The sequence below is a fragment of the Acinetobacter ihumii genome, assembly GCF_900625095.1.
Classification (GTDB): Bacteria; Pseudomonadota; Gammaproteobacteria; order Pseudomonadales; family Moraxellaceae; genus Acinetobacter; species Acinetobacter ihumii.
In genome coordinates, this window is the sequence record NZ_LR130760.1 from 1,024,997 (window position 1) to 1,082,667 (window position 57,671).

The following is a 57,671-nucleotide window of genomic DNA, read 5'->3' on the forward strand; positions in this document are numbered from 1 at the left end:
TGTTCCATTTTAGAGATTTGTTTAAGATAAGATATAACTCATTGAGATGTGTCATAGTATTCGTCGTTAGAAAACAATTATTGTGACATTATTTCAATGAGTTATCTATTTTTGTCGTGTACAGAGATAATATGATTATTTTTTAAACCTTATTTATACATCCTATTCTACAAAATAAAAAACCCACCATGTTTTTTATTACATGATGGGTTGAATGAAACTGTAAACGCTTATTTCTTGGCAGCAGTTGCTTCAGTGGTAATGTTTACTGTGATTTTATCACCTACATTTGGTACATAGTTTGCGATACCAAAGTCAGAACGGTTAAATGAAGTTGTTGCATTGAAACCAATTGCAGGCACTTTCGCCATTGGATGTTCGCCTTGTTTGTTCAATACGGCATCCAACACGACAGGCTTGGTAATCCCTTTAACGGTTAAGTTACCTGTAATTTTGAAATGTTTTTTGTCTTTGGTTTCGACTTTAGTACTTTTAAAAGTGATGTTTGGATATTTAGCGGCATTAAACCAACCTTCTTCCTGAAACTCTTTATCCAATGCTGCAACGTTTGAATTTACACTGCTGACTGGAATGGTAACGTCTACAGAAGAGTTCGCTGGTTTTGCATTATCAACTTTAATGACACCTTGAATGTCTGTAAAGTTCGCACTTGGTGTAGAAAAACCAAAGTGATTCCATGAAAATACAGTCGCAGTATGGGTCGGATCAATTTTATAATCTACAGGTGCTGCTAAAGTGAAAGTACTTGCAACTGCAACCGCCAAACCCAATGATAATGTTTTTAAACGCATGATTTTTTCCTATTCGGTGGATAGTTATAAGTTTATACATTGCTGATTTTAATACACTGTTATTTATAAGACGAATTGTTGCAAGCATGCAACAATTCCAATTTGATTAAATTTTCTTAATAAAACCATGCCAACTTGAAGTATTTGAACGTTATAATTAAATAATTTTAAATAAAACCTTATATTGTGAAGTTATTATTTAATAAGTGACATCAATTTGAGAACAAGGACATACAAAATAACAACAAGCAACACACGCTTTATGTTAATGATAGTGGTTTATCGATGATTTATTCAGGCTCTTTCATGTCTTATACTGCTCAAGCCCAAAGTACTCAAACCCCTTATCGTGTCACATTAACCGATCCTTCTGGACATGTCTGGTATGTCGATGAACCAATAGAAAAAGGTGGGCAAAATACTGCACCAAATCCTATCTTAATTTTACTTTCTGCATTAGGTGCATGTACCACAGTGACCTTGCAAATGTATGCCGACCACAAGCAAATACAACTTGAGCATGTACAGGTCGATTTAGTGTTAAATCCGCAAGGAGAAGCAGTTTCGTCAAGCTCTAATCAGATTGAACGCGAAATTAAACTGACAGGAAATTTTACAGAAGATCAGCACAAACGCTTACTGAAAGTAGCAGAAAGCTGTCCTGTGCATAAAATTTTGACTTCAAATATCTCGATTCAGACTGAAATGACATTCTAAGTTTTTTAAAAGTAAAACTAGTTGTTTTGTTCAACTCAGAAATATTATTCAAAATATCAGTATTTCTGAGTTGCTTACATTTACATCAACAAAAACAAGCAATTCAAATTATAAATTTTATACGTCTTCTTTCCAATGACGCCCAATCTGTACAAAATCAGGCAATTTGTCACTATGGAATACATTGTTTTCATTATCAACGGCAAATCTGGAGATACTACTCTCATTTTCTGCATTAAACTTTTGATAAAAACTAAACTCACCAAGCACACCCTCTAAGGCGACAGAGTTTTGGATATTAGCCTCAAGGATTTTAGAAATATATTGCGCAGGGTTGTTAATCAACTCACAATCGCCTGTCACAGTTTGTCCATTTAAATCAACAAATGAAAATTTCATAAAAAAATCCAGTTAAACTGATACGATTAAAAAATATATCACAGGAGTATGAGATTTTTTTCATCACTATTTAGACTTTCTTTATTTTTCTTTCTAAGAATGAAATAAAAACACTGATCAAAGCAATCTATTCAATAAAAAATCCCAGTCAATCGTGTGATGGACTGGGATTCCAAAGCTAAATGCTTTTAAACGTATATATTTAAACCGTTAAAGATTGAATGGCTTCTACCACAGCTTCAGTGGTAATTCCAAAGAATTTAAATAGATCTTTGGCTGGCGCAGATTCACCATAAGTGGTCATGCCAATCACTTTGCCATCTAAACCAACAAATTTCCACCAATAATCGACATGAGCAGCTTCGACAGCCACACGCGCACGGATATGTGCTGGTAACACCGCTTCACGGTAAGCCGCATCCTGTTTCATAAATTCTTCGGCACATGGCATAGACACTACACGTACACCTTCAAGTTGAGCATAAGCATTCATTGCCAGTTCAACTTCTGAACCTGTTGCAATAATAATGGCTTTTAACTCACCTTTTTCCTGAGCCAATACATAACCACCTTTTGCAGCATTTTGGATTTGCTCATCGGTACGAGTTTGGAATGCAAGATTTTGACGAGATAAAATCAAAGCAGAAGGGCCATCTTTACGCTCTAAAGAAGATTTCCATGCAATTGCAGTTTCAACTGTATCCGCTGGACGCCATGTATTTAAATTTGGCGTAGAACGTAACGATGAAATTTGCTCTACAGGTTGATGCGTTGGTCCATCTTCACCTAAACCAATCGAGTCATGCGTATATACATGAATCACGCGTTGTTTCATGAGTGCAGACATGCGCACCGCGTTACGTGCATATTCCATAAACATTAAGAATGTCGCAACATAAGGAATAAAGCCGCCATGTAATGCAACACCATTGGCAATTGCAGTCATGCCAAATTCACGTACACCATAATGTACATAGTTACCTGCCGGATTGTCCTGAACACCGACACAACCTTTCCATAAAGTTAGGTTTGAACCTGCAAGATCGGCAGAACCGCCCAATAATTCAGGCAATAATGGTCCAAATGCCTGTAAGGTATTTTGGCTCGCTTTACGGGTTGCAATGGTTTCAGCTTTAGCATTGGTTTGTGCAATAAACGCATCTGCCTGAGCCGCAAAATCAGCAGGCAAATCACCAGAAACACGACGTAATAATTCAGCTGCTTCGGTTGGGTATTTTTCTTGATAAGCTGCAAAAACTTTGTCCCAAGCCGATTCAACTTGTTGACCTTTTGCTTTGGCATCCCAATGTTCATAAATGTCAGCAGGAATAACGAAAGCCTCTTCTTCCCAACCTAGCACTTCACGAGTGAGCTTAATTTCATCAGCACCCAATGGCGCGCCATGACTGTCTTCTTTACCTTGTTTATTTGGAGAACCCAAACCAATAATGGTTTTACAGATAATAACAGTAGGTTTAGTAGTTTCAGCTTGTGCTTGAAGCGTTGCCTGACGAATTGCATCTGCATCATGTCCATCGACACGCAATACTTGCCAACCATACGATTTGAAGCGTTGCTCAGTGTCATCACTAAACCAGCCTTCAACTTCACCGTCAATAGAAATACCATTGTCATCATAGTAAGCAATCAACTTACCTAGACCCAATGTTCCTGCCAGTGAACAAGCTTCGTGGGAGATCCCTTCCATTAAGCAACCATCACCCAAGAAACAGTAGGTGAAATGATCAACAACGGTTAAATCCGCTTTGTTAAATTGTGCTGCTAGCGTTTTTTCGGCTAATGCAAAACCTACAGCATTGGCAATCCCCTGACCTAAAGGACCTGTTGTAGTTTCGATACCCGGTGCATAACCTAGTTCAGGATGGCCTGGCGTTTTAGAATGAAGCTGACGAAACTGTTTGATATCTTCAATTGAAACGTCATAGCCCGTTAAATGAAGCAATGCATATTGCAACATTGAGCCATGACCATTAGACAACACAAAACGGTCACGGTTAGCCCATTGAGGATTGGCTGGATTATGGTTTAAAAACTCGCGCCAAACGACGTCCGCAATGTCTGCCATACCCATTGGCGCACCAGGATGGCCTGAGTTTGCCTGTTGTACAGCATCCATAGCCAATACACGAATTGCGTTTGCAATACGACGTTCGTTTAAAGGGGTCGTCATAGGTCAGCGTCCAAAATAAATCGATAGAATGAAAAAGATGAGCATGAATCGGGATTCAAAAACAGGCTATATTGTCTTAAAAAAATAGGCACGGGTAAAGCCTATATCATGACTTTGTCCTTTTTTTTAGTAAATTCACTTTAATAAATCACGTCATCACCTGAATTACATTGGATTCTAATGAAATGACACATCAATCGTACATAAATAGTCCATTTATTGCATTGTTCAGATGCATGATTTAGACTAATATCTTCGAAATTTATGGGCTGTATCAAGTTAGCTTCACATGTCATTTTCCAGCAAAATTAAAAGTTTAAGGGCTCCCTTTTTTAAACTTTTTTTAAAAGGCAAGCCAGAGTTTATATGTCCACTTTGTCATTATCATGGACCTTTTAAAGATAAAAAAAGTAGATTACACGCCAAATGTCCCAAATGTGGTGAACTTGAACGAGTCAGATTGCAATATTTAGTCTATAAAAAAGTTTTTGATCAGATTGATACTAAAAACAGTACTATTTTACATATCGCACCTGAACGATCTTTATCTGCTTTTTTTAAACAGGATTTTGGAAAATATGTTTCCGCAGATTTGTTTCGGCAAGATGTCGATATGCAATTTGATGTACAAGAGATACCACTAGAAGATGCCAGTGTAGATGTGGTCTATGCTTCACATATTTTGCTCTATCCTCATGATGACATAAAAGCGATTTCTGAAATTCGAAGAATTTTAAAACCAAATGGTATTGCGATTTTACCAATGCCTATATTTGCAGAAAAAACCGTCGATGATTTTGGTGAGAATGTTCGCTGGACTCACCAATCTGGACTCGATTATTTCGATAGATACCGTCAGTTTTTTGATCATGTCGATCTTTATTATTCTCACATGTTCCCAGAAACTTATCAGCTCTATTTATGTGATAATGATACAGATCATCCTTTGTATGTTGGCAATGGAAAACGAGAAGATATCGTACCTATTTGCTACGTTAGTGCCCAAGAAAGCTATTGATTTACAGCCAAGTTAATTAGTTAAAGTTATGGTGTATATCTTTAATTTTTATGTCAGTATGGCTGGTTTTGATCAAAATCTAGTTGTACCATATCCAATCTTTAAAAATTAGTAGGACATTATGCGCGAGTACGCTGTTTTTACTTCTGAATCCGTCAGCGAAGGCCATCCAGATAAAATGGCTGACCAAATTAGTGATGCTATTTTGGATGCGATCTTAAAAGAAGACCCATATGCACGGGTGGCTTGTGAAACACTAGTAAAAACAGGTGCTGTGGTTCTTGCTGGTGAAATTACAACAACCGCCAATGTCGATTTCGAAGCGATTGTGCGCCAAACTGTGAATGGTATTGGTTATCATCATTCTGATTTAGGTTTTGATGGTTCAACCTGTGCCGTAATCAACATGATTGGTAAGCAATCTCCAGAAATTGCACAAGGTGTTGACCGTCAAAAGCCAGAAGATCAGGGTGCAGGTGATCAGGGTTTGATGTTTGGTTATGCCAGCCGTGAAACCGATGTATTGATGCCAGCGCCTATTTCTTATGCGCATCGTTTAATGGAGCGTCAAGCTGAATTACGACGCTCAGGTGTGTTACCGTGGTTACGCCCAGATGCCAAAAGTCAGGTCACTTTTGCCTATGAAAACGGTCGTCCTGTTCGTCTGGATGCGGTGGTACTCTCTACCCAGCATGATCCTGAAATCTCTCAAACTCAGCTCAAAGAAGCTGTAATTGAAGAAATTGTAAAACCTGTGATTCCTGCGGACATGTTCCATGCTGGAACCAAATTCCACATTAACCCAACTGGGCTATTTGTGATTGGTGGTCCTGTTGGTGACTGTGGTCTTACGGGTCGTAAAATTATTGTGGATACCTATGGTGGTATGGCTCGTCACGGTGGTGGTGCTTTCTCTGGTAAAGACCCATCAAAAGTTGACCGTTCTGCTGCTTATGCAGGTCGCTATGTGGCAAAAAATATTGTCGCAGCCGGTTTAGCAGATAAATGTGAAATTCAGGTGAGTTATGCAATTGGCGTGGCAGAGCCGACTTCGATTTCAATTAACACCTTTAATACCGCAAAAGTCGATGATGAATTAATTATTGCTTTGGTCCGTGAACATTTTGATTTACGTCCATTCGGGATTACCCGCATGTTAAATCTGTTACAGCCAATGTATAAACAAACGGCGGCTTATGGCCACTTTGGTCGCGAAGGATCAGACATCGCTTTCACTTGGGAAAAAACTGATAAAGTTGATGTTCTGAAGGATGCTGCGGGTTTATAAAAATCCTGTCGTATCAAATAAAGAGCATATAAAGTCCGCATTGTATCAATTTGCGGACTTTTTTATATAAATTTCATGCTTTAGTTCATAAAAACGTTGATGTGTTATTAAACTTTACAATCATCAACCATATAAGAAATAGCAGATTGAATAAATACTAACTGTCATATCCCAAATTAGGATTCAGTCTTTTTATCATTTGTATTTAATACATCAAAAATAGATTTTTGTGTAGGCGTGTCATCTTCATGCGTCTGGATGTAAAAATGTACGGTTTTAAATACCATCACTACTGCGAGACAACCGACTAAACAGAAAATCCACCAACCATAAGGACTACGTATGTGTTGCGAACCACAATAAGGGCATTCTTTGTCTGTAGATTCGACAACCTTATTACAGCATGCACAATGATATTGATATAGCATAATCACCCCTCCTCTGTAGCATCTTGAATCGTTTTTCTATTCTATTTAATGGATGCTAACTCATTTTATGCTTTATATTTTTTATATTATGTGAAACAGATGACGATTTCAATGAAATTATATAAAGTTAAAATTTATTATTTATCATAAATATAGGTTAATTTTAATGTTTTGTATCCTATAAAAAATAGAATTATCTATAGAAATATTGTTAAAATTTATTTAGAACCCTATGCAAGTTGAAGATATGAGCCAGTTAATTAGTAAAGGTGGCTTCCGCGAGCGCGCCAATCGTAGTCGTAAATATAGAGATTCTGAAAACGAAAAAACCACTCTGGTTTCCAATAAATATCAGCCTAATTCCCATCAGCAACCAAGTCATCATGTGGTAAATGAAGCCGAACAAAATAATAATGTTAAGACAGAATAATAAGTCATTATATTGATGAATAATTCATGTTTTTTCATTAAACAATAATGATCAAAGCTATGAATGAATTTGTATAAAGAATCGTATTTGTTTGGCTTAAGCTCATATAAGGTCTAAGAATATAGAGTTCAGTTATGTCAAAACAAATACGATTTAATGCCTTTGAAATGAATTGTATTGCCCATCAATCTCCCGGTTTATGGCGTCATCCACAAGATCGCTCCCGTGAATATAAAGATCTGGAATATTGGACAGATTTAGCAAAAATCTTGGAAAAAGGCATTTTTGATGGCGTATTTTTGGCAGATGTACTCGGTATTTATGATGTTTATCATCAAAGTGCTGAACATGCGCTCACATGCGCAGTACAAGTTCCTGTTAATGATCCTTTGCAAGTCGTACCTGCCATGGCGGCTGTGACTCAACATTTGGGCTTTGGGGTTACCACCTCCATTTCTTTTGAACACCCTTATCCCTTTGCACGGCGTATGAGCACGCTTGATCACTTAACCAAAGGACGTGTCGGCTGGAATATCGTGACATCCTATTTGGCCAGTGGTTCTAAAAATTTAGGTTTATCCAATCAAGTCAGCCATGACGAACGTTATGATATCGCAGATGAGTATCTGGAAGTTCTTTATAAACTTTGGGAAGGGTCATGGGAAAGTGATGCTGTTATTGCAGATAAAAAATCGGGAATTTTTGCGGATTTTCACAAAGTTCATCCTATTCAACACAAAGGCAAATATTTTGATGTCCCTGGCATTCATATTTGTGAACCTTCTCCACAGCGCACACCCGTTTTATATCAAGCGGGCGCTTCTGGACGCGGACAGACCTTTGCCAGTCAAAATGCAGAATGTATTTTTATTGCCGCGCCATCAAAAATAGCGACCAAAAGTATTGTAAAAAGTATTCGCCAAAAATTGATAGAGAATGGTCGAGATCCTTATTCAGCAAAAATTTACGCCCTTCTTTCGATTGTTACCGATGAAACCGATCAAAAGGCACAACGAAAGTTTAAAGAGTATCAATCCTATGCGAGCTATGATGGTGCTTTAACGTTGTTATCTGGCTGGTCGGGTGTGGATTTTTATCAATACCAAGCTCATGATAAAGTTGAGTATATTCAGACGGATGCAATTCAATCTCTACTTGATTCTTATGTTAATGCAGATCCAAATCGTATCTGGACGATTGAGGAAATTGCCAATTGGATTGGTGTCGGTGGCAATGGCCCTGTTTTAGTGGGTTCAGCCCAGACTGTCGCAGATGAGTTACAACAATGGGTTGAAGATACCGATATTGATGGCTTTAATCTGGCCTATATTTTGGCGCATCAAACGTTTCAGGATGTGGTTGATTTTATCGTGCCAGAATTGCAAAAACGCGAAGTTTATCCAAAGCAATATAGTGAAGGAACATTAAGAGAAAAGTTATTTCATGCCGATGCACATTTACCAGACTGGCATCGTGGTGCGAATTATCGTCCTCAAACCGTAGCATCTTTGAAAAAAGTCGTGTAGCGATCCATATTCAATAAAATCATGTTCAATAAAAAAGCCGAATCAATATATGATTCGGCTTTTCGAACAACATTAAAATGTTAATCTTTATGCTCGATTTTTTTCACTTCTGGTGTCACTTCACGCGCTTCACCATCAATCACGCTTGAATCGCGATACTGACCGCCTGACTGTTGATTTTGCATATCCTGCATTTGACGCATCATATCCGCAAAAGGATTTTGTCCCGCCTGACCGCCAGTATTTCCCATCATGCCGCCCATCATTTTATCCATCATGGCTTGTTGACGCTTTGCCATCGTTTTCATTAATGCATTTTGGAAAGCTTTCTGTACCGCTGGAATTAAAATCAAAACGGCTAAAATATCAGAAATAATCCCCGGTAACATTAACAGAAATCCTGCCATTGCCATCGCGAGTTTTTTGCTCACTGCGGGATCAGTGCCGAGTTGTCCTGTCATTTGCATTTGTTGTAGTTGCGGCATAATTCCAGAAGTGCTGGAACGCAGCATATTTAACCCAATGAAAAATGCAATAATGAACCAGAAAAACACGTACCAACCGCTTATAAATTGGGCAATACCAATCCATACAGCAATTTCGAGAATCGCGCCGAGAACAACAATCAATAATAAATTCATGTAAAACGTATCTATCTCAAAAGTAAATGTTTGCAGCAGTATTAAACACTGATCTCAATTGAATCAAGATTTTTTAAAGCTGTTATGTAACAATATGGGCAATCTTTTATTTTTAAAGTCTGTTATGCCATTAATTATAGGAATTGATCCTGGTTCTCGTCTTACAGGTTATGGCATCATTGAAAAAGATGGCGGTCAGTTACGTTTTATTGACGCCGGAACCATCCGTACTGAAAGTCAGGATATGCCTGAACGTTTAAAGCGAATTTTTGCTGGGGTTGAACGAATCGTAAAATTTCATGGCCCAACCGAAGCCGCAGTTGAACAGGTATTTATGGCACAAAATCCTGATTCAGCACTCAAACTCGGTCAAGCACGTGGCGCGGCAATTGCGGCATTGGTTAATCAGGATTTACAAGTTGCCGAATATACCGCACGACAAATTAAACAATCTGTGGTCGGTTATGGTGCAGCAGATAAAGAGCAAGTCCAAATGATGGTGATGCGAATTTTAAGTTTAACCATCAAACCTCAAGCCGATGCTGCCGATGCATTGGCCGCTGCGATTTGCCACGCTCATGTCTCAGGTAGCATGAGCAAAATGGCGGTTTTAAATGCGCTAGGTGGAATGGCGCGAGGCCGTAGTCGTTATAACAGTAGACGGCGTTAAATTATTTTAAATATTCACCACCTGATAAATGGCATCTGCCATGTGCTGTGCCTGAATACCACGTTGACCTTTTCTCGCCAGTAAATCACCTGCCTTACCATGTAAGGTGACGATGTCTGAAAGCGCAATTTCAGTATGAAACTGTGCTTTTAGACTCGCGATCATGCCAGCCAATACATCGCCCATCCCACCTGTTCCCATACCAGCATTGCCAGTTGAGCAAACAAATAATTCATCGTTTTCCAGAATCAAACTACCCGACCCTTTCAGTACCCAATTGCCCTGATATTTTTTTTGAAGCTGATCAATTGCCGCTACTCGATCCTGTTCAACCTGTTGCACAGTCGTATCGAGTAGACGCGCTGCTTCTGCGGAGTGTGGGGTTAAATAGATATTTTCATGCAAATCAGTATTTTTTTCTTCTGCTAAAAACCAAAGCGCATCTGCATCCAACACAATTTCAAGCTGAGTCTGGTTTTTTAAGATTTCAAACCAACGCTGAAAAATCTGCACTGACTTATTATCTCGTCCCAAGCCCATGCCAAAACAAACAGCATCGATTTGAGTTAATAATTCCTCAATTTTTGCTTGATCGAATTGATCAATATCTTGCAGCATAATATTGGGGGAACGTGACAATATGGCTGAGTGATGTGATGCATCACACATCACGGTGACTTTGCCTGCACCTGCATGAAAAGCCGCCTCTGCCGCCATGATGACTGCGCCCCCCATATTGGCATGACCGCCCACCACCAAAACATGCCCATAACTGCCCTTATGACCGAAAGCCTGACGTTTGGGTAAATAAATGTCTGGAGATGTGAGATATGCGATCGGTTTTAATTCATTGTCATGAGGAATCGAGGAAATAACTTCAAGCTGTCCCACATATTCTTTGGCTTGACCTGTTACCAATCCCATTTTTATGGCCAATGCTGTAAATGTAATATCGGCTTTTATGGCGATTGGTAAAACCTGCCCTGTATTTGCGTTCAATCCACTCGGCACATCAATGGCAATTTTTAAACCCGATAATTGATTAAAATGTTGGATAATACCCTGCCATTTTTGATCCAACTCACGATTTAAACCAATCCCAAATAAAGCATCAATATGACCATCAAAATGATCTGGAACTGAAAAATTTGATTCAATATTAATCTTATTGGTTTGTGCGTAAAGCACTGCCTGTTTTAAGTCTAACGAGTCACCCATGGGTGCTGCAAATATTTGAACCTCATAGCCTTTTTGAGTCAAATAAGCGGCAGTGTAATAGCCATCTCCTGCATTGTTTCCAGAACCACACCAGACTGCAATTTTTCTAATGCTTAGGCTATTTTTCAGAATATATTGATCCAGTCGCTCTGCAATTGACCACGCGACTTGCTGCATAAGACCTAAAGAAGAATTGTGCTGCTCAAACCAACGTTTTTCCCATGCTTGAATACGTTCACGATTATAAACAGGGCTATGGTAAACTGTGCTTCGCATTGTTCTTCTTCCTCATTATTCTTGGCATATGTCATCTATTTCTTCAAAAGCTTCTATTCCTGTTCTTCAATACGATGCCATTGAGCTTAAACAATGGATCAAACAACAGGCGTTGGCACTGGGTTTTGCTGATTGTGTCATTGCCAAACCAGATGCTCAAGAGCAAATGCCACGTTTTAAAGAATATTTGAAACGTGGTTATCATGCGGATATGCACTATTTAGAGGAAAATCTGGATAAACGAGCCGACCCAAAATTGCTCATTCCCGGAACCAAAAGCATCATTTGTGTGCGAATGAATTATCTGGTAGAAACACCTAAAGCGCGTTATGTCCCAGATGAACCAAACTCCGCGATTATCGCGCGTTATGCACGCGGTCGCGATTATCATAAAATCATGCGTGGTCGCCTAAAAACCCTTGCTTCAAAAATCAAAGATAAGGTTGGCGATTTCGAATCACGTCCTTTTGCCGACTCTGCCCCAATATTTGAAAAATCACTGGCTGAAAGTGCGGGTATGGGCTGGACAGGAAAACATACCTTATTGATTCATAAAAAATCAGGTTCATTTTTTGTTTTAGGTGAATTATTTACCTCACTGGATTTGCCTTTTGATGAACCTGCTACAGCGCATTGCGGTTCATGTAGCGCATGTATTGATATTTGTCCGACCCAAGCCATTGTTGAACCTTATATGCTGGATGCGCGTAAGTGTATTGCTTATCTCACCATTGAATATAAAGGCATTATTCCAGAAGAATTACGTGCTGGAATTGGTAATCGCATCTTTGGTTGTGATGATTGTCAGCTCATTTGTCCGTGGAATAGTTTTGCCAAAACAGCCTCAATTCCTGATTTTAATCCACGACATGGCTTAGACGATATTTCCCTATTGGAAATCTGGAACTGGGATGAAGCTACATTTTTAAATAACACCGAAGGCAGTCCAATTCGTCGCACAGGTTACCCATCTTTTAAACGTAATATCGCGATTGGTCTAGGTAATGCACCTTATTCAGCCCTCATTGTAGAACAGCTTATACACGCAAAATCCCATCATGATGACATGGTCAATGTGCATATTGACTGGGCAATTGAGCAACAATTATTAAAGCAACGCGCAAGTCAGCAAAAATGATGTTTTTTGCCCTATGGCTTTGGCATGAATTCTGTATGATAAGTTGCTAGTAAAAGCAATCATCATGGATTATGACAATGACCTTACGTAATGATTGGACTCGTAACGAAATCCAAGCACTTTATGATCAGCCATTTTTAGATCTGGTTTTTCAGGCGCAACAAGTGCACCGTCAATATTTTTCTGCCAATACGATTCAGGTCAGTACCTTATTATCCATTAAAACAGGTAAATGTCCTGAAGATTGCAAATATTGTTCGCAATCGGCACGTTATGACTCAAAACTTGAAGCAGAAAAACGTATTGCTGTTGAAAAAGTGATTTCAGAAGCAAAAGCCGCCAAAGAATCAGGTTCTTCGCGTTTTTGTATGGGTGCTGCATGGCGTAATCCGCACGAGCGCGATATGCCTTATGTACTGGAAATGGTGCGTGAAGTTAAAGCTTTAGGCATGGAAACCTGCATGACCTTGGGCATGCTGAATCAATCACAAGCTGAACGTTTATATGATGCAGGTCTGGATTATTACAATCACAATCTGGATACTTCGCGTGAATACTATACCAACATCATCAGTACGCGTACCTTTGATGATCGTTTAAATACACTCGATCATGTACGCAATGCGGGTATGAAAGTATGTAGTGGCGGTATTGTCGGTTTAGGTGAAGATAAACAAGACCGTATTGGTTTGTTATATGAGCTGGCAACACTTCCAATTCATCCTGAATCTGTCCCGATTAATATGTTGGTTCCAATCGAAGGAACTCCACTGGCCGATGTTGAAAAACTCGAAGTGACCGAATGGATTCGTACCATTGCTGTTGCGCGTATTATTATGCCACAAAGTTATATTCGTCTTTCTGCTGGACGCGAATCTTTAAGTGATTCTGATCAAGCCTTAGCATTTATGGCTGGCGCAAATTCATTATTTTCTGGTGATAAATTATTGACCACACCCAATGCAGGTGAAGGTCGTGATCAACAGTTATTTGCTAAATTAGGCTTAGTCGCGGAAAAACCGAAAGTATCTGTGCGAGAAATGGCTGTCGATGCGATGAGCGCATAATAACCCAGTCTAATATGATCCCAGCCCTCATTCTTTGAGGGCTTTTTTATGATGTCACTAAAATTCCATATTGCGCAGTTAAGTACATGCCTTCACGAAGAATATCTTCCCCTGCCACATGTTTAACAACAAGTTGTTGCGTATGTACATCAAAACTCAATGAATCAAATATATCCTGATGTTGCATTAACCAGAGAATAGTCTGGTCAAGTTGATCGGACACAATATGCTGATCTGGAGGTAATGAATGAGAGGTCATAAAGCGATTAAGTTTCCTATTTTTTCAGTTTAAATAGATTTTTTCATTATAAGTCTGAAATATTTTAAAGGAATCTTTCAAACTACTTTTTCTTATTTTCTCAAACGATAAGTTGTTTTGCTTCACTTAAACATGAAAAAAACGATATCTCGACATAGGCCCAAAATGTCAGACTTGTATCCGTTAAATTCAAAAACCTTTTGATCGAGATTGATCAAAAGGTGTTGGTTTAATATCGTGTATACATCATTTTCTTGATATTAATTATTTGCAGAAACTCTCCAGATGGTATTACCTACATCATCAGCGATTAACAATGCCCCACTTTTATCTTCGGTTAAACCGACGGGTGCACCATAAAGTTTCTTCTGATCTTGAGAGTAGAATCCTGTCACCACGGGAATCGGCTGACCTACAGGTTGACCATTTTCGAATGGAATAAATATCACATCATAACCATTTAAAGGGTTTCGGTCCCAACTACCATGATTACTCACAAAGGCACCATTTTTAAATTGATCAGTTAAACGAATATTTTGTGTCGCAAACCACAATCCTAAAGGTGCCACATGTGAACTCAACGTATAATCTGGCTTAATTGCTTTTGCAACTAAATCAGGTCGTTGCGGTTGTACGCGCTGATCAATATGTTGTCCATAATAACTATACGGCCAACCATAAAAACCTTTTTCACGAACAGAAGTTAAGTAATCTGGTACCAAACTATCTCCAATTTCATCGCGTTCATTCACAATTGCCCATAATTTTTGAGTCTGAGGTTCCCATTGAATTCCCGTTGGATTACGTAAGCCACTTGCAAAAATACGACTAGCACCAGATGTTACATCCACTTCTAAAATATTTGCACGTCGATACTCTATTTCCAGACCATTTTCAGTAATATTACTATTTGATCCTACGCCGACATAAAGTTTGCTTCCATCAGGACTGGCAAGCAATGCTTTAGTCCAATGGTGATTTACAGTATTGGGCAAATCAGTTAACTCTTCACCTTGACTCTCTATTTTCGTTGCACCATTGCTATAGGGATACTTCATAATATTGCCTGTATTGGCAACATATAACGTGTTCCCGATTAGCTGTACGCCAAAAGGTGAATGCAGATTTTGCAGAAAATCATACTTTTTCCAGCCCCCATCTGCTTGCTGCCTTAATAGGGTAATTTTATTTCCACCTTTAGATGCCTTACCTGAAATACCTTTGACTTTATTGGCAATCAGCTGTTTTGGCGTGGTGGTTGCTTCTTCTCCCGGACTGTTTGCTTCTACAACTAATACATCACCATTAGGTAAAGTATATAACTGACGCGGATGTTGTAACTGATCAGCAATTTTTTCAATTTTTAGACCTTGGATCACTTGAGGTTTTTGGTCTGCCTGCCAGCCTACACCTTTGGGTACTTTCATGGGTGGAACTAAAAAGTTTTTCGGATCAGGTAAAACTGGATCTTGGCCATATTGTTTATTTGGATCGACGGGCTGACTTTGATTACAGCCTGCTAATGCAATACCTAGAACACTTAGGATGAAAACATATTTTGCCTTATTCATGTTAGTCTCCCACCAATTGATTGTGCATGGCTGTAGATTGATATAAATAATGCAAAGAAATGAGAAGTACAGTTAGAATGGAGAGCATAAGATTAGCGGGTGCAATGGCATATGCATCGCGACTATGGACAAATGCATTAAAAATAGCAGCAATAATTGCAAAGCCGTACAGCCAAAACCCCCATATATCAGCTTTTCTTTGATTCGCAACGGGTCTAAACCAGACATAAAACAAGTTAAGAAGTCGCGGAATAATGGCAATCACCAAACCGATGGTAATAACCCAACTTGCAGATTTATTCCAAAGAATTTCTGCGGTCTGATTGTAAATTACATCAAAAATAAGTCCAGCAACAAAAAAACCAAAGGGTATGGGATTGAGTAACATATATATGGCATAGAGAATGCCACTTCTTTGCTGAGAGTATTGCATGCAAATAACCTTTTAATTTTATTGGAGATAATAGGAAATATATAGTTAAGCATCATTTTAAGGCTTGGTTTTTTACTCAACTATTCAAGTTATTATGGGTAAAATGTAAATTATGCTGTGTAGCTTTTTAGCCATTGCAGAGTATAAAAATTGTTCTTATTACTTAATTAAAAATGTGCTGGGCTTTAATATCTATTGAATATGAGAGTTATATTCATAACATCTTAATGGCTTCGATTGTTTTTTTTATGAACAATAAATCAGTATCTTAACTTTACTCTTTTGAGTTATATCGGATAGAATCGTTTCGGTAAAATTACAGGCAATATTCTTCAAAACATTAAGAATATCTTGTGTTTCAAGTTGAAATTAGATACCATCGTTTCACTTAAAATTATTGACTATTCAATATTTTACGTTATTTGGGCCTATAGCTCAGTCGGTTAGAGCAGTGGACTCATAATCCATTGGTCCCGTGTTCGAGTCACGGTGGGCCCACCAAATAAATCAACCACTTAGGTGTACTAATCCTAAGTGGTTTTTTAATTTTAGACTCTAAATAAGCATTGTGTAAGCAGTTTAACTAATGTTTAATTTAAAATAAAAATAATAATTATTATCAAATACTTGTGTTTCCTTTTTTTACAAATTTGCAGCTTTTCTCTTCTATTTCTTTTCTTAATTTTCATCAAAAATAATCAATATGAAATGCAATACAAGATTTCTAATTTTCGGTTGATAAAAACTTAAATTGCGTCATAACACAATACATTAAATTATTCATATTTAATTCAACAAGTTGAGGAACATACCCATGTCAAATGCAGAATTAACTGATATTGCAACATTACGCCAAAGAGCACGTCAGCATGTTGAAGAAGGTGCAGTCACCGAAGGCTATACCGCAAATCGTGAAGAAATTTTAAGACTACTTAATGAAGCTTTAGCGACAGAACTGATCTGTGTTCTTCGTTATAAACGTCACTATTTTATGGCCCAAGGTGTAAAAGCATCCGTAGCTGCTGCTGAGTTTCTAGAGCATGCTAATCAGGAAGCTACACATGCTGATAATCTTGCAGAACGTATTGTACAATTGGGTGGTGAACCTAATTTTAATCCACGTGGTCTCGAAGAACGTTCCCACGCTGAATATGTTGAAGGCAAAACACTCAAGGAAATGGTTACAGAAGATCTAGTTGCCGAACGTATTGCCATTGATTCATATCGCGAAATTATTCAATATATCGGTGATAAAGACCCAACGACGCGTCGAATTCTTGAAGATATTCTGGCTCAGGAAGAGGAACATGCCGATGATATGGCTGATATTTTAACTGACCTTTAAAAGATTGATTTAAATTCATTCATTTTTATTGAATTATTTCATCGTGATTTAGCCAAGATATTTATCTTCCAATTGATGTTAAATATCTTGGCTTTTCAATTCATGCGGTTCCAATTTCAATCCAATGCAAATAAAGCAGTTTAACTTTGCTCAACTTTTTAATTTTTGTAATTCATAGATTTATACATAAAGTATTTTATCCTGTTGATTTTAGTTGGTTTAAATTTTCAATTTTTATTGAAAAATCAAGTAATTAAAGAACTATTCAATCCATCTTTTTCTTGTAAATTGTGCGTAAATAAAGATAATAATAATCACTCTTGATTAATCTTATTTTGAGCATCTTTATGCGCAAACACACTCTTTCTTCCGCTATTTCTTTGATCTTATTTTCAGGAATTTCCTCATCCTTATATGCGAGTCCTGAAACAGACATAATTGATGATTCAAACTCAAATGTACTGCCAGTTATTTCTCTCAAAGCAGAATCAGACACAAAAAAATTTGCTGCAACTCAAGCAAATTCTGCACTCAAATCAGATGCCGCTCTTTTTGAAACCCCACAATCTGTCAGTGTCATTACACGTGAACAATTAGATCAAAAACAGGCAACCACTTTGGCAGAGGCCATTAATGGTGTCGCAGGTGTAAGTGCAGGTTATTTAGGACGACGTGGCTGGGATGATTTTATGATTCGGGGGCAAAATGCTTCTGATCAAATTTTTATTGATGGTCTTAAACAAAGTCAATCAGCTTCAGAAGGTGTTGCGGTTGAACTTTCTGGTATGGATCAAATTCAAATTATTAAAGGCCCTGCTTCTGTTAATTTTGGTTTGGTACAACCGGGAGGAATGGTCAACCTAGTGACTAAGCGTCCTCAGGCAGAAAGTTTTGCTAATACAGCGTTTAGTTACGGAAGCTATAACTTTAAACAGGCAACATTTGACTTAAATTATGCACCTCAACAAAGTGCCAAAGGTGCTTTTCGTGTTACAGGACGTGTTACTGATCAGGATGATCCAACAGATTATGTCTATTTCAAAAACTACTATATTTCTCCGTCTTATAATTTTGATTTAGGCGATAAAGCTGATTTATCCATTATTGCAAGCTATCAGCGTCGAGAATATATGCGCCAGCAGGGTTTACCTGTGCTTGGTACATTAAAAGACAATCCCAATGGTCCTATTGATCGTGATTTGTATATAGGTGAACCAACATTTGGCGGTTATGAGGGTGACGTATATCGTACTGGCTGGACTTACAAATACGCTTTCGATAATGGCTGGAAATTTACCCAGAATGCGGCAGTTCAGAAACTTGAGTCGACAGGTCATGTCGTATTTACTCAAACTGGATCGTCTTTTTGGGCAGCCAACACGCCTGCTTTTACTACATTAAATCGTAATAACAATGGTCGATATCAAACTCACGATACCCTCACCTACTCCATGGACAATAGTTTTCAACGCAGTTTTGATCTATTCAATATGGTTCATGATGTAAATATTGGTGTCGATGCGATGCAGACTAAAGATGACTATGTCAATGATCGGTACACCACTGGCAATATTAATATCTATAATCCAGTATATGGTCAGGCGGTTAATTATGTAAAAGCAAACAGTACAGAAGACACCAATCGTTTACGCTACACCGGCTTCTATATTCGTGATCGGATTAATATCACAGAAAATACGATTTTGAGTTTAGCTGGACGACAGGATTGGGCACAAACATCTACACAAAATATATCTAAAGCTGGAATAACAACCAATGCTCCACAAGTGAAAGATTCGAATGAAAAATTTACAGGAAATGTCGGATTATTATATAAATTTAATGACCTGATCGCACCCTATGCAAGTTATGCAACCTCATTTTTACCCAATACACGAACTGCTGTATCAGGCAATATTTTAGCACCAGAAACAGGCAAACAAACTGAAGTCGGTTTGAAGTTACAAAGCCCTGATCAACGTATTCAAGCAAGTGTTGCCGTTTATGACTTACGTCGCCAAAATGTCGCCGTTACAGATCAAGTAAATGCAGGTTATTATGTTTTAAATGGTGAGCAGAAAACACGTGGTTTGGAAACAGAGCTGAATGCTGTTTTAATGGATCGCCTGCGAGTCTCTGCCAGTTACAGCCATATGTTTGATGCTGAAATTACAAAAGATACCGTTGCCAGTAACATTGGTTTAGCCTTGGATAATGTCCCTCAAAATAGTTATAGCTTGTCTTCACGTTATTATCTTAGCGAAACTGATCTGGGGTGGTATGTAGGTGCAGGACTAAGAGGTGAAAGTTCAAAATCCTATAAAGGATTAGATACTCGAACACCTTCATACACGCTATACGACACTGAAGCTGGTTATGACGCAGCACATTGGGGTGCACAGCTCTCCATTCGTAACTTATTTGATAAAGACTATTGTGCAGGATTGCTAAATGCCAATATGGTGACCTTAGGAAATCCACGTCAAATTAATTTTACAGTTAAGTTCAAATATTAAATGAATCATTTAAGCACTTGATCACTTAAAAATTTCAAAAAAATGGCACAATTGATTGTGCCATTTTCTTCTTGTTAGAAGTCATTCATTTCTAACGTTGCTGTTGATTCGGTTGTTTTTGCTGATTGTTTTGTTGATTTGGATTTTGCTGTTCTTGCTGACGTTGCTGGTCAGACTGTTGGTTGTGTTGAGGTTGTTTAGACTGGTTTGATTGTTGATCTTGCTGTTGACCTTGTTGGCGTTGATTTGACATTAGTATGTTCCTCATTTTCCTTTTGAAGTCTCACCCTAGACATTGAATATACCTAAACATTAGATATAACGTTTAAAACCCTAAGATGTTCAATCATGCTAGTACATAAATGCGCTTTACAATAATACCGTCTGTAAAATCGCTTAAAGTTATGTAAGACACAAAATATGAGGTTATGCGTATTATTTTTAAACTATAACAGCTTAGCGAAATTTCACTGAAAAGTAACTTAAACTATTTCACTGGATGTCACGCTTACTTACTTAAGTTTACCTTTTAATTTCTGATATGAATGATTTTGGCTTTTATAAAAATAGTTTTAGCCCTTGTCTTTTCATTGAGCACTACTAAAATATCCCGATCTTTTGAGGATGTGCATTTATGAAAAAGCAACTTGCCAAGACAATCTTTAAACTTTCTGGCTGGTCATATCATATCGAACCCAATGTTGTTGAAAATAAACAAGTGATTATCGGTTTTGAACATACTTCCAATATGGATGCTGTTCTCTCACTGGCACTTTTTGAAATTTTAGATCTCAAAATCCACACGCTTATAAAAAAAGAATTGTTTAAAGGCCCCCTTAAACCACTTTTAGATAAAATTGGCGGTATCCCAGTTGACCGCAAAGCCAACAAAGACATTGTGTCTCAAATGGTTGAATTATTTTCCCAACACGACAGCTTTAATCTGGTGATTGCGCCTGAAGCCACACGCGCAAAAAATGGTGAAGCACGTAACGCTATTCGTACAGGATTTTGGCATATCGCCAAAGCGGCTAATGTGCCAATCTTATTAATGTACGCCAATGCCAAAACGAAGAAAGGAGGCATACTTGGCAAAGTTTATCCAAGTAATCTTGAGCAGGATTTACAATTGATTCAACGTCTTTATAAAGAAAAAGTTGGACTGGATATTTGTATTCCCTCAACAAAAGTTGAATAACTGTCGATTTTTCAAAAGCCAGCCTCTTTCTCAAAAAAATGTGCTTATGGTAGAATCTGCACAATTTGATCGGGTCACTATCCCCATCCTTAAGGAGCATATTGCAACATGGCAGGTCATTCCAAATGGGCAAACACCAAGCATCGTAAAGCAAAACAAGATGCCAGCCGTGCTAAAGTTTTTACTAAATATATTCGTGAAATTGTAACCGCAGCTAAACTGGGTGGCGCAGATGCTGCCAGTAATCCACGCTTGCGTGCTGTCGTTGAAAAAGCATTGTCGGTAAACATGACCCGTGATGCGATTAACCGTGCTATTCAGCGTGGTGCTGGTGGTGAAGACAATGATGATTTAAATGAAGTGACCTATGAGGGTTACGGAGTTGGTGGTGTGGCCGTTCTGGTTGAAACCATGACCGACAACTTAAATCGTACTGTACCTGATGTTCGTCATTGCTTTAGTAAAACCAATGGTAACTTGGGAACCAAAGGTTCAGTGTCTTATCTATTTACCAAACGCGGTGAAATTTTATTTGAAGATGTCTCTTTAGAAGACAAAATCATGGAAGTTGCACTCGAAGCTGGTGCAGATGACATTGAAATTGAAGAAGATGGCATTTTAGTCATTACTTCACCTGAAAGCTTTGGTGAAGTACAGGATGCATTAACCGCAGCTGGTCTGAAATCTGACAATGCAGAAGTAGTCATGAGCCCATCAACCAAAGCGGAAATCACTGACGTTGAACAAGCCAAACAAATCATGAAAATGATTGATATGCTTGAAGATTTGGATGATGTTCAAAACGTCTATACCAATGTTGAGTTTTCAGAAGATGTTTTAGCGCAATTAGATGCCTAAAATGTCTAATAAAAAACGCGCTACAAAGCGCGTTTTTTTATACTTTATTTAATAATTTATAGCAGTTAAATACATTGTATTCCTTAATCACAAAACTTGAATGCAGTGCGACTACATTGTCAATCTTTCCTATGCGACGTAATAAGATATCACTATAATCATCCATATTACGTGCCACTAATTCTAAAATAAAATCAGCACTCTGCCCTGTGACTAGAAAAGCATTGGTGACTTCGGGTATATCTTCAATTTCATTTAAAAATTTATCAAAGGTTTCAGTATCATGTTTACTTAATGAAACTTGTAGCAAAATATGTAAAGTAAAGCCAAGCTTAGCAAAATTGATATCTCGCTTTAAGCTCCCCATTACATTGGCTTCTATTAAATGTTTAATACGCCGATGCACCGAACTTACGGAAAGGCTGATTCGCTCCGATAACTCATTCAGATTAACATCTTCATGCGTTAAAATTTCTAAAATTTGCTTGTCAAAACGATCCAGTTCCATCACTGCTCCAAAATTTAATGCGGATATTGAGTTGCATTGGAACTTTTTATCATCGTGCAATTTTACAGGGTCAAGGGAAAACTTCTGTTTACTCGTAACGATTCATTCACTGGTAAGTGGCTGCATCTTGCAATTAACTTGTGGTCAATTGTGTCCTCGCTGAGTTGAGACCTTGTGGGTTAGATCTGCGTATCTCCCAATCCGCTGATCACTCTTCTCAATCCCCATCACACCCTGATATATAAAGTACCAATATCTTGTAGAGATTATTTCCCTAAAACACATGAAAAACAATATAAATTTAAAATATTTCTCACATTTTAAATAAATTAACTAAATTATTTCCGATTTAAACTTTATTTGTAGTATTTATAAATCATATTTAAGGTTTTATTCATATTATTTTCCAAAAATAAATATTTAAATATCATAATAATGATTATCTCCATTACATCATAATTGCCATAAAACAGTACATGATTGATTCTTTTTAGGGCGGTTTACTTTTTGAATAGATCTATCAGAAATTCTGTCTGCTCTATAGATGAAAGTTAGTCATTATTATTAATTACTTTTAATCATAACCATTTCAATATGACTATTTTTCGAACAAAAAAATAATTTTGGTTAATATTTCTAAACTATTGGCATCATTCTTGTTATGTAGTTCAGGGGGCTTTACTGAAGCTTTTACAATAAACAATCGGAGTTAACGTGATCAAATTAACGAATTTAGTACTTGCCATGAGTACTCTTGGGCTGTCTGCAATGACTCTTCCAGCATATGCACAAACAAGTGATCAACAAGAAATCAAACAATTACGTGCAGAAGTCGCAGAACTTCGTGCATTGATTCAGCAACAAGCCATGACTCAGAAAAATATCATTGCACAGCAACAAGCAGCGCCAGTGGTGGTTACTCCAGCTCCTGTGGTTGCGCAAGCTGCACCACCTGCTCCAGCCAATGCCAAGCCGGGCTGGTTAACACTGCCAGATGGTCAGACCCAAGTGAAGTTATATGGTAGTGTTCGTGCAGATGCAACTTATGACTTTAAAGGTACAAACGCAGATACAACCAATATTAATAACCCAACCAACAAAGTTCCGCTTAACTCTGCCAATGCGACTGAAGACGCATTAAATGTTACAGCAGCAACCACACGTTTTGGTCTGGATTTCTCACGTCCAAGTTCAATTGGTGAAATTACAGGTAAAATTGAAGCTGACTTTATGGGATCGAGTGGTACCAATGGTACAGGTTCTCTACGTGTACGCCATGCCTATGTTTCAGCAGGAAAATGGCTTGCAGGTCAAACCACGTCTCCGTTTGTCAACGTAGATACTGCACCTGAAACAGTCGACTTTAATGGTCCAATGGGCTATGGCTCTACCCGTACCGTTCAAGTGCGTTATACTCAACCGATTAATACCAACCAAAAATTACTACTGGCTTTAGAAGGTGGTGATGTTGATAATATCAATAGTGGTAGTGCTACGGCAGTTTTTAAAAATAGTAGTGGTAACGTGATTACTCAGACTACAAGTTCTGGTGGTAACCGTTTCCCTGCTTTAACGGCACGTTATGATATTGCTACAGCAGATAAAAAAGGTTTAATCCAAGTTCATGGTTTATTACATGAAAATCGTATCTCTGTCAGCGATGATGTCGACGAAACAAAACTAGGCTGGGGAATTGGGGTTGGTGGAAAATATAGTTTGACACCAGATGATACTTTATTTGCTAACTACTATCATGTGAAAGGTGATAGCCGTTATTTACTATACGGTAACTCAGCTTATGTAGCTTATCAAAATAATCCCACAAATGCTGCAAATGCCACAGACCTTTCTATTTACGAAAGTGAATTTAATTCTGGCCTTATTGGATATTCACATAAATGGTCACCACAATGGCGTTCAACTCTAGCAGCAGGAGCCATTTGGTATAAAGACGACAATTCTTTTGCTGAAAAGGCACCGACTTTAAACAAACAGCTCTATAACATTTTGGTTAATAGCTTCTATACACCAACAAAAAATATTGATTTAGGCGTTGAATATACTTATGGTCAACGTGAAATATTTGCAGACAAAACTGCGACTCAAGACAACAAAGGTGATTATTCACGTCTAAACTTAATGGCAAAATATAGTTTCTAAATTGAGTCTCTAAGTTTTACTCAAACTGCTTTAAAAAAACCACAGATTCATCTGTGGTTTTTTATGCATTAAAATTAGTCAAATAGTTTTAATCTATAAGCCAGCATCATCTGGAATCGCTTACAATAGTTAATAAGAAATAAAGCAATTCTTTATACTATCTTATAGAGTAGATTTACTTGATAAGTCTCTTTTCTTTTTCCTTTTAGAAAGAAAATAGAGAGGATCTAGGCATTTTTGAAAGAACCCTGATCATTCGCTGTATTACAGTCATCTTGTACTTTCTACGCCTGACAATTGCTTTGCCGCAAACATAGTTGAAATCGATTAAAATCAATCAATGCTTAAATTATAGATATAAAAAAAGAGCTGAAAATCAGCTCTTTTTTAACACACAATGATTAATGCATCATTTGAATTTTATCTAGGAATAATTTAGCACGCTCATGCCGAGCTTCTAAGTTTCCAAAAAATTCACTGGTTGCACAATCTTCCAGAATTTTACCTTCATCCATAAAAATGATGCGATTAGAAACACGTTTAGCAAAGCCCATTTCGTGTGTTACACACATCATGGTCATCCCTTCATTGGCTAATTGCATCATCACTTCTAAAACTTCACCCACCATCTCAGGGTCAAGTGCAGAAGTTGGCTCATCAAATAACATACAAATCGGATCCATCGCCAAACCACGAGCAATCGCGACACGTTGCTGTTGACCACCTGAAAGTTGCCCTGGAAACTTATCTTTATGGGCTAATAATCCAACACGTGATAAATATTTCAGACCTTTCTCACGCGCTTCTGCAACTGAGCGTTTTAACACTTTAACCTGAGCAATGGTTAAATTTTCAAGTACGGTCATATGAGGAAATAATTCAAAATGCTGGAACACCATTCCCACTTTTGAACGGAATTTTGCTAGATCAGTCTTCGGGTCACGTAAAGAAATCCCATCTACAAAAATATCGCCTTCCTGAATAGGCTCAAGCGCATTGACTGTTTTAATCAAGGTCGATTTACCTGAACCAGACGGACCACAGACCACAACTACTTCGCCTTTTTCAATGCTGGTCGTACAATCTGTTAAAACCTGAAAATCACCATACCATTTAGAGATATGTTTGATGTCTATCATTGGCATTTAAAAATCTCCAATTAGCGAATGATGGCAATTTTCTGCTGTAATCGTTTAACTAATCGAGATAGTAAGAACGAACTACAGAAATAAACCACTGCTACAATAAAATAAAAAGTTGCTTTAGTTTCAGGACCATAAGTATTGGCTAAAGTATCTGCTCGACCCAAGAAGTCTGGCGCACTAATCACATAAACTAGAGAAATATCCTGAAATAAAATAATCGTTTGCGTTAACAGCACAGGCAGCATATTACGAAAGGCTTGTGGTAACACAACAAACTTCATCGATTGACCGTAAGTAAAGCCTAATGCATAACCTGCATTCACCTGACCTCTTGATACAGACTGAATCCCTGAACGCACAATTTCTGAAAAGAAGGCTGCTTCAAAAATAGCAAAGGTAATCACACTGGAAAATAGTGGTCCCCAATAGGTATCTGACTGAAAATCAAAAAATTTCGGCATCAAGAAATAAAAGATAAAAATGACCTGAATTAAGGGAATGCCACGAAACACATCCACATAAAACTTCGAAAAATTACGTGCCACGAAGTTATTAGACAAGCGCATCATTGCAAGTGGTGTACCAATTAAGATACCGCCAATCATTGCCAAAACTGTAACAGTTAGGGTAAACACAAAGCCCTGCGCGAGAGCGTGTGTCACATCAGGGTGTTGTAATATACTAAAATCCATACTACTTACCTCCCGAACCTAAGCCTGGCACTGCCATTCTTTTTTCAATCCAAGCCATGATGAATTTAATCATATAGGTGATAATCAAATAGACAGGTGTAGATAAAATTAGAATCACAATGTCCTGTGATGTTTCTTCACGCATGGTTTTAGTATATGCGAAGAAGTTAAGAACACTTAAAGCATAAAGCACAGCCGAGTTTTTAAAGACATTCATTGCCTCTGAGGTAATGGTAGGCCACACCATACGGTAGGCAACAGGCAATACCACATAACGGTAACTTTGCCCTGTGGTAAAACCGAGTGCTGAAGCAGCATACTTTTGACCACGAGAAACCGTGCTAATCCCCGCACGAATATGTTCAGAAACACGTGCTGCGGTGTATAACCCCAACGCAAATACACCAATAACACTAGGATGAGTGTTAAGCAGATCTTTCCACCAACCACCTGCAACGACATCGCCACTGCCAGCACTTAAACTGTCAGGTAAAAACTCAGGAAAAACGAAAGCCCAGAAAAAAAGTTGTACAATCAAAGGAATATTACGAAAAATTTCTACATAACAATTACCAATAAATGCCAAAGGCTTATTTGGTAATGTTCGGATAATACCAAGCAATGAACCCAAAAAGAATGCAATCAAAAATGCAATGAATGCAGTCCATATCATGGTAAATACGCCAGAACCCAGCATTTGAAGCCATGTGGGAGCATCAGCATAAGGAGAATAACTTGTACTACCAATGGCTTTACAAACTGATTCGGCCCATGCAGCCTTATCAAGTCCGAATTCATTGGATTCAGCACAAAATGCAGTCCAGTTTAATGAGCCAACTGACATAGCTGCCCCTTTTATCAAAGTTTAAAAGCCAAGCTCATGTAGAAAAAACCTACATGAGCCAACGATTGATTTATCTATACAGTTTCTAAATCCTGAGGATTAGATACCTGCGTCAGTCGGGTTTGCTTTTAATTTTTTGAAGGACGAACTTTGAGGCATGTTCAAATTAGTATTTTTTGGCGGGATAGCAGACTGGAACCATTTTTTATACAACCCATCCATCTTGCCAGATTTCCACATTGCATTCACAGTACGATCTGCAATCGCTTTAAATTTTGGATCATCTTTAGCAATCATAATGCCATACGGTTCAGATGAAAGGACTGGGCCAACAATGGCAAATTCTTTTGGATTTGAAGATTTGGCAATTAAACCTGCCAAAATATTATCATCCATAACAAATGCTGCTGCACGACCAGATGCTACCATCGCGAAAGAATCGGCATGGTCTTTACCATAAATGTTTTGTACATTAATGTTTTGACCACGTTCATTCATTTTAATGTATTTGTCTGAAGTCGTACCTTGTGTCGTTACTACGGCTTTACCATTTAAGTCAGCCAGACTTTTAATACCAGAATTGGCCTTCACCACCATACGTACTTCTGTTGCATAGTAGTTGGTCGAGAAGCCAACTTGTTCTTGGCGTTGTTTAGAATTTGTAGTGGTACCGCATTCCATATCAATATTGCCTGATAAAAGTTCAGGAATACGTGTAGAAGAAGTTACTGCTTTATACTCAACTTTAAGATTTGGCATCTTAAGGTCTTTTTTGATTTCATTCGCAAAGTTATTACAGATATCTACTGCATAACCTACTGGTTTGCCGCCTACAACATAAGAAATCGGATCTGACGATTCACGATGACCAATGATAATTTTTCCGCTACTCTTGATTTTAGCCAGAGTATCTGCAGCTTGAACCTGAGTCGCTCCTCCAACTGCAAAGATCATGAATCCTGATACAAGTAGTGAGGTTGCAGAATGTTTCATAAAAACTCCTTGATTATAAATACTCTTATTTAGCGTCATTTAATATTATTCAGTGAGGCTAAATAATAAGCTTGCTTTCCTATTTGCAATTATCACGCCAACTTTTTAATTATTGCTTATCAGCCATTGATAATTTATATATTTATACGCCATTAAAAAATATTTGCAAAGGCAAAAGATTTCTTTTTGTTATACTTTTATTCTAATAATCATTATTTGCAATCTTAAAAGAATATTTTTTAACCAATTTAATGCACAAAAGTTTGTAAATTCGCCCTAGAGACATTAAAGCCTGTTATTTATGAAACTAAATCGAGCATCTTGTGAAAATCAATGCATTATTTTGGTTCAAATGTTTTTGAACTGATTTTGAATAGCAAAAATTTAAATCACATCGCTTCATAAATTTTTTAAATGGATATTATTTAGTTATTTTTATGAATTATAGTAAAGAAGTTGTATGAATTATTTTCTTAATTCTATTAAGGCTACCATTCAAATTTAGTGCCTAAAATCGACGACAACACTCCCACTAAGAAACCTATGCTATTTTTTGATATACTGATACGAGTCCGAATTAACATATATCCTCAATGCAGAAAACCAATACTACGCTTAATCCATCCGTTTGCTGTGAGGTTCCGCATACCAAACGTGGTCATGAAAGACGTTTGGCACTGCTCATTAGCGCGACAGAGCTTTTTTTAGAAAACGGCTACGATGCCGTTTCTTTGGATGATATTGTGAATCATGCAGGGGGTTCAAAAGCTGCTATATACAAATATTTTGGTAATAAAGAAGGTTTGTTCAAAGCAATCTGCGACTACCGTCGTGAGCTTTTTTTCAAAAATATGTGTGTGGCATTTAATAGTCATCAGCATGATTTAAGAACTTATCTGATTCAAACCCTGATTGGCTTTTATCAAAAAATCACCTGTACTGAAAATGCGGCATTTATGCGCTTAGTCATTGACCGTTCTCAGCGAGATCCTGAGTTAGCGGTTTATCTGCATGAACGTGGTCCAGAATATGTGCAAAAAACCATTGCCTGTGCATTGCAACAAGCAACACAACAAGGTCAAATTCAGTGCCGTGAACCTTTACACTCTGCTGTGATGTATTTTGGTATTTTAAGAAATCTTGAATGGAAGGTCATTATGGGTGTTCCTATCACTTTAGATCATGCTGAAATTATTGATCATATCGAATATTGCGTTGATGTTTTTTTAAACGGTCATCAAATCCACTAATTCTTTTGCTTTTTTTAATGCTTGTAGTATAGTATTTGATTCTTTTTTTCCTTCAATTATCAACAATCAATTGTTTTTTAAAACAATTATTGTGGGGTAACTATGGCACTACGACATTTCCTGACTTTACGTGATTTATCTTCTTTAGAACTTCAGCAGATTTTAGATCGCGCGAGTGAACTAAAACGCCTTCAACACGATAAGCAGATCTACCAACCATTTATTGGTAAAGTTTTAGGAATGATTTTCGAGAAATCAAGTACCCGTACCCGTATTTCCTTTGAAGCTGGTATCTGCCAGTTTGGTGGTAGTGCAATCTTTTTATCTCCACGAGATACACAGTTGGGTCGTGGAGAACCAATTGAAGACTCTGCTCGTGTTATTTCCAGTATGCTGGATATTGTCATGATCCGTACTTTTGGGCATAACATCGTGGAGCAGTTTGCGTCTTATTCCAAAGTTCCTGTCATCAATGGTTTAACTGATGACCACCACCCATGTCAGCTTCTAGCAGATTTACAAACCTATCAGGAACATCGCGGTAGTATTAAAGGTAAAACAGTGGCTTGGATTGGTGATGGCAATAATATGTGTAATTCATATATTGAAGCTGCACATATGATGGGTTTCAAGTTAAAGGTTGCTTCTCCCGTAGGCTATGAACCAAAACCAGAATTTTTATCTGAATTTGCTCACTGCGTTGAAGTATTTAATCATGCTGAAGATGCTGCGGTAAATGCTGATTTAATTGTGACTGATGTCTGGGCCAGCATGGGTCAGGAAGAAGAACAAAAATTACGTGAAAAGGCGTTTGCCAATTTTCAGGTCAATGAAAAACTCATGGATATTGCACATCCAGATTGTTTATTTATGCATTGTTTACCTGCACATCGCGGTGAAGAAATTTCTGAACATATGTTAGATCATAAAAATTCTGTAGTTTGGGATGAAGCTGAAAATCGCTTGCATGCACAAAAAGCATTAATGGAATTTTTACTGAACGAACAACTGAAATAAAATTTTCGACGAAAGACGCTGTATTCAAACAGCGTTTTTTTTGATTTAAAAATCTTTAAATTATCGAATGAAGCCTTGTGGCTGTAGAATAATTAAACTTGCGCCAATTAAAACCACAACACCCCCTGCGATATCCCAGCGAGTTAAAGGAATTTGATCAATAAATCGTAGCCACATCAGTGCTGTGAAAATATAAATTCCACCGTAGGCTGCATAAATGCGACCCGAAGCAGCAGGATGCAATGTAAGTAACCAGACAAAGATGGCTAAACTAATCACAGTTGGCATCCATAACCAAACACTTTTTCCTTCTTTTAAAATTAAGTAAGGAAAATAACAGCCTAGTATTTCTGCAATCGCGGTCAATAAAAATAACCCGAATACACTCAATATTCGGGTTATCGTAAAATCTTCCAACATCGATTACGCAGGTTCAGCAGTTTGATCTTCAAAGACAGACAGTTGTAGTCCAACCTCTTTTCCATCTTCTTTTTTCACTGAAACAGCGACATTACCACCATGATCAGCCAATTCACCAAATAGAATCATCTCAGCTAACGGCTTTTTCAAATGTTCCTGAATTAGACGTTGCATTGGACGCGCGCCCATAAGGCGGTCATAGCCATTGGCTGCAAGCCAGTCACGAGCTGATTGATCCACTTCGATCACAACTTTTTTATCATCCAGTTGCGCTTGCAATTCTGTGAGGAATTTATCAACAACAGACTCAATGACTGAAGTTGGTAAAGCTTTAAACTGAATAACACCATCCAAACGGTTGCGGAACTCCGGTGAGAATGCACGTTTCATGGCTTCCTGATTGTCATTGCTATTGTCTTGTTCGGTAAAACCAATGCTGGTACGAGAAATACTTTCTGCGCCAATATTGGTGGTCAATACAATAATCACGTTTCTAAAATCAGACTTACGACCATTGTTATCCGTCAGCGCACCATGATCCATCACTTGAAGTAACAAGTTAAAGACATCTGGATGCGCTTTTTCAATCTCATCCAGCAGCAATACACAATGTGGATTTTTATGAATTGCATCGGTCAGCAAACCACCCTGATCATAACCGACATAACCTGGAGGAGCACCAATTAAACGTGATACCGCATGGCGTTCCATATATTCTGACATATCAAAACGGACCAGCTCAACACCAAGTAACTTCGCCAGTTGTTTGGTGACTTCAGTTTTACCAACCCCTGTAGGGCCTGCGAAAACAAAATTCCCCACTGGTTTATCGGGTGCTTTTAATCCTGCACGAGACAATTTAATTGCAGAAGCTAATGCCGTAATTGCCTCATCTTGCCCAAAGACAACTCGTTTCAAATCTCGTTCAAGATATTCAAGTACCGCCTTGTCATCTTTCGATACAGTTTTTGGCGGAATACGCGCAATTTTTGAAACGATATCTTCGACGTTTTCAACGGTAATTAAGCTGTCTTCACTATCGGCTTTTAAACGACGTTGTGCACCAGCTTCATCAATCACATCAATGGCTTTATCTGGTAAAAAACGATCATTGATAAATTTCGACGATAATTCAACCGCTGCGACTAAAGCCTTGTCTTCATATTCGACATGATGAAAATCTTCAAACTTGGTTTTTAGGCCACGTAGAATTTCAATGGTCTCTGAAACGCTTGGCTCATTGACATCAATTTTTTGAAAGCGTCTTGATAATGCATGATCTTTCTCAAAAACCTGACGGTATTCCTGAAATGTGGTTGAACCAATACAACGCAAGGTTCCATTCGCAAGTGCAGGTTTAATCAAATTAGAGGCATCCATGGTACTGCCCATGCTTGAGCCAGCCCCAATGATCATATGGATTTCATCAATAAATAAAATCGCATTTGGATTTTTCTTAAGTGCATTTAACAGTTGTTTTAAACGCTTTTCAAAATCACCCCGATATTTTGTTCCTGCAACCAGTGCACCAATATCCAGACTATACACTTCTGCATTGGCTAATGGTTTTGGGGCTTTACCATTTACAATCAGCCACGCTAAACCTTCTGCAATTGAGGTTTTACCCACTCCCGGATCACCCACTAAAAGTGGATTGTTTTTACGGCGACGGCAAAGGATTTGTGCGGTACGCTCAATCTCTTTTTCACGCCCAATAAGAGGGTCTGTTTTACCCTTTAAAGCTTCGTGGTTTAAGTTCAGTGTAAACTGTTCAAGTGGCCCAGCATTAGAGGAAGATGCAGCATCGCCTTCAATGTCTTCAACTTCTTCTTCAGCTTGCACATCTTCCTTACGAGTACCATGAGAAAGATATTGCGTTAAAGTCAAACGATTAATTTGATGACGTTTTAGCAAATAGACTGCGAAAGAATCACGTTCAGAATACATGGCGACTAGAACATCAGCACCTTCAACAGTACGGTCACCGCCACTGGACTGCACATGGAAAATCGCACGTTGTAAAATACGATCAAAGCTCTCCGTTGGATGCGGTGCCTGATCGTTATTTTCACTGAGTTTAGGCGTATGCTGCTCTACATATTCTTCTAATTCTTTACGCAATAGAACAATATCTGCACCACATGCTTTGAGTGCATTCACAGCCGAATCATTATCGAGCAAAGCCAGCAATAAATGTTCCACCGTAAGGAACTCATGCCGTTTTTGACGAGCCATGCTTACAGCCAAACGCAAGGATACTTCTAGTTGACGACTAAGCATACGACCCCCTTTAATCTTTGGGTTCGATCTGACAAAGTAATGGATGACCTTGAGATCGAGCGTAATTATTGACTTGGTTTGCTTTAGTCTCTGCAATATCTCTTGGATAGACGCCAGCAACACCTTTACCTTCATAATGTACTGTTAGCATTACTTGAGTGGCTTGGTCAAGATTCAAAGCAAAGTATTGTTGTAAAATTTCAATTACAAAGTCCATTGGCGTGTAATCGTCATTCAATAATACTACAGCATAAAGTGGTGGACGTTTCAGTTGAGGCTCAGCAGTTTGGACGGCAATATCACCTTCTGGCTCATTATTTTGCGAATCACTTAAGCGCGGATTAACATGCCAATCTACGTAGCCAGATTGGTAAAAGGATGCTTTCACGTCTTTTAAACTAATTTGTCGCTTATTGGTTCGCATATACTCTAGGATTCACAGTTAATTTGCATTTGCTTCTGCTTGCGGAATTTCCGCAACAAAAGCTGACTCAGCTTCGACTGGCTTACCACGCTGCCAGCTAAAACGTTTCACAATTGGCGTTGCAGCTCCATTTAGGCGCACCTCAATATATTGTGGTGTAAAGCCTTTAGGCATGGTCCAACGTCCTGTTAAACGCTCAAAATCATCAAAATTAAAATTGTTGTCTTGCAACGGGATAACCAATATTTCATCACCCTGTATCAAACGCATTTCCACCGAACCCGCTGCACGGCGTTTATTTGGGCTCACCTGTACCAGATCAAGCTGATATTCATAGGCATTTTCAGGTAAAGGTTTAATCGCCAAATTTTGAATGGTTAAACTTAAACCACCACGTTGACGCAAAACTTCCCGATAAATCGCACTCATACCTTCCATTTGAGTTTTATCGTTCTTTGCCTGTGCAATTCCCTGAAATAACTCATTCGCATTACTGACTGCGATATCACGTTCTTGTACAGTTGCATTTAAACTTTTATTCACCGCGTCAAGTGCTGTTTTCTGCTTTTGCACGACTTCGACCAATTGTTCTGCATCTGCATCATAGCCGACCACTGTAAGCCCCTGACGGTGTCCCACGGTATAACCCAGTAAAAAACTGCCAGAAATCAGAACAGCCGCACCTATCACTAAGGGTCTATTGGTTTGCCAAAAAGAAGGTGCTGGCATTTTTAAATCATCATTATTTGTTTGTTCAGCGTTCTGCATCGTCATCTCTATTTAAAGATAGAACTAAAGCACACATTTAAATCGATATTTAAATGTGTGTGAAGCCAAAAAGCGTTTCTTATGGTAATAAACCAATACCCGTCAGACCAGCATCTTCAGCAAAATTAAACATTAAGTTCATATTTTGCACGGCTTGTCCTGCTGCACCTTTGACCAGATTATCCTGTACAGATAAAACAATCAGTTTATTGGGTTGCGGTTTATATAATGCAATACGCAATTCATTTGCTCCACGAACGCTACGTGTCTCTGGTGAGCTGTTTGCAGGCATCACATCGACAAACTTCTCATCTTTATAAAAATGTTCATACAATGACTGAAGATCCGTATTTGCGCCTTCATCAGTTAAATCAACATAAATGGTGCTGAGCATTCCGCGAATCATGGGCACTAAATGTGGTACAAAAATAATGCTATCAAACACGCCTTTTTGTCCCGAAATATTTTCCAGTGCTTCTACAATTTCAGGATGATGACGATGACCCGCAACACCATAGGCTTTAAAGTTGTCCGCATTTTCAGAATAAATCATGCCTAGACTGGCTTTACGACCCGCTCCTGATACACCTGATTTCGCATCAATAATAATACTTGAGGGTTGAATCAAGTTATTTTTAGATTGCAATAACGGTGCCAAACCTAACTGTACTGTAGTCGGATAACATCCCGGATTACCAATTACACTGGCCTGCTTGATTTTTTCACGATTTAATTCAGTGAGACCATAAGCCGAATCTTTTAATATTTGTGGGCAGCTATGTTGTAAACCGTACCATTTTTCAAACTGCTCTAAATCCTGCAAACGGAAATCTGCTGCAAGATCAATTACTTTGGTATTTGCCGCAACCAATTGCTCAGCATGTTGCATTGCAACGCCATGCGGTGTTGCAAAAAACACTACGTCACATTGTTTGAGTTGCTCAAGATCCAAATCTGAAAACTCAAGATCGGTATGACCGCGAAGGCTAGGAAACATGTCCGCGACACGTTTTCCTGCTTCTGTACGCGATGTAAGAGTACGAACTGTAACCTGTGGATGTCGTAGTAAAAGACGCAATAATTCAACGCCTGTATATCCTGTTCCCCCAACAATTCCGACAGATACCACGATCATTACCTCTAAAATTTTATCGAATGGCGATAGTATGGCAGTTTACTCAGGATTCTACAATCAACCGCATCTGCTTAAATATAATCAAATGAAATATTTGTTCATGCGTATGCCACTGGTCAAAAAGTGCTTTAGTGGTTATATTGAGATGGCATAAAATGAAATAAAGCCAACATAAAAAGACATTCAACTTTTAACAACTCATCATGCCTATTAAAAGTATTTTTGTTGTGTTGGATAACATGGATTTAAATAACGACTTAAGGACTTAAGGACTTTAAGGAAAGTCGCTCAGTTTCAATAGTGCTGATTCACGATAGATATCCGCATTGAACTGGATGAGTTAATCACTTCAGGGGTGAAGGAATGCCTTTTTTAAAAAGCAGAAAAAATTTTTATTCGACTATTTTTCAAACATTTGGCATAGTCATGCTCAGCGCATTTCTCGTAAGTTGTGGCGGTAGTTCAAATACACCACCGACACCAGAATCCAATAATAACGATTCAGAGTCTACAAAATTACAGCCCAATGAAGTCTTGATTAAAGTTCCATTAGAAATGCGCAATGTAACCGTCAAACTTTACGACAATACCTCGAACCAAGTCGTGACTGAAATTGCTTCATTTAATGGTGTTTCATCAGCACTCAAATTTCCAATAGAGAAAGCCAATCGGATTTACCGTCTGGAAATCAGCACTCATCCAAATTCTCAAATTTATGATTTTATTAATGATCAATATGTTACATTTACAGGAACATACCACGCTTTAGTCTGGCCAACATCAACTGAATCTCGTGTGTTCTTGGTCAGTCCTGTTTCCGAAGCAGTTTATCAACGCGCTCTTGTTCGTGCCGGTCAATTACCTAATGAAAATTTAGATCATGCTCAAATTGATGATTCACATTTTATTATGGCAATGGAAGACGTAAACGCGGCACTTTTAAATGCGTTTAAAAATGAGAAAATACCGACCGTTAATAATGCAACCGCCCTTGCCTATCTTGCTTCAACTGCGTCATCGCAAAGTCTTTATTTAGATAGTTATTTAAGCTTTGGCTATTTTATGCACTGGTACAATACACATGATCAGGCAACCGACTACTATGCAGCATTGACCCAAAATATCGCTCTGGATTTGGCTGACGGCTATCTGGATGGAAAAACTGTGTCGGGCAACACAACCACTTTTTCTGCGCTGGTAAATACAGTTGAAAATACAGATGCACGTTTCAATACTGCACCAGACATTGGCGCAAATCAAAAGAACGCACGTGAAAAATTCGCCGCTGAATTAAGAACCGCTGTGCTTGACCTTGCACAACGCCAGCTACAACCTAGTTTAAATGGTTCAGCCTATAAAGCATTGAGTGATCGTGCTTACAGTGGTACACCAAATTCAGCATATAACTCAGCAAATATACGCACAAGCGGTGCTGGTGATTATCGTCGTGCCGTGGGTTTTAATAGTGCTGGCAGTTGCGATGATACAATTTACCCGTGTAAACGCGGCATTAATGGAATCAATAACGACAATAAAGATATTCAATTTCCAAGTATTGAATATTTAGTGGGTCGCTTTGAAGCCAATGGATGTATTTTAAAAGTACGTGCCACGGGTGATATTGAATTGAGTAAGGACAATCAGGTTTATAAATCAAGTTTAAATGGTGGCAATACCGATAATTTATTACGTGTCGATGCGACTACGCAGGAATATATTTTAAATAGCGGCTCAGCAGAACCAAGTAATAGCACTCAGCAATACCCTTTTATTCAGCTAAAAATTAAAGCCAATAAAATCCTCTCTGCCAGTGCTGGTTTGGATAAACGTAGCTCACCAGTCCAACTTGAAACCGAACAACTCACTTGTCAATTTTAACTAGTGCGTATACCACCACGCAGGTAGTTGAAAGCTTTTTAATTGTCTGCGATGGGTCACATAATCTGGATCATATTTTTCAACTTCTGCCCAAAACATCGCGCTATGATTGAAATAACGCGTATGCGCAAGTTCATGGATACAGACATATTTCACGATTTCTGGCGGCATAAGCACTAAGCCAGCATGAAGCATAATATTATGCTGCGCACTACAACTTCCCCAGCGTGTTTTAGGACGGCGCACAGTACAATCAAGAAATGGTAAACCAATTTGCTGACTAATTTCATTCAAAAATACAGGAAGATGCTGTTTTGCATACTCGTAAATCAGATCTTTGAGTACCAGCGTGTCCTTGTCTTCCCGAATAAAAATACATCCTAGTGCATGGTCTATGACAAAGTTTTTTTGCTGTTGACGAAAAATGACAGGATAAGGTGCAGTTTGATTAAAAAATCGAATATTGTCTGAAGCAGAAAAATTTGCATGTTGCTGCTGATTTTGTTTTTGCCATGTTTCGATCAACCAAGTCTGTGATTGATCTAAAAATTGCTGAATTTGTCGTTTGCTACAAAATACTGGAACAGTTAGACGAATCAAATTTGGCTCGACACGTAAGCGCAAATGTTTTGCTCTTACGTGCCTAACAATTTTAATTTCGGGTAGCTCAACGCTCATTAAATTGCAGTGCGCTCTTCAATGCCAGTGTTGGTCGCAACAATTGCAATCGAAGCAGGATTTAACGCAAAAATACCATTGGTAACGACTCCCGGAATATCATTCAAGGTCTTTTCAAGTTCAATGGCATTTAAGATATTCAAGTTATACACATCTAAAATGACATTGCCATTGTCTGTGACCACACCTTCACGATAAACCGGATCTCCCCCTAAACTGACAATTTTGCGTGCAACGGCAGATCGCGCCATGGGTATAACCTCGACAGGCAAAGGAAATTCACGACCCAGTTGTTCCACCCATTTAGAGTCATCCACAATACACACAAATTTTTTAGCAATAGATGCGACAATTTTTTCGCGCGTCAGTGCTGCACCGCCGCCCTTAATCATGTGCATATGACGATCAATTTCATCCGCACCATCCACATAAGCATCGAGCCCACCCACATGATTCATATCGACTACTTCAATGCCCAGTTTTTGTAAACGCTCAGCAGTTGCCTGAGAACTTGCCACCGCAGCTTCAAGTTGCAATTCAGGTAATAAATCGATTAAGAAATTGACTGTACTTCCTGTCCCCACCCCTAAAATGCCACCTCTTGGCAAATGTTTTAAAGCTGCTTGGGCAGCAGCTTGTTTTTTTTCATCTTGACTTGCATAAAGACTCATGACATCACTCAACTATTATTTTTGACATTTGGGCGAATTAATCGGCGCAAATGCCTAGGGGTTTGTTACAATAATCGTTTATTTTAAACTGTTAGATGGAAGATTAACATGCTGTCTCGTTTGGTTCGACAAATTTTACAAGCAACGGTGTATGACGTTGCAATCGAAACCCCACTCGAAGCAGCACCACGAATTAGTGAAAAACTTCATAATAATATTCGCTTTAAACGTGAAGATTTACAGCCCGTTTTTTCTTTCAAACTGCGCGGTGCTTATAATCGCATTAGCCAACTTCCAAAAACTCAATTAGAACGTGGTGTCATTACTGCATCAGCAGGTAATCATGCGCAAGGGGTTGCCTTATCTGGTCAGAAGTTAGGAATACGTGCCATTATCGTGATGCCCAAAACCACACCAGACATTAAGATACAAGCGGTAAAACGTCTGGGTGGTGAAGTTGTTTTACATGGTGATTCTTTTGATGTGGCCAATAAATACGCCATTCAACGTGCAAAAGATGAAGGTATGACCTTTATTCCACCTTATGACGATGAGCTGGTCATGGCGGGTCAAGGCACCATTGCCAATGAAATTTTACGTCAATGGCGTGATGTCGAATATGTTTTTGTAGCCGTAGGTGGTGGCGGTTTAATTGCAGGTGTTGCGGCTTATCTGGGCGATGTAGCACCCCATGTTAAAGTTATTCCTGTTGAATATGACGAGTCAGCCTGTTTAAAAGCAGCATTTGAGCATAATGAACGCGTCATTTTACCGCATGTCGGTTTATTTGCTGACGGGACAGCAGTCGCGCAAATTGGTGAAAAACCGTTTGAAGTCATTCAACTCCAAAAGTCGGATAACTCAGGGCCGATTGTGGAACCTGATGTGATTTTAGTAAATACCGATGAAATTTGTGCTGCCATAAAAGATACTTTTGATGAGTGTCGTAGCATTGTCGAGCCATCAGGTGCGATGGCATTGGCAGGGATCAAAAAATATGTAGCACTGCATCAGATTCAGGACAAAAACATCGTGTCCATTGTCTGTGGTGCAAATATGAATTTTGACCGTTTACGTTATATTGCTGAGCGCACTGAACTTGGTGAACGTAAAGAAGCGATTTTTGCTGTCACCATTCCTGAACAAAAAGGCGCATTTTTAAATTTCTGTCGTGCCTTACATGGTCGCAATATTACCGAATTTAACTATCGTGCAAGTGCCAGTGATGACGCACAGGTGTTCGTCGGCATTAGTCTTAAATCAGGCGAAACAGAACGCCATGAAATATTTAACACGCTCAAAGAACTCTATGAAGTGGATGATCTTTCAGATGATGAAGTCGCCAAACTACATATTCGTTATCTGATTGGGGGCCATGCCAATATTGAAAATGAACGCTTATTTCGTGTTGAATTTCCTGAACGTCCCGGGGCATTATTAACCTTCCTTGAGCGTTTAGGTCCTTCTCACAACATTAGCCTATTTCATTATCGTAATCATGGTGCTGCTGAAGGACGTGTATTGGTAGGTCTGCAAGCAACCGATACGCAGGAAAATCCTGATGTATTGATTGAAACGCTAGAAAATATCACTTATCCATATGAGGAAATCACCAACAATATTGGTTATAAACGTTTCCTTAAATAAAATGCAATAAATAAAGTGCAAGCAAACAGCCAATACAACGATTATTGTTTTGGCTGTTTGCAGTATTTTTGAAATGTAATGCCAAACTAATTAAATATGGATCAGCCATTTTAAAAGATTAAATCTCCACCTGACCTTAACACTTCTTTGCTGTAAAAATATTTAAAAAATAATAAACTCAAACCATAAGCGACACACAACACATTCATTTTTAAAAATACATCATAAATTCAGGTTCATTATGGCTCAATTTGCTGTCATTGGTTTAGGAAGTTTTGGTGCAACGGTGGCAGTACAACTGATGCAACTGCATCACGAGGTCATTGGAATTGACACCGTCAAACGTAATGTTGAAGATTTAAGTGATCAGTTAACCCATGCTGTCATTGCCGATGCCAGTGATGAACATGTGCTGGAAGAGCTCAATATTAAAAACTGTGCAGCCGTCGTAGTGGCCATAGGTGATGATATTGAAGCCAGTATTCTATGTGTTTTACATCTTAAAAATATGGGTGTCCCCAAAATCTGGGTCAAAGCTAAAAATAAATCGCATCATATGATTTTATCGCATTTGCATGTCGATAAAATCATTCATCCCGAAGAAGACATGGGGGTTCGGGTTGCTCAAGCACTTAACTATCCAATGGTGAGCCGTTATATGATGCTTGAGGGCAACCATTTTATTGTTAAAGTTGAAATTCCCAAGCATTTAAATGGCGTACATTTATTGGGGCTGATTGATGCCACCCATCACGTTAAAACCATTTTATTGCAACGTGGTAAAGATATTATTTATGACCCTGATCCCGCTTGCGTTGTTCAATCCAAAGATATCCTAATTCTGGAAGGTCATATAGTTCCTCTCAAAAAACTCGCAAAAAGATTTTTAAGCCATGATCAAAAAGACTCTTAAAAACAAGACTTTTAATTTGAGTCCGCCTTCACTGCTAGCGTTGGGCTTTTTGAGTTTTATTGCGATTGGAACAGTTTTACTGAAGTTACCAATATCCAATAATGGACATTTTAGCTGGATGGATGCGCTTTTTACTGCAACCTCAGCCGTTACCATTACAGGTTTATCTGTGGTCAATATTGGTCAATCTCTTACGACTACAGGGCAAATTATTTTACTGTTTCTTATTCAGTGTGGTGGACTGGGTTTTATGACCTTTGCGATTTTAGCTGCGCTGAGTCTTGCCCCACAGCTTGGTTTAAAACAACAAATGATGGCTCAGGATTCTTTAGGGCAAACCAGCCTTTCCAAAGTCACGTTTATCGCGCAATCTGTATTTTTCTATACGCTTTTTTTTGAAATCATTGGTATTACGGTTTTAACAACAATCTGGACATCACAATTTGGCTTTGCCCATGCATTATATTATGCTTTTTTTTACAGCATTTCGTCTTTTAACAATGCAGGCTTTTCGCTATTTCCAGATAGCCTAATGAGTTTTCAAAGTCATTATTTTGCCTGTTTAACGATCAGTTTTTTGTATATTTTAGGCGGCATTGGCTTTCTGGTGTTGATGGATATTAAACAAAATAAACGCTGGAAAAGGCTGAGCACAAATAGCAAAGTTGTGCTTTCGACCATTGCCATTTTAAATATCAGTAGTTTTTTACTGATCTGGCTGCTTGAAGCCAATAATCCTTTAACCTTAAGCCAAATGAATCTGGGTGAGCAGGCACTTAATGCATGGTTTCAGGCGACTGTTCCCCGCTCTTCTGGTTTTAACACCCTCGATACTGCGTCTTTAATGAATAGTTCCACACTGATTACCATGTTTCTCATGTTTATCGGCGGGGGTTCTTTAAGTACCGCTGGTGGTATTAAGGTAGGAACTTTCTTTATTTTGGTATTGAGTGTGATTTCATTTTTACGTAGAAATGGTGAAATTCGGGCTTTTAATCACTCCATTTCGTATGCCAATACCTTTAAAGCCTTAGCTGTCGTAGTCATTACTTTAAGTTTAATTTTTGTCGGTTTGATCACGCTATTAATATTAGAGCCACATAAAGATTTTCTGAATTTATTTTTTGAAGTGGTTTCTGCTGCATGTACAGTAGGTTTATCTCGTGGTGTCACAGGTGAATTGCATAATGGCAGTTTGTTTGTTTTAAGTTTACTCATGTTTGCTGGTCGTTTAGGACCGCTTACGCTGGCTTATTTGATTGCCACACCCAAGAAAAGCCGACTCAAACACCCAAGTGCTGATATCCAGATCGGCTAATCAATAAGACATTAAACTTTAAAAAAATGCCCAATCAACTTATTGGGCTTTTCTTTGAACTTGGATACATTTTTTATTGATCTGGATTAGTACCAATCCATCAAGGAAATTCCGAGGCCAAAATAAGTGGCTCTGTGGTTGTAGTCAATCAGACTTTCACCATAACCATCAAAGACTTGAAAATGGCCACGCAGTTTGCCGTGAATCGGGAATGTCCAATCAAACTGTGCTGCACCATGCGAGTCATCGCCCCCTTTTAAAGAGTGACGTAGCATGAGAGAGAAGTCGTGATCATTCCATTTATAAAATGCAGTTAAGTCACCACGACCCACATAATCTTCAATATCAGGGTTATTGTCATTTTTGCGCTCTTCCTTAATACGAATCCAAGGTCGTAGCATTATGGCAAAATTGTCTTTTTCAAATCCTGCATTAAATATCACACGGTTCCAACTACGCGATAAAGGATCTGAACGACCATTAGATTGGTGATTTAAGGTCACTCCAAGTAAACGCCCATCCAGACCAAAAACTTTATAATTGGTTCGGAAAATCAGACTTGCCTCAGGCTCATAGTTGGTTTCACGAAATGGTCGCGACTCATCTCCATTATATACTTGCCAACGTGACGACTGGGTATATCCCAACCAGAGATCACCATTATTGCCAATGATGTTTTCCCACGCCTTGGTTTTAAGCGAAAGCTGAAATTTTGATTCAAGCGACTTTAAGTTTTGATCTTGATTGACCGTATTATTGGGATTCGGGCTAGATGGAAATTCATTTTTCTCAGTCGTCCAAAAGACCGGCAATAAATATACAGGTTTATAGCCACGAATATTCCATGTTCCCAATTTACCCTTTTCAGAGAGCTCCCAACGCTTATCCAATAAAGATACATTTGGATCAAATGGTTCAGCTTCCAGCGCAAACAAGGCACCCACTTTCTCTTCAACTTTTTCTTTTAAAGAAGTTGGCTGCACTTTTTCTTGCATAGGTTGGACAGGTGCCGCAGCTTGTGCTGCAATCGCCTTAACAGTATCTACAGGCACTTTAAAAAGCGCATCATAACAGGCCAAACGTTCTGCATTTGAGTCAAGTGCAACACAAGCTTGTGCGCTTGCAGGACTGGCAGGCATTTCAGTGGGAGTACTGATCACCGTGGTGGTCTGAGTCAGCTTCGCACTTTCAGCATTTGCAGCAGATACACTCATCCAACTGAGCATGCCAAGCACACTCAGTTGTAATGGCGATCGTTCAAAAGATTTGAACGACATAAATTTCTCCAGTTTCTTTTTTTAGTTGACTTGTTTAATTTTAAAACCAAGTTGCTCAAGCTCTTGACGTTTACCAAAAGGCGCGACAACTGCTTTAACTGATTTTTGATCAATTAGATATTGTTTTGCCACACGTTTTAAATCATCCAGCGTTACATTTAACAAGCGAGTACGTAAAGTCTTTCTAAATGCAGGTGTACGTGCATGTAACAGTGCATAGCAGGCTGTAATCGCCTCTCCAGCTGGAGAGCCTGGTTTATCCATGCTTGAAACAAGACCTAGAATGGCTTCCTCTAACTGATGTGCTTGTTGTTCAGTTTGCAATAACCATTCCACACTGGCTTCAAAATCTTTAAATGTTTCTGCCAGACGCGGGTCACGATAGCTATAAAAACGGAAAGAACATGCATTGCCATCGTAGCTTGCTCCGCCGCCATACGCCCCGCCTTTCTCACGAATTGCACTGTGCAAATAACCATTTCGTAAATAAGCAGCCAGTACCATCAACGGTGCTGCATCAGGATGTGAAACTTCAACAGCAGCAAAAGCAGAGGCACAGAATTGAACGTTGGTCTGAATTAACCATGCTTCATCCTGATCATCGTCTTGGTCTTGATGTGAAATATTTTGAATCTCAGGATCTTGATGATCAATGTTAACCTTGTCCCAAACCTGTTGAATGTCTTCAATGAGTTGATCTGACAATTGTTCTTCACAAACCAACAAAAACTGTTTTGGTGCTTGTAAAAGTTTTAAATGAATCGCTTTTAATTGATGAATGAATGACTCATAAGCAGACTCATCCTGCTCAATTTGATCTACTAGATCACTCAACCAGTTTAAGGCACCTAAGCCTGTATTCTGGTAATCACGCTGTGCCAAAGCACTCATATTTCGCGAGGCAATTTGCATGGCATAACTATGTCCAGAGCCCGATAAACGCGACTTCCAGCGCGTGGTTCGTTGTTGTAAAAGCTCAATAATTCGGTCTTTTTCATCAAAACGCAATTTTTCAAAGGCAAGTTTTAACAACTCAATCGCATCACGTTTTTCGTTCAATGATTTAGTGGTCAGGGTTAACCATGCACTTATTTTACCTTTGTCATCGACTTTACTGCGTAGTGACGCTCCCATGCCCAAACCACCACTCACCGCAGTCTGTAACTGTTGTAAAGTCAGGTAATTGTAGTCGGCTGCACCCACCTCACCCATTAAAATAGACAATAAATTGAAATAAGGCGATTGAACCACTTCATCAGGAATTTCAATTAACACCTGTTGATAATAAATTCCATTGGTTCCAGCATGATATAAATTGAGTGGATAATCATGACGGTTGGAAATAATCTCTCTCAGTTGCCCCTGTACAATATGTAATTCCGCAGGCACATCTTCCAAACCTACTTTTGGCAATAAGCTTAAATCATCTGGCGTATCCTGACGCTGTTTTAACGCTGCGGTATGCGCTTCAATTTCAGCCCGATCAGCGTCCGTAAGTTTCGCCCCAATCTTAGCCAAACGTGCTTTTTCTTCCGCCTGATCTTTTGCAGATTTTTCAGCATCAGGAATCAAAGTCATTTGCACACGATGTGGATTGTCCAAGAGATAAGTCTGAATCAGGTTCGACAACCACATTGGATCTTTGAGTTCTTCTTTGACTTGTTCAATCGCAGTATCAACATCCCAGACATGGACTGGGTCATTATGATGAATTGCACTACTCAAACCATTTAAAATCAGACTAAGACCATAGGGCATACCATCGCCATTAATTTCACGCTGATGCAGTTCAATCTGGTGCAAAATAGCATCGACCATCGCTTGATCAATCGGTTGTGAAGCCACATCCTGTAAAATATTCAGCACACCATTTTTAAACGCTTCGGCATGTTCTGGATTAGACCCTTGCACACCACAATAGAACGTCATTTCAAAATTGGAATCATCTACACCCATTAATGGCCCTGTAGACTGTGCATAACCACAGGTTTCCAAGTAATGACGTAATGGTGAAGCTGAGTTTTCAAGTAAAATACCTTCAACCAAACGCATGCCTAGGCGCAATTTAATATCACTTGCTTCGGGTAATAGCCAAGCCAGCACATGATAGGTTTTGTCGGTTAAATCTTCACTATCAACCGCATAAGTCTCAGTGACACTCATCGGAGCGGCTAAGCGTTTTTCAGGTTTAGAGTAAAGTGTGGTTCCCTTTTCAAATTTAGCTAAAGCTAATTTTTCAAATTGCTCTTGTAGCTCATACGCATTTTGATTGCCAAAGGTCATAAATACCGCATTACTTGGGTGATAATGCGTCTTATAAAAATCGACCAATTGTTCATAACTTAGGTCTGGGATGTCTTTTGGGTCACCACCAGAATTATAGTGATAGGTTGTTTCTGGAAATAAATGATAGGCCAGTTGATGATAAAGCTGATCTGATGGTGCACTCATCGCACCTTTCATTTCATTAAATACCACACCTTTATATACAGGTTCGCCATTTTCAAGCTCAATGCGAATACCTTCCTGTGCAAAATCTAGCGGATTTAAATTAGCGGCAAACGCCGCATCCAGATACACGGAAAGTAAGTTTTGAAAGTCTTTTTTATTCTGAGTGGCAAATGGATACGCTGTCCAGTCTGCTGAGGTAAATGCGTTCATAAAGGTATTAAGTGAACGTCGAATCATCAAGAAAAATGGGTCACGTACTGGAAACTTTTCTGAACCACACAGCGCAGTGTGTTCAAGAATGTGAGCCGTGCCTTTTGAATCCATCGGCTGCGTACGAAAAGCAACAAGAAAAACATTTTCATCATGCGAAGTCGCCAAATGATAATGAATTGCTCCTGTGACTTTATGTCGATATTCAGAAACTAAAATATCCAAAGCATCAACATGGTGTTGACGTACCAACTGAAACGCAGGATGTACAGTTTGATTAATGGTTTCAGTGACATCTACAGTCATGTGATCTCCTACAAATTTCAAATTTTAACTGAGTCCCATTATAGCCTTAGTCATCCATAAAATTGGTAGTTTTAATCTGACACCAGCCCTGAGATTTGCTATTTTTTGTGCGCATGCTAAAAAGATTATTGAAATTCAAACTCCATATTTCTATTCATTAACAAATATCTAAGCAAATTGTTTAAAATTCAAAAGATTCTTTCGGTAATTGCTTTGTTCGTCCACAAAAAAAGCATAGCCCATTTTTAAATAAAATTGAGCAGCATCTTCAGTGTCTGTATACAGGTGCAATACTTTAAAATAATCCATCGCATGAGTTTCTACAGTTTCAAGCAATGTCCGACCAATCCCTTGTTTACGATAGTCTGGATGTACATAAAAACGTCTTAAACGACCAATCTGATTCTTTTGCACGCTTATATCTCCTTTAACAAACGGATCGCAATTCAAACCACATATCGCGATCAGTTCTTGATTCCAACGTGCTTCAAATAAAGCTTCTCCAACCTTTAAATACTGATTTTTCTCAGTTTCAAACTCCTCTTTTAAACGTTTTAGAAAACGAAACCTTTCATGCACTGAACATTCGACCAATATATTGAAATCATGAGGTAAATTTAAAATTTTATTAATGGTCAGCATATTTTCACCTTTAAATGCAAAATAAAAATTTGATTTAACAAATTACAAATGACGTTAATTCATCTACTTAAATGATGAAATTTACTCATTTACCTACAGCGAAACTGAACAATAGTGTAAAATATCGACTTTGATTTTTTAGATGAGACCATCATCATGGCAACTGTTGACCTTTTTGCAATTGGCAATGCACTCATTGATCAGGAATTTAAAGTTTCCGATGATTTTTTAAGCCAGCAAGGCTTGCAAAAAGGCACCATGCAGCTGACCGATGGTCCAACTCAAGCAACACTTTACCAAAATCTATTAGCTTCGCAGGATTATAAAGGTCAAGCCAGTGGCGGTTCGGCGGCAAATACCACGGTGGCATTTAGTACCCTTGGAAGTCCTGCTTTTTATGCTTGTCGTGTCGGTCAGGACGAGTTAGGTCAAGTTTATCTGGATGGTTTAAATGATGCAGATATTTATACCTCAGAAAAATCAAAAACTGAGGGTGTAACCGGAACCTGTATGGTACTGATCAGCCCTGACACAGAACGCACCATGCATACCTACTTGGGTATTACCACCGAGCTTTCTGCTGAACAAGTCGATTATGAACCCTTAAAAAAAGCAAAATGGCTGTATATTGAAGGTTATTTATCGACCAGCCCTTCTGCTCGCGCAGCAGTCAAACAAGCACGTCAAATTGCACGTGAACACGGAGTAAAAATTGCTTTATCGCTTTCAGATCCAGCGATGGTTCAATATGCACGTGAAGGTTTGGATGAACTCATTGATGATGGCGTTGACTTATTGTTCTGTAATGAACAAGAAGCTTTAATGTACACTCAAACGCACACTATTGATGAAGCTTTTGCGCAATTGAAATTAAAAAATCATACCATTGTCATTACACAAAGTGCCAAAGGCGCATCAGTTAGTTCAGGAAAACATCATTTTCATTTAGGTGGGCGTCGCGTACATGCTGTGGATGCCAATGGTGCGGGTGATGCTTTTGCAGGTGCATTTTTATATGCGATTAATCAGCACATGTCATTAGAAGATGCGACTCAACTGGCTATTCTGGTTTCAAGTGAAGTCGTTGCTCAGTATGGTCCACGTTTAGATATAGAAAACTATGCTAAACTGTTAAAAAATTTCCAGACAGAATGTGCATAACAATGGAAAAAATTTGCAATACCGATGATATTCCCGAGCGTGAAGCACGTTCTTTTGAAACTGCTCAGGGAGAAATCATATTCATTACTCAACGTGATGGTGGATTTTACGCCTATCAAAATATTTGTCCACATTTGCAAGTTGAACTCGAATTTCTTGAAAACCAGTTTTTAGATCAGGATCAAGAGTTTATTCAGTGTTCAACGCATGGTGCATTGTTTAATGTTGAAAATGGTGAATGTATTTCTGGTCCTTGTCTGGGTGAGTTTTTAACCAAAGTTAAAATTCAGGTACATTCAGATGGTGGGATTTACTTAACAGAATAATTTCTCAGGTTTTGCCATGTCAGATTTTTTTCTTAACTATGACTTAATGCCTTTTCATTTAAGTGTGATCGCGTTAATTGTTCTGAGCATGGCAGAAACCGTCGGCATCTATGCGGGTGTTCGACCGAGTACACTCATTCGTCACATCGCACCAGATTGGCTGGTTCACTCTCCCTTATTCAATGTCAAATTTTCCAAGATCCTGATTCTGGTTTTTTTACTGATTAATTTCAGTTTTGCGGGCTATTTTTTACAGCTTGCTTTTTTTGCTAAACAACATAGTTTCGTATCCCCTTTCTATCTGATTCTACCTGCGCTCATTATTGCTATTTTTTTTACTGTGTTCATGATCCACTGTCTGGATCAGGTCATCAAACCACAGCTTGAACACCATAACACCAGTTTGCTGGGGCGACTGGCAACGATTTCCAGTGGCAATGCCAGACCTGGCTTCTCTGCGCAAGCACGTATTCGTGATGAATATGGTCAAGTGCATTATGTGCAAGTTGAACCAGAATTTGGTGAACTTGAATTTCGTTCACAGGTTATTTTAATTCGCTTTAAACAAACGCATTACATTGCTAAAAAAATTGCATTATCAAATCACTTATTTACACCAACAGAATAATCGTGTATACATTTTAATCAATAACAAAAAACACAATAGGATAATTCAAAACCTAGAAAATATATTAGAAATATATTGCTTCACTGGAAATATATCTATTTTTATAATCCGACCAAATTAGTTGGTTATTTTAATTCGTCCAAAAATTAATTATAAGCGTTTTAGTCGGATTTAAATTCCATATACAATTGTTTTGGTCGGGATTTTATTGATATAAATGCAAGCATTTTAGTCAACTTTATTTTATTTTAATTCATTAGAAATTAAAAACACAAGTTATTGATAAATATGTAATTAACAATATATTTTTATTTTAACTGTTTTAGTTGTTTATTTTTTCATTGTTGTCATTAATAATATACATTATTGAATTAAATAGGCTTGTATATATGAGCTTAATGAAAAAAGATTTTAACCAGCGTTTAGTTAGAGAAATTGCAATCATATTAATAATTAAGATTGTTATTCTACTTACTATTAAACATATCTGGTTTGACGCACCTACCATCCCTAAAAACTTTGACAATCAAGTTGCCGAGCGTATAGCTGGCACAAATTCCCAAATCAAGGAGACACGTTGATGATATCTGAAAGCGTGGTCGATCTTTCGCGGTTCCAGTTTGCTATGACCGCGATGTATCACTTTATTTTTGTTCCTCTGACATTAGGCCTAGCTTTTCTTCTTGCCATTATGGAAACAACGTATGTTATTTCTGGTAAAGAAATCTATAGAGATATGACCAAATTTTGGGGAAAACTATTTGGTATTAACTTTGCTCTCGGTGTGACGACAGGGTTAACCATGGAGTTCCAGTTTGGTACAAACTGGGCATATTACTCACATTATGTCGGTGATATTTTTGGTGCTCCACTCGCGATTGAAGGCTTAATGGCGTTCTTTCTTGAGTCAACCTTCATTGGTTTATTCTTTTTTGGCTGGAATCGACTCTCCAAGGTTCAACACTTATGTGTAACTTGGCTGGTGGCGATTGGTTCAAACATGTCTGCCCTCTGGATTTTGGTGGCGAATGGCTGGATGCAAAACCCGGTAGGTGCTGCATTTAACTATGAAACCATGCGTATGGAATTGACCGATTTCGCAGCATTGATTTTTAACCCCGTTGCCCAAGTCAAATTTGTCCATACGGTTTCAGCAGGTTATGTGACAGGTGCGATCTTTGTACTGGCGATTTCAAGTTACTACCTATTGAAAAAACGTGACTTACCATTTGCGCGTCGTTCATTTGCAATAGCCGCAGTATTTGGCATGGCCTCGGTTCTTTCTGTGATTTTATTGGGTGATGAATCTGGTTATGAACTCGGCGATGTGCAAAAAGCAAAATTGGCTGCCATTGAATCTGAATGGGAAACTCAACCAGCACCAGCAAGCTTTACCCTATTTGGTATTCCTAACCAGCAAGAAATGCGTACTGACTATGCCATTAGGATTCCTTATGCATTAGGTTTAATCGCCACTCGCTCAACGGACAAAGAAGTGACGGGTATTATCGATTTGATGAAAGAACATGAGTTACGCATCCGTAATGGTATGGTGGCTTATAGTGAGCTTGAAAAGCTTCGTGCAGGTGATCGTTCTCCTGAGCTTTTAGCCTCTTTCCAAGAAAATCAGAAAGATCTTGGCTATGGTTTGTTATTGAAGAAATATACAGAAAACGTCACAGATGCCTCTGAAACGCATATTCAAGCTGCGGTTAAAGACAGTATTCCTAACGTTACTGCACTGTTCTTTACTTTCCGAATTATGGTTGCATGTGGTTTCTTAATGTTGCTTCTTTTCATCCTTGCGACATGGGCTGTTGCTAAACGCAATGCTGAAGATAAACCTTGGTTACTTAAGTTTGCCTTGTTTGCATTACCATTACCATGGATTGCAGCTCAAACTGGCTGGTATGTTGCAGAAGGCGGTCGTCAACCATGGACCATTGGTGAGGTATTACCAACACATCTTTCTGCTTCAAGTTTAAGTACTGGCGATGTCTGGGGTTCAATTATTGCACTTGCAGCGTTCTATACTGTATTACTCGTGATTGAAATGTATCTGATGATCAAGTTTTCGCGCTTGGGTCCAAGTTCACTTCATACTGGTAAATACCATTTTGAAAAACAAGAAAACTCTCATTTGGTGAGTGGGGAGAATCAATCATGATCGAATATGAACTCCTAAAAATTATTTGGTGGGTCTTGGTTGGCGTACTTCTGATTGGACTTGCACTGACTGACGGTTTTGATATGGGCGCAATGATTCTGATGCCATTTGTTGGTAAAACAGATGATGAACGTCGTGTTGCCATCAATACCATCGCCCCACACTGGGATGGTAACCAAGTTTGGTTAATTACTGCGGGTGGTGCCATATTTGCCGCATGGCCGATGGTATATGCCGTTGCCTTCTCTGGCATGTATTGGGCATTATTATTGGTCTTATTTGGTTTATTCCTAAGACCGGTAGGTTTTGACTATCGTTCTAAGCTTGAAAATACCAAATGGCGTAACTCTTGGGATTGGGGTCTGTGCATCGGTAGCTTCGTTCCAGCATTAGTGTTCGGTGTTGCGTTTGGTAATATGCTAGTGGGCGTGCCATTTAGTTTGGATGAAACCGTTCGCTCTCATTATGATGGTAGTTTCTTTGCACTACTCAACCCATTCTCTGTGATCTGTGGTCTGGTCAGTGTGGCTATGCTGTGTGCGCATGGTGGTGCTTGGTTAATGCTACGTACCGATGGCGCATTGCACCGTCGTGCAGCAAAAGCCACTCAAATTATGGCTGCAGTCTATCTGTTATGTTTCATTGCTGCCGGAGCATGGCTATATTTTGGCAATATCGAAGGCTATACCCTTGCGCAACCATTTAATACTAACGGCGTTGCAAACCCTTTAGCCAAAGAAGTGCTGACTACAGGTAATCATGGCTGGTTAAACAACTATAGCCTGTATCCAATTACCATGCTTGCGCCTATTGTTGGTATTTTAGGTGGAATTATCGTGGCAATTTCTGCAGGTAGAAACAAAGCAGGTTTGAGTTTTACTGGTTCTGCCTTGGCAATTGTGGGTACGATCTTAACCGCCGGTTTTGCTTTATTCCCATTCTTGATGCCATCAAGCATCAGCCCTGTTTCAAGCTTGACCATGTGGGATGCGGTTTCAAGCCATAAAACACTGGGTGTAATGACTGTAGCTGCCTGTATTTTTGTGCCGATTGTATTGAGTTATACGTTCTGGTGCTACTATAAAATGTGGGGCGTTATTACCAATAAAGACATTCAAGCTAATTCACATAGTTTGTACTAAGCTGACAAGGAGAATTATAGATGTGGTATTTCGCATGGATTCTTGGTGTATTGATGGCTTGTTTTGCCGGTGTTCTCAGTGCACTTTATATAGAGCATCATCAAAATTTAGATGAGGAATAACATCATGGCACAAGCAATGTCGACACCAAAGAAAAGTAAAATGCAAACGATTGCGATGGCTATTTCATTCTTGTTGGCATTGCCGCTTGCAGCCGTTTTGTTGGTTCATCCTGCACTGATGCTGGACGAACATGGTCATTATAATCACAGTGTATTAATGCTGGTAATGCTTGGCATTTCAGGCGGTTTTATTCATGGTGTCGGCTTTATTCCCCAATTCTGGTTGTGGAAATGGCTATTTAGTCCGTTTGTAGCGTGGCCATTGATGTGTGTTGGCTATTATCTCTGGCTCATTCAGTAGTTTTTAAAACCAAAGAACGCTAAGTTTACCAATCCTCCTATACGAAAATCGAGTTAAGTCATTAACTCGATTTTTTCTTTTGAGCGATCTAAACGATGACAGATCAATCTATGGGCTTTTTTATAGCGGTTTTAGCGCTTTTTATTTCTCTCTTGGTCAAAAAATAAAAAGCGCTGATGAAAGAGACCTAATAGTTACGCGACTCACCTTGTTCAGATAAAAAAGTTTGAATCAAACCCACAACTTCTTCTGGTTTTTCAGCATGCAACCAATGCCCTACACCTTCAATGGTTTTAATTTCAGCATTGGGGAATTGATCACGAATGACCTGTTCATATTCAGGTTGAATATATTCAGATTTTGCTCCTTGAATAAATAAACATGGTTTATTCCAAGCTTGAATATCGTTCCATCCGGTTAAATTGGGATATTGTTTCTCGAGTGCATCTACATTGAACAACCAATGCCCCTGATTAAATGATTTCAATAAAAACATGATCACACCATCTTGTGGGATATATTTTTTCATAATTTCAGTCGCCTGCTTACGACTGAGTTCATGAGGTTCAGCGCGAACTGCATTGATCGCATCTAAAATATCTCGATGACGATGTCCCTGATAAGCCACAGGACTCACATCCAAAATAATCAGTTTATCCACTCGATTTGGATAAAGCCCAGCTATTTTCATAGAGACTTTGCCACCCATAGAGTGTCCAATCAGTGAAAATTGATCAATTCCAAGTTCATCAAGTGTATCCACCACATCCTGCGCCATAATTTCATAATTCATTTCATCACTATGCGGTGATAAACCATGATTACGTAAGTCCATCTGAATAATTTTATGGTTGGTACTGAGCGCGCGAGCAATCACGCCAAGATTGGATAAACTTCCAAATAAACCATGTAACAAAACCACAGGTTTATTCATGCTGGCGTGATCGGCTTCAACAATGTGGGTATTGAGTATCATAAAGTTTTCCAAGTCATTTTTGCTCTAACGTTTAGACTAGCTTGGCTTTATGTCAGGATTCAAGCAACAACTACATTTCAATAGCAAATATAAAGCCCTCCGAAGAGAGCTGTATATTTTTAACACAAGTACTAGGCTTAAATTTTTTAATTTAACAAGCCCATGCTATTTGTTGTGCACGTTGCTGAAGTTTTTGTACCGCTACACGTGCCTGCGCAGCAAGTTCAAGCATATCAAGATCAGGTATTTGATTATGTTGAATCACCGTTTTGCCACCGATTAACATATGTTTGATATTGGCTTGTCCAGCACTGGCAACCGGTCCAATCGCGATATCATGTAAGCCCCAATATCGTGGGTCATCCAGCTGATAAACCACTAAATCTGCTTGTTGACCAACTTGAAGTGTGCCAACATCGGATAAACCAAGTACTTGCGCGCCGCCCTTCGTTCCCCAGCGAATAACATCTTCAATGGTTGCGGCATCTGCACCCCCTTCAAATAAACCACCTTCATATTTAGGTTGAGCAAACATGCCTTTTCGGGCGCGTTGTAGCATCCATGTCGCATGAGTTTCTGAAAGCATATCTGCGGCTTCATTAGATGCAGCTCCATCTACCCCAATCGAGATGTTCATGCCTGCCTGTTCTAACGACACTAAATCTGCAATGCCACTACCGAGTCGTGCATTGCTTTGTGGGCAATGTGCGATCCCTGTTTTAGTCTGTCCCAGCAGTTGAATTTCTTCAGGGAGTAATTTGACCAGATGTGCAAACCAGACATCTTCTCCAATCCAGTCATGTTCTGCACAAAACTGTACAGGGGTCATGCCGAATTTGGCACGTGCAGCATCCAGATAATCGACCGTTTCTGACAAATGACTATGTAAGCGAATACCTAAATGACGCGCAAGTTGGGCCGTCTCGCGCAGTTGTGCGGGTGTGGTGGAATGTAGTGCAGTTGTAGGTGCCATAACAATCCGTCTAAATGCCTGACCACTGTGGTCATGGTATTTACTGACCAAACGCTCAATATCCGCCGTAAATTCATCAAACTTTTCTGGACGTAATGCTTGTGGCAACTCAGCTTCAAGCCCTCGCGTCAAAGTTGCCCCGCCACGGCAAAGTACAAAACGTAAGCCCAATTGATCCGCTTCATCAAATAAAATTTCAGCGCCATCAAACGGCATATTTGGCCAATAAAGATAATGATGATCTGCAACCGTCGCACAACCTGAACGCAATAATTCGATTAAACCAATTCTGGCAGCAAGCCTGAAAGTTTCTTCATCAAACGCCCCACGAAAACGATATGGCGTCGATGCCAGCCAAGGCGTCAGGCTTTGATTCAAGCCTTGCGGTTCACCTTTGAGCAAAGACTGAAATAAATGATGATGCGTATTGACCCAAGCTGGATAGACCACACAATCTTTGGCATCAATCACATTTTCATCACTTAGGGCAGTTAAATTGCCCATGTCAGTGATTACACCATCTTGAATACGAATTGCACTGGCATTTGAACGTGCTGCATCACCTGTCAAACCCGTTAAAATGGTATGCGCATTTTTAATAAGATAATTCATCAGGCTTGCTCACTCTCATGCCATTTATTCAAAAACACCTGACTCAGCATCGACATCACAATAAACAAAACCAAACCTGTGCAGGTAATCAGAAACAATGCAGCAAACATTAAAGGTAAATCGAGCTGGAAACCCGCTTGTAAAATCTGATACGCCAATCCTGCACTGGTTCCGCCTGTACCTGCAACAAACTCAGACACTACGGCTCCAATCAATGCCAAGCCACTGGAAATTCGTAATCCACCAAAAAAGTAAGGTAATGCATTCGGCACACGCAAACGCATGAGCACCTGCAAACGACTGGCTTTATTGATGTGAAACAAGTTCAGTAAGCCTGCATTCACACTACGTAAACCCAGTGTGGTGTTGGTCAGGATCGGGAAAATCGCGACCAGCATGGCACACACCACTAAGGCCAAGGTGGTATTTTGAATCCAGATAATCACTAGGGGTGCAATGGCAACAATGGGTGTAACCTGAAATAAAATTGCATAAGGCATAAAACAGGCTTCAATCACACGGCTTTGCACAAATAAAAATGCAATTAAAGTTCCAATCACCACCGCACAAATAAATGCCAACAGGGTTACCTTTAAGGTGACCCATAAACTACCAAACAATAAATCAGATTTTTCAACCAGTGCATGACCTATATCCGTCGGCTTTGGAATGAGATATACAGGTACATTTAATTGTTGCAGCACAATTTGCCACACCACAAGTAGTAAGATACCCAAAGCTAAAGGAGCTGCAATACGACGAAACTTTGGATGATTCATTAAAGGCTTAACCATGATGTTCTCCTCCACTTGCTTGTTCTAAGACATCTGATAAATGAGCACATTGCTTCATAAATACATCAGACGTTCTGAAATGTTCATCACGATGCTGTGGCCCTTCAATCTGAATATCTGCAACCACACGCCCTGGACGTGCACCCATGACAATGACACGAGAAGATAAAAACACCGCTTCATAGATACTGTGTGTCACAAAAACAATGGTCAAATCACGTTCAGACCACAAGGTACGGATATCGCTATCCAAACGATGTCTGGTAAATTCATCTAGTGCGCCAAAGGGTTCATCCATTAACAACAAGTCAGGCTCAGTCACCAAAGCTCTTGCCAACGAAGCACGCATTTGCATACCGCCAGACAGTTCTTTGGGATAGGATTGACCAAATTTTCCTAACCCTACAGAAGTCAGTGCTGCGGCGACTTTGGCTGTGCTTATATTTTTCGAAACATGGCGCAAGTCTAACGGTAAACGCACATTGTCCTGAATATTAGCCCAAGGCATCAGAGTCGCTTCCTGAAAGACCATGGCCATTTTGCATTGTGACTGCATATCGGTTTTACCATTCCAGCGCACTTGTCCTGCTGAAGGTTTTTCCAGATCTGCAAACATTTTAAGCAAGGTGCTCTTGCCACAGCCAGATGGTCCAAGCAGTGATACAATTTCACCGCGCTGGATATCTAAATCAAAACGCTGTAGTGCATGTGTTCCATTGGGATAGATTTTTTCTACCCCACGAACCATTAACATTGGGCTGGCAAAACTCGTGCTGGTTTCAGGCTGTGCCGCAATTGATATTGCTGAATTCATATTAGGTTCCCCCTCTGGCATTTTATTGA

At 39.0% G+C, this 57,671-nt stretch carries 56 protein-coding genes and 1 tRNA gene; 28 read left to right on the forward strand and 29 right to left on the reverse strand.

Going from position 1 to position 57,671, the window contains the following annotated elements:
• Window positions 1-230: 230 nt before the first annotated feature.
• Window positions 231-812, reverse strand: coding sequence for a YceI family protein (locus E0D95_RS04825; protein ID WP_130802824.1), 582 nt, complete (start codon window positions 810-812; stop codon window positions 231-233).
• A gap of 306 nt (window positions 813-1,118) precedes the next feature.
• Between E0D95_RS04825 and E0D95_RS04830 the strand changes: the two genes are divergently transcribed.
• Window positions 1,119-1,529 carry an OsmC family protein gene (locus E0D95_RS04830; RefSeq protein ID WP_130802825.1) on the forward strand — a complete coding sequence of 137 codons (411 nt, stop codon included), beginning with the start codon at window positions 1,119-1,121 and terminating at the stop codon, window positions 1,527-1,529.
• 117 nt (window positions 1,530-1,646) lie between these two features.
• Here the strand turns inward: E0D95_RS04830 and E0D95_RS04835 are convergent, their stop codons facing one another.
• Together E0D95_RS04835 and tkt are read right to left on the reverse strand one after the other, a co-directional pair.
• Complete coding sequence (locus tag E0D95_RS04835; protein ID WP_130802826.1) at window positions 1,647-1,928, reverse strand: hypothetical protein; 282 nt, start codon at window positions 1,926-1,928, stop codon at window positions 1,647-1,649.
• Window positions 1,929-2,130: 202 nt separating this feature from the next.
• Window positions 2,131-4,119, reverse strand: a complete 1,989-nt coding sequence (gene tkt, locus E0D95_RS04840) for a transketolase (RefSeq protein WP_130802827.1) — start codon at window positions 4,117-4,119, stop codon at window positions 2,131-2,133.
• A 460-nt stretch (window positions 4,120-4,579) separates the two neighbouring features.
• Here tkt and E0D95_RS04845 point away from each other — a divergent pair, with 460 nt between their 5' ends.
• Together E0D95_RS04845 and metK are read left to right on the forward strand one after the other, a co-directional pair.
• Window positions 4,580-5,137 (forward strand): class I SAM-dependent methyltransferase, encoded by a 558-nt coding sequence (locus tag E0D95_RS04845; protein WP_213073696.1) that lies wholly within the window; start codon window positions 4,580-4,582, stop codon window positions 5,135-5,137.
• A 121-nt stretch (window positions 5,138-5,258) separates the two neighbouring features.
• A complete protein-coding gene (metK, locus tag E0D95_RS04850; protein ID WP_130802829.1) occupies window positions 5,259-6,425 on the forward strand; it encodes a methionine adenosyltransferase in 1,167 nt (388 codons plus the stop codon).
• Window positions 6,426-6,601: 176 nt separating this feature from the next.
• Here metK and E0D95_RS04855 read toward each other — a convergent pair whose 3' ends face one another.
• Window positions 6,602-6,853 carry a hypothetical protein gene (locus tag E0D95_RS04855; protein WP_130802830.1) on the reverse strand — a complete coding sequence of 84 codons (252 nt, stop codon included), beginning with the start codon at window positions 6,851-6,853 and terminating at the stop codon, window positions 6,602-6,604.
• Between the two features lie 247 nt (window positions 6,854-7,100).
• On the opposite strand from E0D95_RS04855, the gene E0D95_RS04860 reads away from it, so the two are divergent.
• The gene (locus tag E0D95_RS04860; RefSeq protein ID WP_130804836.1) at window positions 7,101-7,283 is read left to right on the forward strand and encodes a hypothetical protein; all 183 of its coding nucleotides are present in this window, start codon (window positions 7,101-7,103) and stop codon (window positions 7,281-7,283) included.
• 134 nt (window positions 7,284-7,417) lie between these two features.
• Window positions 7,418-8,809: an LLM class flavin-dependent oxidoreductase gene (locus tag E0D95_RS04865; protein ID WP_130802831.1), complete on the forward strand. Its 1,392-nt coding sequence runs from the start codon at window positions 7,418-7,420 to the stop codon at window positions 8,807-8,809.
• Between the two features lie 80 nt (window positions 8,810-8,889).
• Here the strand turns inward: E0D95_RS04865 and E0D95_RS04870 are convergent, their stop codons facing one another.
• Window positions 8,890-9,450 (reverse strand): FxsA family protein, encoded by a 561-nt coding sequence (locus E0D95_RS04870; RefSeq protein WP_130802832.1) that lies wholly within the window; start codon window positions 9,448-9,450, stop codon window positions 8,890-8,892.
• Between the two features lie 124 nt (window positions 9,451-9,574).
• On the opposite strand from E0D95_RS04870, the gene ruvC reads away from it, so the two are divergent.
• Entirely contained in the window at window positions 9,575-10,120 is a 546-nt protein-coding gene (gene ruvC / locus E0D95_RS04875; protein ID WP_130802833.1) for a crossover junction endodeoxyribonuclease RuvC, read from the forward strand.
• A gap of 6 nt (window positions 10,121-10,126) precedes the next feature.
• Here ruvC and E0D95_RS04880 read toward each other — a convergent pair whose 3' ends face one another.
• Complete coding sequence (locus E0D95_RS04880) at window positions 10,127-11,614, reverse strand: NAD(P)H-hydrate dehydratase (RefSeq protein WP_130802834.1); 1,488 nt, start codon at window positions 11,612-11,614, stop codon at window positions 10,127-10,129.
• 28 nt (window positions 11,615-11,642) lie between these two features.
• Here E0D95_RS04880 and queG point away from each other — a divergent pair, with 28 nt between their 5' ends.
• Both queG and bioB read left to right on the forward strand, forming a co-directional pair.
• Entirely contained in the window at window positions 11,643-12,752 is a 1,110-nt protein-coding gene (gene queG, locus E0D95_RS04885) for a tRNA epoxyqueuosine(34) reductase QueG (protein WP_130804837.1), read from the forward strand.
• A gap of 77 nt (window positions 12,753-12,829) precedes the next feature.
• On the forward strand, window positions 12,830-13,819 hold the full coding sequence (bioB, locus tag E0D95_RS04890) for a biotin synthase BioB (protein WP_130802835.1): 990 nt from the start codon (window positions 12,830-12,832) through the stop codon (window positions 13,817-13,819).
• Between the two features lie 46 nt (window positions 13,820-13,865).
• Here bioB and E0D95_RS04895 read toward each other — a convergent pair whose 3' ends face one another.
• From E0D95_RS04895 to E0D95_RS04905, 3 genes are all read right to left on the reverse strand, one after another.
• Window positions 13,866-14,078, reverse strand: a complete 213-nt coding sequence (locus E0D95_RS04895) for a hypothetical protein (protein ID WP_130802836.1) — start codon at window positions 14,076-14,078, stop codon at window positions 13,866-13,868.
• A gap of 260 nt (window positions 14,079-14,338) precedes the next feature.
• A complete protein-coding gene (locus E0D95_RS04900) occupies window positions 14,339-15,649 on the reverse strand; it encodes a PQQ-dependent sugar dehydrogenase (protein ID WP_130802837.1) in 1,311 nt (436 codons plus the stop codon).
• A gap of 1 nt (window position 15,650) precedes the next feature.
• On the reverse strand, window positions 15,651-16,082 hold the full coding sequence (locus tag E0D95_RS04905; RefSeq protein WP_130802838.1) for a DUF2231 domain-containing protein: 432 nt from the start codon (window positions 16,080-16,082) through the stop codon (window positions 15,651-15,653).
• Window positions 16,083-16,506: 424 nt separating this feature from the next.
• Between E0D95_RS04905 and E0D95_RS04910 the strand changes: the two genes are divergently transcribed.
• The 3 genes from E0D95_RS04910 (at window position 16,507) to E0D95_RS04920 (ending at window position 19,943) form a co-directional block, all read left to right on the forward strand.
• Window positions 16,507-16,583: transfer RNA gene (locus tag E0D95_RS04910), tRNA-Ile, on the forward strand.
• Between the two features lie 313 nt (window positions 16,584-16,896).
• Window positions 16,897-17,427: a ferritin-like domain-containing protein gene (locus E0D95_RS04915; protein ID WP_130802839.1), complete on the forward strand. Its 531-nt coding sequence runs from the start codon at window positions 16,897-16,899 to the stop codon at window positions 17,425-17,427.
• A 347-nt stretch (window positions 17,428-17,774) separates the two neighbouring features.
• On the forward strand, window positions 17,775-19,943 hold the full coding sequence (locus E0D95_RS04920) for a TonB-dependent siderophore receptor (protein WP_130802840.1): 2,169 nt from the start codon (window positions 17,775-17,777) through the stop codon (window positions 19,941-19,943).
• A gap of 91 nt (window positions 19,944-20,034) precedes the next feature.
• On the opposite strand, the gene E0D95_RS15665 is transcribed toward E0D95_RS04920, so the two are convergent.
• Window positions 20,035-20,196, reverse strand: a complete 162-nt coding sequence (locus E0D95_RS15665; RefSeq protein ID WP_165443232.1) for a hypothetical protein — start codon at window positions 20,194-20,196, stop codon at window positions 20,035-20,037.
• Between the two features lie 381 nt (window positions 20,197-20,577).
• On the opposite strand from E0D95_RS15665, the gene E0D95_RS04925 reads away from it, so the two are divergent.
• Together E0D95_RS04925 and E0D95_RS04930 are read left to right on the forward strand one after the other, a co-directional pair.
• Window positions 20,578-21,141, forward strand: coding sequence for a 1-acyl-sn-glycerol-3-phosphate acyltransferase (locus E0D95_RS04925; RefSeq protein ID WP_130802841.1), 564 nt, complete (start codon window positions 20,578-20,580; stop codon window positions 21,139-21,141).
• 108 nt (window positions 21,142-21,249) lie between these two features.
• Window positions 21,250-21,999, forward strand: a complete 750-nt coding sequence (locus E0D95_RS04930) for a YebC/PmpR family DNA-binding transcriptional regulator (protein ID WP_130802842.1) — start codon at window positions 21,250-21,252, stop codon at window positions 21,997-21,999.
• Window positions 22,000-22,036: 37 nt separating this feature from the next.
• Here the strand turns inward: E0D95_RS04930 and E0D95_RS04935 are convergent, their stop codons facing one another.
• On the reverse strand, window positions 22,037-22,507 hold the full coding sequence (locus E0D95_RS04935; RefSeq protein ID WP_130802843.1) for an Lrp/AsnC family transcriptional regulator: 471 nt from the start codon (window positions 22,505-22,507) through the stop codon (window positions 22,037-22,039).
• A gap of 714 nt (window positions 22,508-23,221) precedes the next feature.
• On the opposite strand from E0D95_RS04935, the gene E0D95_RS04940 reads away from it, so the two are divergent.
• Window positions 23,222-24,667 (forward strand): DcaP family trimeric outer membrane transporter, encoded by a 1,446-nt coding sequence (locus tag E0D95_RS04940; protein WP_171478532.1) that lies wholly within the window; start codon window positions 23,222-23,224, stop codon window positions 24,665-24,667.
• A gap of 401 nt (window positions 24,668-25,068) precedes the next feature.
• On the opposite strand, the gene E0D95_RS04945 is transcribed toward E0D95_RS04940, so the two are convergent.
• From E0D95_RS04945 to E0D95_RS04960, 4 genes are all read right to left on the reverse strand, one after another.
• Window positions 25,069-25,812 carry an amino acid ABC transporter ATP-binding protein gene (locus E0D95_RS04945; RefSeq protein WP_130802844.1) on the reverse strand — a complete coding sequence of 248 codons (744 nt, stop codon included), beginning with the start codon at window positions 25,810-25,812 and terminating at the stop codon, window positions 25,069-25,071.
• Between the two features lie 14 nt (window positions 25,813-25,826).
• Window positions 25,827-26,504, reverse strand: a complete 678-nt coding sequence (locus E0D95_RS04950) for an amino acid ABC transporter permease (RefSeq protein ID WP_130802845.1) — start codon at window positions 26,502-26,504, stop codon at window positions 25,827-25,829.
• A 1-nt stretch (window position 26,505) separates the two neighbouring features.
• Window positions 26,506-27,348, reverse strand: a complete 843-nt coding sequence (locus tag E0D95_RS04955; RefSeq protein ID WP_130802846.1) for an amino acid ABC transporter permease — start codon at window positions 27,346-27,348, stop codon at window positions 26,506-26,508.
• 99 nt (window positions 27,349-27,447) lie between these two features.
• Entirely contained in the window at window positions 27,448-28,341 is an 894-nt protein-coding gene (locus E0D95_RS04960; RefSeq protein WP_130802847.1) for an amino acid ABC transporter substrate-binding protein, read from the reverse strand.
• A 593-nt stretch (window positions 28,342-28,934) separates the two neighbouring features.
• On the opposite strand from E0D95_RS04960, the gene E0D95_RS04965 reads away from it, so the two are divergent.
• Together E0D95_RS04965 and argF are read left to right on the forward strand one after the other, a co-directional pair.
• The gene (locus tag E0D95_RS04965; RefSeq protein WP_130802848.1) at window positions 28,935-29,591 is read left to right on the forward strand and encodes a TetR/AcrR family transcriptional regulator; all 657 of its coding nucleotides are present in this window, start codon (window positions 28,935-28,937) and stop codon (window positions 29,589-29,591) included.
• Window positions 29,592-29,693: 102 nt separating this feature from the next.
• Window positions 29,694-30,608: an ornithine carbamoyltransferase gene (gene argF / locus E0D95_RS04970; protein WP_130802849.1), complete on the forward strand. Its 915-nt coding sequence runs from the start codon at window positions 29,694-29,696 to the stop codon at window positions 30,606-30,608.
• 60 nt (window positions 30,609-30,668) lie between these two features.
• On the opposite strand, the gene E0D95_RS04975 is transcribed toward argF, so the two are convergent.
• From E0D95_RS04975 to argC, 5 genes are all read right to left on the reverse strand, one after another.
• Window positions 30,669-31,028 carry a YnfA family protein gene (locus E0D95_RS04975; RefSeq protein WP_130802850.1) on the reverse strand — a complete coding sequence of 120 codons (360 nt, stop codon included), beginning with the start codon at window positions 31,026-31,028 and terminating at the stop codon, window positions 30,669-30,671.
• Window positions 31,029-31,031: 3 nt separating this feature from the next.
• Window positions 31,032-33,308, reverse strand: coding sequence for an ATP-dependent Clp protease ATP-binding subunit ClpA (clpA, locus tag E0D95_RS04980; RefSeq protein WP_130802851.1), 2,277 nt, complete (start codon window positions 33,306-33,308; stop codon window positions 31,032-31,034).
• 10 nt (window positions 33,309-33,318) lie between these two features.
• Window positions 33,319-33,732: an ATP-dependent Clp protease adapter ClpS gene (gene clpS / locus E0D95_RS04985; protein ID WP_130802852.1), complete on the reverse strand. Its 414-nt coding sequence runs from the start codon at window positions 33,730-33,732 to the stop codon at window positions 33,319-33,321.
• 18 nt (window positions 33,733-33,750) lie between these two features.
• The gene (locus E0D95_RS04990) at window positions 33,751-34,506 is read right to left on the reverse strand and encodes a DUF6776 family protein (RefSeq protein WP_130802853.1); all 756 of its coding nucleotides are present in this window, start codon (window positions 34,504-34,506) and stop codon (window positions 33,751-33,753) included.
• 73 nt (window positions 34,507-34,579) lie between these two features.
• Window positions 34,580-35,635, reverse strand: a complete 1,056-nt coding sequence (gene argC, locus E0D95_RS04995; protein ID WP_171478533.1) for an N-acetyl-gamma-glutamyl-phosphate reductase — start codon at window positions 35,633-35,635, stop codon at window positions 34,580-34,582.
• A gap of 426 nt (window positions 35,636-36,061) precedes the next feature.
• On the opposite strand from argC, the gene E0D95_RS05000 reads away from it, so the two are divergent.
• Window positions 36,062-37,513 carry a hypothetical protein gene (locus tag E0D95_RS05000; RefSeq protein ID WP_228258826.1) on the forward strand — a complete coding sequence of 484 codons (1,452 nt, stop codon included), beginning with the start codon at window positions 36,062-36,064 and terminating at the stop codon, window positions 37,511-37,513.
• Here the strand turns inward: E0D95_RS05000 and E0D95_RS05005 are convergent, their stop codons facing one another.
• Both E0D95_RS05005 and rpiA read right to left on the reverse strand, forming a co-directional pair.
• Complete coding sequence (locus tag E0D95_RS05005) at window positions 37,514-38,191, reverse strand: YgjP family zinc-dependent metalloprotease (protein WP_130802855.1); 678 nt, start codon at window positions 38,189-38,191, stop codon at window positions 37,514-37,516.
• Window positions 38,191-38,862 carry a ribose-5-phosphate isomerase RpiA gene (rpiA, locus tag E0D95_RS05010; RefSeq protein ID WP_130802856.1) on the reverse strand — a complete coding sequence of 224 codons (672 nt, stop codon included), beginning with the start codon at window positions 38,860-38,862 and terminating at the stop codon, window positions 38,191-38,193. The genes E0D95_RS05005 and rpiA overlap by 1 nt, the downstream gene beginning before the upstream one ends.
• 108 nt (window positions 38,863-38,970) lie before the next feature.
• On the opposite strand from rpiA, the gene ilvA reads away from it, so the two are divergent.
• The 3 genes from ilvA (at window position 38,971) to E0D95_RS05025 (ending at window position 42,740) form a co-directional block, all read left to right on the forward strand.
• Window positions 38,971-40,509: a threonine ammonia-lyase, biosynthetic gene (gene ilvA / locus E0D95_RS05015; protein ID WP_130802857.1), complete on the forward strand. Its 1,539-nt coding sequence runs from the start codon at window positions 38,971-38,973 to the stop codon at window positions 40,507-40,509.
• A 241-nt stretch (window positions 40,510-40,750) separates the two neighbouring features.
• Entirely contained in the window at window positions 40,751-41,422 is a 672-nt protein-coding gene (locus tag E0D95_RS05020) for a potassium channel family protein (protein ID WP_130802858.1), read from the forward strand.
• Window positions 41,403-42,740: a TrkH family potassium uptake protein gene (locus tag E0D95_RS05025; protein WP_130802859.1), complete on the forward strand. Its 1,338-nt coding sequence runs from the start codon at window positions 41,403-41,405 to the stop codon at window positions 42,738-42,740. Before E0D95_RS05020 ends, E0D95_RS05025 begins: the two co-directional genes overlap by 20 nt.
• An 86-nt stretch (window positions 42,741-42,826) precedes the next feature.
• Here E0D95_RS05025 and E0D95_RS05030 read toward each other — a convergent pair whose 3' ends face one another.
• From E0D95_RS05030 to E0D95_RS05040, 3 genes are all read right to left on the reverse strand, one after another.
• Window positions 42,827-44,017, reverse strand: coding sequence for a phospholipase A (locus E0D95_RS05030; RefSeq protein ID WP_130802860.1), 1,191 nt, complete (start codon window positions 44,015-44,017; stop codon window positions 42,827-42,829).
• 21 nt (window positions 44,018-44,038) lie between these two features.
• Window positions 44,039-46,984, reverse strand: a complete 2,946-nt coding sequence (locus E0D95_RS05035) for an insulinase family protein (RefSeq protein ID WP_130802861.1) — start codon at window positions 46,982-46,984, stop codon at window positions 44,039-44,041.
• 168 nt (window positions 46,985-47,152) lie between these two features.
• Window positions 47,153-47,626 (reverse strand): GNAT family N-acetyltransferase, encoded by a 474-nt coding sequence (locus E0D95_RS05040; RefSeq protein ID WP_130802862.1) that lies wholly within the window; start codon window positions 47,624-47,626, stop codon window positions 47,153-47,155.
• 156 nt (window positions 47,627-47,782) lie between these two features.
• Between E0D95_RS05040 and E0D95_RS05045 the strand changes: the two genes are divergently transcribed.
• The 8 genes from E0D95_RS05045 to E0D95_RS05080 all read left to right on the forward strand — a co-directional run bounded on the left by E0D95_RS05045 (window position 47,783) and on the right by E0D95_RS05080 (window position 53,473).
• On the forward strand, window positions 47,783-48,787 hold the full coding sequence (locus tag E0D95_RS05045; protein WP_130802863.1) for an adenosine kinase: 1,005 nt from the start codon (window positions 47,783-47,785) through the stop codon (window positions 48,785-48,787).
• 2 nt (window positions 48,788-48,789) lie between these two features.
• Window positions 48,790-49,113, forward strand: coding sequence for a Rieske (2Fe-2S) protein (locus E0D95_RS05050; RefSeq protein ID WP_130802864.1), 324 nt, complete (start codon window positions 48,790-48,792; stop codon window positions 49,111-49,113).
• 16 nt (window positions 49,114-49,129) lie between these two features.
• Entirely contained in the window at window positions 49,130-49,741 is a 612-nt protein-coding gene (locus tag E0D95_RS05055) for an OB-fold-containig protein (RefSeq protein ID WP_130802865.1), read from the forward strand.
• 389 nt (window positions 49,742-50,130) lie between these two features.
• The gene (gene cydP / locus E0D95_RS05060; RefSeq protein WP_130802866.1) at window positions 50,131-50,322 is read left to right on the forward strand and encodes a cytochrome oxidase putative small subunit CydP; all 192 of its coding nucleotides are present in this window, start codon (window positions 50,131-50,133) and stop codon (window positions 50,320-50,322) included.
• Window positions 50,322-51,908: a cytochrome ubiquinol oxidase subunit I gene (locus tag E0D95_RS05065; RefSeq protein ID WP_130802867.1), complete on the forward strand. Its 1,587-nt coding sequence runs from the start codon at window positions 50,322-50,324 to the stop codon at window positions 51,906-51,908. The genes cydP and E0D95_RS05065 overlap by 1 nt, the downstream gene beginning before the upstream one ends.
• On the forward strand, window positions 51,905-53,050 hold the full coding sequence (gene cydB / locus E0D95_RS05070) for a cytochrome d ubiquinol oxidase subunit II (RefSeq protein ID WP_130802868.1): 1,146 nt from the start codon (window positions 51,905-51,907) through the stop codon (window positions 53,048-53,050). Before E0D95_RS05065 ends, cydB begins: the two co-directional genes overlap by 4 nt.
• Window positions 53,051-53,070: 20 nt before the next feature.
• Window positions 53,071-53,172, forward strand: coding sequence for a cytochrome bd-I oxidase subunit CydX (gene cydX / locus E0D95_RS05075; protein ID WP_067555818.1), 102 nt, complete (start codon window positions 53,071-53,073; stop codon window positions 53,170-53,172).
• A gap of 4 nt (window positions 53,173-53,176) precedes the next feature.
• A complete protein-coding gene (locus tag E0D95_RS05080; protein ID WP_130802869.1) occupies window positions 53,177-53,473 on the forward strand; it encodes a cyd operon YbgE family protein in 297 nt (98 codons plus the stop codon).
• Window positions 53,474-53,660: 187 nt separating this feature from the next.
• Here the strand turns inward: E0D95_RS05080 and E0D95_RS05085 are convergent, their stop codons facing one another.
• From E0D95_RS05085 to E0D95_RS05100, 4 genes are all read right to left on the reverse strand, one after another.
• Entirely contained in the window at window positions 53,661-54,449 is a 789-nt protein-coding gene (locus tag E0D95_RS05085) for an alpha/beta fold hydrolase (protein WP_130802870.1), read from the reverse strand.
• A gap of 151 nt (window positions 54,450-54,600) precedes the next feature.
• Window positions 54,601-56,034, reverse strand: coding sequence for an amidohydrolase family protein (locus E0D95_RS05090; RefSeq protein ID WP_130802871.1), 1,434 nt, complete (start codon window positions 56,032-56,034; stop codon window positions 54,601-54,603).
• Window positions 56,034-56,828 carry an ABC transporter permease gene (locus E0D95_RS05095; RefSeq protein WP_130802872.1) on the reverse strand — a complete coding sequence of 265 codons (795 nt, stop codon included), beginning with the start codon at window positions 56,826-56,828 and terminating at the stop codon, window positions 56,034-56,036. Before E0D95_RS05095 ends, E0D95_RS05090 begins: the two co-directional genes overlap by 1 nt.
• Window positions 56,821-57,642: an ABC transporter ATP-binding protein gene (locus E0D95_RS05100; protein ID WP_130802873.1), complete on the reverse strand. Its 822-nt coding sequence runs from the start codon at window positions 57,640-57,642 to the stop codon at window positions 56,821-56,823. The genes E0D95_RS05095 and E0D95_RS05100 overlap by 8 nt, the downstream gene beginning before the upstream one ends.
• Window positions 57,643-57,671: the final 29 nt, after the last annotated feature.

Coding starts and splice junctions, on each gene's coding strand:
- E0D95_RS04825 (WP_130802824.1), bottom strand. CDS start 812: ATGCGTTTAAAAACATTATCATTGGGTTTGGCGGTTGCAGTTGCAAGT.
- E0D95_RS04830 (WP_130802825.1), top strand. CDS start 1,119: ATGTCTTATACTGCTCAAGCCCAAAGTACTCAAACCCCTTATCGTGTC.
- E0D95_RS04835 (WP_130802826.1), bottom strand. CDS start 1,928: ATGAAATTTTCATTTGTTGATTTAAATGGACAAACTGTGACAGGCGAT.
- tkt (WP_130802827.1), bottom strand. CDS start 4,119: ATGACGACCCCTTTAAACGAACGTCGTATTGCAAACGCAATTCGTGTA.
- metK (WP_130802829.1), top strand. CDS start 5,259: ATGCGCGAGTACGCTGTTTTTACTTCTGAATCCGTCAGCGAAGGCCAT.
- E0D95_RS04855 (WP_130802830.1), bottom strand. CDS start 6,853: ATGCTATATCAATATCATTGTGCATGCTGTAATAAGGTTGTCGAATCT.
- E0D95_RS04860 (WP_130804836.1), top strand. CDS start 7,101: ATGAGCCAGTTAATTAGTAAAGGTGGCTTCCGCGAGCGCGCCAATCGT.
- E0D95_RS04865 (WP_130802831.1), top strand. CDS start 7,418: ATGTCAAAACAAATACGATTTAATGCCTTTGAAATGAATTGTATTGCC.
- E0D95_RS04870 (WP_130802832.1), bottom strand. CDS start 9,450: ATGAATTTATTATTGATTGTTGTTCTCGGCGCGATTCTCGAAATTGCT.
- ruvC (WP_130802833.1), top strand. CDS start 9,575: ATGCCATTAATTATAGGAATTGATCCTGGTTCTCGTCTTACAGGTTAT.
- E0D95_RS04880 (WP_130802834.1), bottom strand. CDS start 11,614: ATGCGAAGCACAGTTTACCATAGCCCTGTTTATAATCGTGAACGTATT.
- queG (WP_130804837.1), top strand. CDS start 11,643: ATGTCATCTATTTCTTCAAAAGCTTCTATTCCTGTTCTTCAATACGAT.
- bioB (WP_130802835.1), top strand. CDS start 12,830: ATGACCTTACGTAATGATTGGACTCGTAACGAAATCCAAGCACTTTAT.
- E0D95_RS04895 (WP_130802836.1), bottom strand. CDS start 14,078: ATGACCTCTCATTCATTACCTCCAGATCAGCATATTGTGTCCGATCAA.
- E0D95_RS04900 (WP_130802837.1), bottom strand. CDS start 15,649: ATGAATAAGGCAAAATATGTTTTCATCCTAAGTGTTCTAGGTATTGCA.
- E0D95_RS04905 (WP_130802838.1), bottom strand. CDS start 16,082: ATGCAATACTCTCAGCAAAGAAGTGGCATTCTCTATGCCATATATATG.
- E0D95_RS04915 (WP_130802839.1), top strand. CDS start 16,897: ATGTCAAATGCAGAATTAACTGATATTGCAACATTACGCCAAAGAGCA.
- E0D95_RS04920 (WP_130802840.1), top strand. CDS start 17,775: ATGCGCAAACACACTCTTTCTTCCGCTATTTCTTTGATCTTATTTTCA.
- E0D95_RS15665 (WP_165443232.1), bottom strand. CDS start 20,196: ATGTCAAATCAACGCCAACAAGGTCAACAGCAAGATCAACAATCAAAC.
- E0D95_RS04925 (WP_130802841.1), top strand. CDS start 20,578: ATGAAAAAGCAACTTGCCAAGACAATCTTTAAACTTTCTGGCTGGTCA.
- E0D95_RS04930 (WP_130802842.1), top strand. CDS start 21,250: ATGGCAGGTCATTCCAAATGGGCAAACACCAAGCATCGTAAAGCAAAA.
- E0D95_RS04935 (WP_130802843.1), bottom strand. CDS start 22,507: ATGGAACTGGATCGTTTTGACAAGCAAATTTTAGAAATTTTAACGCAT.
- E0D95_RS04945 (WP_130802844.1), bottom strand. CDS start 25,812: ATGCCAATGATAGACATCAAACATATCTCTAAATGGTATGGTGATTTT.
- E0D95_RS04950 (WP_130802845.1), bottom strand. CDS start 26,504: ATGGATTTTAGTATATTACAACACCCTGATGTGACACACGCTCTCGCG.
- E0D95_RS04955 (WP_130802846.1), bottom strand. CDS start 27,348: ATGTCAGTTGGCTCATTAAACTGGACTGCATTTTGTGCTGAATCCAAT.
- E0D95_RS04960 (WP_130802847.1), bottom strand. CDS start 28,341: ATGAAACATTCTGCAACCTCACTACTTGTATCAGGATTCATGATCTTT.
- E0D95_RS04965 (WP_130802848.1), top strand. CDS start 28,935: ATGCAGAAAACCAATACTACGCTTAATCCATCCGTTTGCTGTGAGGTT.
- argF (WP_130802849.1), top strand. CDS start 29,694: ATGGCACTACGACATTTCCTGACTTTACGTGATTTATCTTCTTTAGAA.
- E0D95_RS04975 (WP_130802850.1), bottom strand. CDS start 31,028: ATGTTGGAAGATTTTACGATAACCCGAATATTGAGTGTATTCGGGTTA.
- clpA (WP_130802851.1), bottom strand. CDS start 33,308: ATGCTTAGTCGTCAACTAGAAGTATCCTTGCGTTTGGCTGTAAGCATG.
- clpS (WP_130802852.1), bottom strand. CDS start 33,732: ATGCGAACCAATAAGCGACAAATTAGTTTAAAAGACGTGAAAGCATCC.
- E0D95_RS04990 (WP_130802853.1), bottom strand. CDS start 34,506: ATGACGATGCAGAACGCTGAACAAACAAATAATGATGATTTAAAAATG.
- argC (WP_171478533.1), bottom strand. CDS start 35,635: ATGATCGTGGTATCTGTCGGAATTGTTGGGGGAACAGGATATACAGGC.
- E0D95_RS05000 (WP_228258826.1), top strand. CDS start 36,062: ATGCTCAGCGCATTTCTCGTAAGTTGTGGCGGTAGTTCAAATACACCA.
- E0D95_RS05005 (WP_130802855.1), bottom strand. CDS start 38,191: ATGAGCGTTGAGCTACCCGAAATTAAAATTGTTAGGCACGTAAGAGCA.
- rpiA (WP_130802856.1), bottom strand. CDS start 38,862: ATGAGTCTTTATGCAAGTCAAGATGAAAAAAAACAAGCTGCTGCCCAA.
- ilvA (WP_130802857.1), top strand. CDS start 38,971: ATGCTGTCTCGTTTGGTTCGACAAATTTTACAAGCAACGGTGTATGAC.
- E0D95_RS05020 (WP_130802858.1), top strand. CDS start 40,751: ATGGCTCAATTTGCTGTCATTGGTTTAGGAAGTTTTGGTGCAACGGTG.
- E0D95_RS05025 (WP_130802859.1), top strand. CDS start 41,403: ATGATCAAAAAGACTCTTAAAAACAAGACTTTTAATTTGAGTCCGCCT.
- E0D95_RS05030 (WP_130802860.1), bottom strand. CDS start 44,017: ATGTCGTTCAAATCTTTTGAACGATCGCCATTACAACTGAGTGTGCTT.
- E0D95_RS05035 (WP_130802861.1), bottom strand. CDS start 46,984: ATGACTGTAGATGTCACTGAAACCATTAATCAAACTGTACATCCTGCG.
- E0D95_RS05040 (WP_130802862.1), bottom strand. CDS start 47,626: ATGCTGACCATTAATAAAATTTTAAATTTACCTCATGATTTCAATATA.
- E0D95_RS05045 (WP_130802863.1), top strand. CDS start 47,783: ATGGCAACTGTTGACCTTTTTGCAATTGGCAATGCACTCATTGATCAG.
- E0D95_RS05050 (WP_130802864.1), top strand. CDS start 48,790: ATGGAAAAAATTTGCAATACCGATGATATTCCCGAGCGTGAAGCACGT.
- E0D95_RS05055 (WP_130802865.1), top strand. CDS start 49,130: ATGTCAGATTTTTTTCTTAACTATGACTTAATGCCTTTTCATTTAAGT.
- cydP (WP_130802866.1), top strand. CDS start 50,131: ATGAGCTTAATGAAAAAAGATTTTAACCAGCGTTTAGTTAGAGAAATT.
- E0D95_RS05065 (WP_130802867.1), top strand. CDS start 50,322: ATGATATCTGAAAGCGTGGTCGATCTTTCGCGGTTCCAGTTTGCTATG.
- cydB (WP_130802868.1), top strand. CDS start 51,905: ATGATCGAATATGAACTCCTAAAAATTATTTGGTGGGTCTTGGTTGGC.
- cydX (WP_067555818.1), top strand. CDS start 53,071: ATGTGGTATTTCGCATGGATTCTTGGTGTATTGATGGCTTGTTTTGCC.
- E0D95_RS05080 (WP_130802869.1), top strand. CDS start 53,177: ATGGCACAAGCAATGTCGACACCAAAGAAAAGTAAAATGCAAACGATT.
- E0D95_RS05085 (WP_130802870.1), bottom strand. CDS start 54,449: ATGATACTCAATACCCACATTGTTGAAGCCGATCACGCCAGCATGAAT.
- E0D95_RS05090 (WP_130802871.1), bottom strand. CDS start 56,034: ATGAATTATCTTATTAAAAATGCGCATACCATTTTAACGGGTTTGACA.
- E0D95_RS05095 (WP_130802872.1), bottom strand. CDS start 56,828: ATGGTTAAGCCTTTAATGAATCATCCAAAGTTTCGTCGTATTGCAGCT.
- E0D95_RS05100 (WP_130802873.1), bottom strand. CDS start 57,642: ATGAATTCAGCAATATCAATTGCGGCACAGCCTGAAACCAGCACGAGT.